56 protein-coding genes (2 of these 56 cut by a window edge) are annotated in these 56873 nt (G+C 59.5%); 17 read left to right on the top strand and 39 right to left on the bottom strand.

Features of this window, described 5'->3' with window-relative positions:
• The 3 genes from htpG to AC0Z4S_RS21245 form a co-directional block, all read right to left on the bottom strand.
• Positions 1 to 315 carry the start of a molecular chaperone HtpG gene (htpG, locus tag AC0Z4S_RS21255; RefSeq protein WP_485624467.1) on the bottom strand. 1590 nt of this gene lie to the left of the window's left edge, so only the first 315 of its 1905 coding nucleotides appear in the window; the start codon lies at positions 313 to 315; the stop codon falls past the left edge of the window.
• A gap of 81 nt (positions 316 to 396) precedes the next feature.
• A complete protein-coding gene (locus AC0Z4S_RS21250) occupies positions 397 to 849 on the bottom strand; it encodes a PaaI family thioesterase (protein WP_130912566.1) in 453 nt (150 codons plus the stop codon).
• A complete protein-coding gene (locus AC0Z4S_RS21245; protein ID WP_485624466.1) occupies positions 846 to 1322 on the bottom strand; it encodes a PaaI family thioesterase in 477 nt (158 codons plus the stop codon). Before AC0Z4S_RS21245 ends, AC0Z4S_RS21250 begins: the two co-directional genes overlap by 4 nt.
• A 158-nt stretch (positions 1323 to 1480) precedes the next feature.
• Between AC0Z4S_RS21245 and AC0Z4S_RS21240 the strand changes: the two genes are divergently transcribed.
• Positions 1481 to 1717: a hypothetical protein gene (locus AC0Z4S_RS21240; protein ID WP_007959016.1), complete on the top strand. Its 237-nt coding sequence runs from the start codon at positions 1481 to 1483 to the stop codon at positions 1715 to 1717.
• Between the two features lie 62 nt (positions 1718 to 1779).
• On the opposite strand, the gene AC0Z4S_RS21235 is transcribed toward AC0Z4S_RS21240, so the two are convergent.
• The 12 genes from AC0Z4S_RS21235 to sdhC all read right to left on the bottom strand — a co-directional run bounded on the left by AC0Z4S_RS21235 (position 1780) and on the right by sdhC (position 16253).
• A complete protein-coding gene (locus AC0Z4S_RS21235) occupies positions 1780 to 2181 on the bottom strand; it encodes an MAPEG family protein (RefSeq protein WP_485624465.1) in 402 nt (133 codons plus the stop codon).
• A complete protein-coding gene (locus AC0Z4S_RS21230) occupies positions 2181 to 2918 on the bottom strand; it encodes a DUF599 domain-containing protein (RefSeq protein WP_253500477.1) in 738 nt (245 codons plus the stop codon). The genes AC0Z4S_RS21235 and AC0Z4S_RS21230 overlap by 1 nt, the downstream gene beginning before the upstream one ends.
• A 257-nt stretch (positions 2919 to 3175) precedes the next feature.
• On the bottom strand, positions 3176 to 4489 hold the full coding sequence (gene brnQ, locus AC0Z4S_RS21225; protein WP_485624464.1) for a branched-chain amino acid transport system II carrier protein: 1314 nt from the start codon (positions 4487 to 4489) through the stop codon (positions 3176 to 3178).
• A gap of 403 nt (positions 4490 to 4892) precedes the next feature.
• Positions 4893 to 5777: a succinate--CoA ligase subunit alpha gene (gene sucD, locus AC0Z4S_RS21220; RefSeq protein ID WP_253500475.1), complete on the bottom strand. Its 885-nt coding sequence runs from the start codon at positions 5775 to 5777 to the stop codon at positions 4893 to 4895.
• On the bottom strand, positions 5777 to 6943 hold the full coding sequence (gene sucC / locus AC0Z4S_RS21215) for an ADP-forming succinate--CoA ligase subunit beta (protein WP_253500474.1): 1167 nt from the start codon (positions 6941 to 6943) through the stop codon (positions 5777 to 5779). Before sucC ends, sucD begins: the two co-directional genes overlap by 1 nt.
• A gap of 182 nt (positions 6944 to 7125) precedes the next feature.
• A complete protein-coding gene (gene lpdA, locus AC0Z4S_RS21210; RefSeq protein ID WP_042607587.1) occupies positions 7126 to 8562 on the bottom strand; it encodes a dihydrolipoyl dehydrogenase in 1437 nt (478 codons plus the stop codon).
• A 108-nt stretch (positions 8563 to 8670) separates the two neighbouring features.
• Entirely contained in the window at positions 8671 to 9897 is a 1227-nt protein-coding gene (gene odhB / locus AC0Z4S_RS21205; protein WP_485624463.1) for a 2-oxoglutarate dehydrogenase complex dihydrolipoyllysine-residue succinyltransferase, read from the bottom strand.
• A gap of 44 nt (positions 9898 to 9941) precedes the next feature.
• Positions 9942 to 12773 (bottom strand): 2-oxoglutarate dehydrogenase E1 component, encoded by a 2832-nt coding sequence (locus AC0Z4S_RS21200; protein WP_123418772.1) that lies wholly within the window; start codon positions 12771 to 12773, stop codon positions 9942 to 9944.
• Positions 12774 to 13024: 251 nt separating this feature from the next.
• Positions 13025 to 13729, bottom strand: a complete 705-nt coding sequence (locus AC0Z4S_RS21195; protein ID WP_016773675.1) for a succinate dehydrogenase iron-sulfur subunit — start codon at positions 13727 to 13729, stop codon at positions 13025 to 13027.
• 11 nt (positions 13730 to 13740) lie between these two features.
• Positions 13741 to 15513, bottom strand: coding sequence for a succinate dehydrogenase flavoprotein subunit (gene sdhA, locus AC0Z4S_RS21190; RefSeq protein WP_042607585.1), 1773 nt, complete (start codon positions 15511 to 15513; stop codon positions 13741 to 13743).
• Between the two features lie 3 nt (positions 15514 to 15516).
• Complete coding sequence (sdhD, locus tag AC0Z4S_RS21185; protein ID WP_008049683.1) at positions 15517 to 15885, bottom strand: succinate dehydrogenase, hydrophobic membrane anchor protein; 369 nt, start codon at positions 15883 to 15885, stop codon at positions 15517 to 15519.
• A complete protein-coding gene (sdhC, locus tag AC0Z4S_RS21180) occupies positions 15879 to 16253 on the bottom strand; it encodes a succinate dehydrogenase, cytochrome b556 subunit (protein ID WP_325719133.1) in 375 nt (124 codons plus the stop codon). The genes sdhD and sdhC overlap by 7 nt, the downstream gene beginning before the upstream one ends.
• A 363-nt stretch (positions 16254 to 16616) precedes the next feature.
• Here sdhC and gltA point away from each other — a divergent pair, with 363 nt between their 5' ends.
• On the top strand, positions 16617 to 17906 hold the full coding sequence (gltA, locus tag AC0Z4S_RS21175) for a citrate synthase (protein ID WP_217863979.1): 1290 nt from the start codon (positions 16617 to 16619) through the stop codon (positions 17904 to 17906).
• A gap of 983 nt (positions 17907 to 18889) precedes the next feature.
• On the opposite strand, the gene AC0Z4S_RS21170 is transcribed toward gltA, so the two are convergent.
• From AC0Z4S_RS21170 to AC0Z4S_RS21160, 3 genes are all read right to left on the bottom strand, one after another.
• Positions 18890 to 20548, bottom strand: a complete 1659-nt coding sequence (locus tag AC0Z4S_RS21170) for a cation acetate symporter (protein WP_471880370.1) — start codon at positions 20546 to 20548, stop codon at positions 18890 to 18892.
• Positions 20545 to 20856, bottom strand: coding sequence for a DUF485 domain-containing protein (locus AC0Z4S_RS21165; protein WP_253500472.1), 312 nt, complete (start codon positions 20854 to 20856; stop codon positions 20545 to 20547). Before AC0Z4S_RS21165 ends, AC0Z4S_RS21170 begins: the two co-directional genes overlap by 4 nt.
• Positions 20857 to 21095: 239 nt before the next feature.
• Positions 21096 to 21947, bottom strand: coding sequence for a glycine betaine ABC transporter substrate-binding protein (locus AC0Z4S_RS21160; RefSeq protein ID WP_485624462.1), 852 nt, complete (start codon positions 21945 to 21947; stop codon positions 21096 to 21098).
• A 297-nt stretch (positions 21948 to 22244) separates the two neighbouring features.
• Here AC0Z4S_RS21160 and AC0Z4S_RS21155 point away from each other — a divergent pair, with 297 nt between their 5' ends.
• The gene (locus AC0Z4S_RS21155) at positions 22245 to 23840 is read left to right on the top strand and encodes a glycoside hydrolase family 17 protein (RefSeq protein WP_485624461.1); all 1596 of its coding nucleotides are present in this window, start codon (positions 22245 to 22247) and stop codon (positions 23838 to 23840) included.
• A 94-nt stretch (positions 23841 to 23934) separates the two neighbouring features.
• On the opposite strand, the gene AC0Z4S_RS21150 is transcribed toward AC0Z4S_RS21155, so the two are convergent.
• Positions 23935 to 24303, bottom strand: coding sequence for a hypothetical protein (locus AC0Z4S_RS21150; protein WP_485624460.1), 369 nt, complete (start codon positions 24301 to 24303; stop codon positions 23935 to 23937).
• A 224-nt stretch (positions 24304 to 24527) separates the two neighbouring features.
• On the opposite strand from AC0Z4S_RS21150, the gene AC0Z4S_RS21145 reads away from it, so the two are divergent.
• Positions 24528 to 25826 (top strand): serine/threonine protein kinase, encoded by a 1299-nt coding sequence (locus tag AC0Z4S_RS21145; RefSeq protein ID WP_253500468.1) that lies wholly within the window; start codon positions 24528 to 24530, stop codon positions 25824 to 25826.
• Entirely contained in the window at positions 25819 to 26607 is a 789-nt protein-coding gene (locus tag AC0Z4S_RS21140; RefSeq protein ID WP_024012144.1) for an MlaA family lipoprotein, read from the top strand. Before AC0Z4S_RS21145 ends, AC0Z4S_RS21140 begins: the two co-directional genes overlap by 8 nt.
• 127 nt (positions 26608 to 26734) lie before the next feature.
• On the opposite strand, the gene AC0Z4S_RS21135 is transcribed toward AC0Z4S_RS21140, so the two are convergent.
• Positions 26735 to 27649, bottom strand: a complete 915-nt coding sequence (locus tag AC0Z4S_RS21135; RefSeq protein ID WP_485624459.1) for a DUF808 domain-containing protein — start codon at positions 27647 to 27649, stop codon at positions 26735 to 26737.
• A gap of 135 nt (positions 27650 to 27784) precedes the next feature.
• Between AC0Z4S_RS21135 and AC0Z4S_RS21130 the strand changes: the two genes are divergently transcribed.
• On the top strand, positions 27785 to 28390 hold the full coding sequence (locus AC0Z4S_RS21130; RefSeq protein ID WP_042607576.1) for a TetR/AcrR family transcriptional regulator: 606 nt from the start codon (positions 27785 to 27787) through the stop codon (positions 28388 to 28390).
• Between the two features lie 58 nt (positions 28391 to 28448).
• Here AC0Z4S_RS21130 and AC0Z4S_RS21125 read toward each other — a convergent pair whose 3' ends face one another.
• A complete protein-coding gene (locus AC0Z4S_RS21125) occupies positions 28449 to 28961 on the bottom strand; it encodes an REP-associated tyrosine transposase (RefSeq protein WP_485624458.1) in 513 nt (170 codons plus the stop codon).
• 215 nt (positions 28962 to 29176) lie between these two features.
• Positions 29177 to 29617, bottom strand: a complete 441-nt coding sequence (locus tag AC0Z4S_RS21120) for a GlcG/HbpS family heme-binding protein (protein ID WP_485624457.1) — start codon at positions 29615 to 29617, stop codon at positions 29177 to 29179.
• 268 nt (positions 29618 to 29885) lie between these two features.
• Here AC0Z4S_RS21120 and gcl point away from each other — a divergent pair, with 268 nt between their 5' ends.
• From gcl to AC0Z4S_RS21075, 9 genes are all read left to right on the top strand, one after another.
• Complete coding sequence (gene gcl, locus AC0Z4S_RS21115) at positions 29886 to 31661, top strand: glyoxylate carboligase (protein ID WP_041479607.1); 1776 nt, start codon at positions 29886 to 29888, stop codon at positions 31659 to 31661.
• Positions 31662 to 31839: 178 nt separating this feature from the next.
• On the top strand, positions 31840 to 32622 hold the full coding sequence (gene hyi, locus AC0Z4S_RS21110) for a hydroxypyruvate isomerase (RefSeq protein ID WP_485624456.1): 783 nt from the start codon (positions 31840 to 31842) through the stop codon (positions 32620 to 32622).
• Between the two features lie 135 nt (positions 32623 to 32757).
• Entirely contained in the window at positions 32758 to 33651 is an 894-nt protein-coding gene (locus AC0Z4S_RS21105) for a 2-hydroxy-3-oxopropionate reductase (protein WP_485624455.1), read from the top strand.
• A gap of 160 nt (positions 33652 to 33811) precedes the next feature.
• Entirely contained in the window at positions 33812 to 35086 is a 1275-nt protein-coding gene (locus tag AC0Z4S_RS21100) for a glycerate kinase type-2 family protein (RefSeq protein ID WP_056783868.1), read from the top strand.
• Positions 35083 to 36498 (top strand): pyruvate kinase, encoded by a 1416-nt coding sequence (gene pyk / locus AC0Z4S_RS21095; protein WP_485624454.1) that lies wholly within the window; start codon positions 35083 to 35085, stop codon positions 36496 to 36498. Before AC0Z4S_RS21100 ends, pyk begins: the two co-directional genes overlap by 4 nt.
• 128 nt (positions 36499 to 36626) lie before the next feature.
• Complete coding sequence (locus AC0Z4S_RS21090; protein WP_485624453.1) at positions 36627 to 37541, top strand: urea transporter; 915 nt, start codon at positions 36627 to 36629, stop codon at positions 37539 to 37541.
• Between the two features lie 21 nt (positions 37542 to 37562).
• Entirely contained in the window at positions 37563 to 38387 is an 825-nt protein-coding gene (locus tag AC0Z4S_RS21085; RefSeq protein ID WP_485624452.1) for an ion transporter, read from the top strand.
• Positions 38388 to 38561: 174 nt separating this feature from the next.
• Positions 38562 to 39560: a sulfate ABC transporter substrate-binding protein gene (locus AC0Z4S_RS21080; protein WP_485624451.1), complete on the top strand. Its 999-nt coding sequence runs from the start codon at positions 38562 to 38564 to the stop codon at positions 39558 to 39560.
• 427 nt (positions 39561 to 39987) lie between these two features.
• Positions 39988 to 41175, top strand: coding sequence for an MFS transporter (locus AC0Z4S_RS21075; protein ID WP_485624450.1), 1188 nt, complete (start codon positions 39988 to 39990; stop codon positions 41173 to 41175).
• A gap of 69 nt (positions 41176 to 41244) precedes the next feature.
• Here AC0Z4S_RS21075 and AC0Z4S_RS21070 read toward each other — a convergent pair whose 3' ends face one another.
• The 12 genes from AC0Z4S_RS21070 to ccmA form a co-directional block, all read right to left on the bottom strand.
• Positions 41245 to 41649 carry a type II toxin-antitoxin system HicB family antitoxin gene (locus AC0Z4S_RS21070; RefSeq protein ID WP_471879960.1) on the bottom strand — a complete coding sequence of 135 codons (405 nt, stop codon included), beginning with the start codon at positions 41647 to 41649 and terminating at the stop codon, positions 41245 to 41247.
• Entirely contained in the window at positions 41649 to 41861 is a 213-nt protein-coding gene (locus AC0Z4S_RS21065) for a type II toxin-antitoxin system HicA family toxin (RefSeq protein WP_471879959.1), read from the bottom strand. Before AC0Z4S_RS21065 ends, AC0Z4S_RS21070 begins: the two co-directional genes overlap by 1 nt.
• Before the next feature lie 208 nt (positions 41862 to 42069).
• Positions 42070 to 42474 (bottom strand): hypothetical protein, encoded by a 405-nt coding sequence (locus AC0Z4S_RS21060; RefSeq protein ID WP_485624449.1) that lies wholly within the window; start codon positions 42472 to 42474, stop codon positions 42070 to 42072.
• 25 nt (positions 42475 to 42499) lie between these two features.
• Complete coding sequence (gene ccmI, locus AC0Z4S_RS21055) at positions 42500 to 43699, bottom strand: c-type cytochrome biogenesis protein CcmI (protein WP_485624448.1); 1200 nt, start codon at positions 43697 to 43699, stop codon at positions 42500 to 42502.
• Entirely contained in the window at positions 43696 to 44166 is a 471-nt protein-coding gene (locus tag AC0Z4S_RS21050; protein WP_471879956.1) for a cytochrome c-type biogenesis protein, read from the bottom strand. The genes ccmI and AC0Z4S_RS21050 overlap by 4 nt, the downstream gene beginning before the upstream one ends.
• Positions 44163 to 44699, bottom strand: a complete 537-nt coding sequence (locus AC0Z4S_RS21045; RefSeq protein ID WP_186620275.1) for a DsbE family thiol:disulfide interchange protein — start codon at positions 44697 to 44699, stop codon at positions 44163 to 44165. The genes AC0Z4S_RS21050 and AC0Z4S_RS21045 overlap by 4 nt, the downstream gene beginning before the upstream one ends.
• Positions 44696 to 46684, bottom strand: coding sequence for a heme lyase CcmF/NrfE family subunit (locus AC0Z4S_RS21040; RefSeq protein ID WP_485624447.1), 1989 nt, complete (start codon positions 46682 to 46684; stop codon positions 44696 to 44698). Before AC0Z4S_RS21040 ends, AC0Z4S_RS21045 begins: the two co-directional genes overlap by 4 nt.
• A 3-nt stretch (positions 46685 to 46687) precedes the next feature.
• On the bottom strand, positions 46688 to 47143 hold the full coding sequence (ccmE, locus tag AC0Z4S_RS21035) for a cytochrome c maturation protein CcmE (RefSeq protein WP_123442833.1): 456 nt from the start codon (positions 47141 to 47143) through the stop codon (positions 46688 to 46690).
• Entirely contained in the window at positions 47140 to 47316 is a 177-nt protein-coding gene (gene ccmD / locus AC0Z4S_RS21030; protein WP_039763617.1) for a heme exporter protein CcmD, read from the bottom strand. The genes ccmE and ccmD overlap by 4 nt, the downstream gene beginning before the upstream one ends.
• Positions 47313 to 48068: a heme ABC transporter permease gene (locus AC0Z4S_RS21025; RefSeq protein WP_129999047.1), complete on the bottom strand. Its 756-nt coding sequence runs from the start codon at positions 48066 to 48068 to the stop codon at positions 47313 to 47315. Before AC0Z4S_RS21025 ends, ccmD begins: the two co-directional genes overlap by 4 nt.
• Positions 48069 to 48165: 97 nt before the next feature.
• Positions 48166 to 48834, bottom strand: coding sequence for a heme exporter protein CcmB (gene ccmB, locus AC0Z4S_RS21020; protein WP_485624446.1), 669 nt, complete (start codon positions 48832 to 48834; stop codon positions 48166 to 48168).
• The gene (ccmA, locus tag AC0Z4S_RS21015) at positions 48831 to 49466 is read right to left on the bottom strand and encodes a cytochrome c biogenesis heme-transporting ATPase CcmA (RefSeq protein ID WP_485624445.1); all 636 of its coding nucleotides are present in this window, start codon (positions 49464 to 49466) and stop codon (positions 48831 to 48833) included. Before ccmA ends, ccmB begins: the two co-directional genes overlap by 4 nt.
• A gap of 197 nt (positions 49467 to 49663) precedes the next feature.
• On the opposite strand from ccmA, the gene fliK reads away from it, so the two are divergent.
• Positions 49664 to 51238, top strand: a complete 1575-nt coding sequence (fliK, locus tag AC0Z4S_RS21010) for a flagellar hook-length control protein FliK (protein WP_485624444.1) — start codon at positions 49664 to 49666, stop codon at positions 51236 to 51238.
• Complete coding sequence (locus AC0Z4S_RS21005; protein WP_485624443.1) at positions 51235 to 51564, top strand: EscU/YscU/HrcU family type III secretion system export apparatus switch protein; 330 nt, start codon at positions 51235 to 51237, stop codon at positions 51562 to 51564. The genes fliK and AC0Z4S_RS21005 overlap by 4 nt, the downstream gene beginning before the upstream one ends.
• Before the next feature lie 45 nt (positions 51565 to 51609).
• Here AC0Z4S_RS21005 and AC0Z4S_RS21000 read toward each other — a convergent pair whose 3' ends face one another.
• The 5 genes from AC0Z4S_RS21000 to AC0Z4S_RS20980 all read right to left on the bottom strand — a co-directional run.
• On the bottom strand, positions 51610 to 54051 hold the full coding sequence (locus tag AC0Z4S_RS21000; RefSeq protein WP_485624442.1) for a carbohydrate-binding protein: 2442 nt from the start codon (positions 54049 to 54051) through the stop codon (positions 51610 to 51612).
• A 248-nt stretch (positions 54052 to 54299) separates the two neighbouring features.
• Positions 54300 to 54692, bottom strand: coding sequence for a DUF2802 domain-containing protein (locus AC0Z4S_RS20995; protein ID WP_064365462.1), 393 nt, complete (start codon positions 54690 to 54692; stop codon positions 54300 to 54302).
• A gap of 1 nt (position 54693) precedes the next feature.
• Positions 54694 to 55179 carry a chemotaxis protein CheW gene (locus AC0Z4S_RS20990; protein WP_016771050.1) on the bottom strand — a complete coding sequence of 162 codons (486 nt, stop codon included), beginning with the start codon at positions 55177 to 55179 and terminating at the stop codon, positions 54694 to 54696.
• A 90-nt stretch (positions 55180 to 55269) separates the two neighbouring features.
• Positions 55270 to 56223, bottom strand: a complete 954-nt coding sequence (locus tag AC0Z4S_RS20985; RefSeq protein WP_485624441.1) for a CheW domain-containing protein — start codon at positions 56221 to 56223, stop codon at positions 55270 to 55272.
• A 118-nt stretch (positions 56224 to 56341) separates the two neighbouring features.
• On the bottom strand, positions 56342 to 56873 hold the 3' portion of the coding sequence (locus tag AC0Z4S_RS20980) for a ParA family protein (protein WP_024012121.1). Its footprint extends 257 nt past the window's final position; only the last 532 of its 789 coding nucleotides appear in the window; its start codon lies off the right edge, out of view; it ends in the stop codon at positions 56342 to 56344.

The following is a 56873-nucleotide window of genomic DNA, read 5'->3' as shown; positions in this document are numbered from 1 at the left end:
GGTGCCGGATTTGGCGATGGTCCCCAGGTGGGTGATCACATCGTCACGGTTCATGCCGATACCGTTGTCTTCGAGAGTGACGGTCTTGGCGTCCTTGTCGAAGCTCACACGGATTTTCAGGTCAGCGCCACCTTCGAGCAACTCAGGCTTGGCCAGGGCTTCGAAGCGCAGCTTGTCGACGGCGTCAGAGGCGTTCGAGATCAATTCGCGAAGGAAAATTTCCTTATTCGAATACAGCGAATGGATCATGAGGTGCAGCAGCTGCTTTACCTCGGTCTGGAAGCCCAGGGTTTCCTTTTGAGTTTCCACACTCATGGTCATCAAACTCCAATCAGATGGCATTGGCCGCGACCCGAATGGTCTGCGGCGGGTTGTCATCTGAGTTGGGGGCGCTGTTCAGGATTTCAAGGGCTCATCGATTTTGAAGTGCGCGCGGGCGGTGGCGATCGGTTCGGCCTCGGTACTCTGCCACGCCGTGACCGCAACGTTGGCCACGCGACGGCCCTGCCGGCAGACCTGGCACCTGGCCCAAGTGTCGCGAAACTGCCCGGCGCGCAGGTAATCGAGGGAAAAATCGATGATTTTCGGCACACCCGGCGTGCCGGTGAAAATCAGCAGATGCAGGGCTGCGGCCAGCTCCATGAAGCCGGCAATCACCCCGCCGTGGATCGCCGGCAATAAAGGGTTACCAATGTTGTCCTTATTCGCCGGTAGCTTGAACAGCAACTCATCGCCCACCCGCGAGCACTCGATGCCGATCAACCCGGCATAAGGGATCAATGCCAGCAGCGGCGCGTAATCGCCCAGCGCGTGGGCCTGTTGCAGCTGCTCCCTGAGGTCGTTGCTCATTGGCGGGCTCCCTTGATCGCGCCGGCGAAGCCTTTGCTGCCCTTGAGGCCAATGCCCATGCGCATGAATGTGCCGACGACGTGGGCGATTGGTTGCTGGGGATCGTCCTGGTAGGCAAAACCACGGGCAAAGATCACGTCGGTGGTGACGCGGTAGCACTGGGCGAAGCCGTACACCGCTTTGTGCGGTTCAGCGGCGTGCATGTAGTCGATGCGCAGATCGAGGGTCGGGCAGACTTCGAACTCTGGCAGCACGCACAGAGTCGACATACCGCAAGCGGTGTCCATCAACGAGGTGATGGCACCGCCATGGATGACTCCGGTTTCGGGATTGCCGACGATTTTTTCGCTGTAGGGCAGGATCACCGTCAGTCCTTCGCTGGAGGCGCTGTGCACTTGCAGACCCAAGACCTGACAGTGGCGCAATGCCGATAAAAAGCGCGTCGCGCGCTCAAAAACGGGGGTTTGGGCCATTTGATAAATACTCGCATTAAGGCCTTGTGCCAGTAGTGAGAAAAACGGCAAAAGTTCCGTGATAAAACAAACTTATATATCTGAAACAAATGAGGAACTTAACCCGTAGCGCCAAGCTCTTAAGGCCAGTAGTTATTTTCCATAAGGAGATACACCCCATGCGTAAGACTTTAGCTATTGCCTTGATGTTGACCGCTTCCCTCGGTCTCGCTGCCTGCGATAAAAAATCCGAGGACAAAGCTCAAGATGCCAACCAACATGCTGAGCAGGCTCAGCAAGACATGAACAAAGCTCAGGATAAAGTGAACGACGCAGCAAAAGAAAACGCCGAAGCTGCCAAAGCTCAGGCTGAATCGAACGCCGCTGCTCAAGAAGAAGCCGCCAAAAAGCAATAAGCTTTCTGGTGTGAAAAGAAAACCCGCCAAGTGCGGGTTTTCTTTTGCCTGCGATTTACCGGTTATAGCAACACGGTTCTAAAAGTCGGACTAATCATCAGCAACAACGAGCAGATGAAGCCAACTAGCCACATCAGGCTGCGTAACTTCGCCAGGTCGGCCAGATAGAACCACAGATAGAAGATTCGCGAGATCACGAAGATGATCGCCAGCGCATCGATCAGCCAGCCTGCGGTTTGCGTGGTGTGGGCCATCAGCACACCGACCGCGAACAGGATAAAGGCTTCGATACTGTTCTGATGGGCCGCCAGGGCCCTGGCACCGAACCCGGTCAACTGCGCCTGTTGCTGGCGCGGCAGATGATTGTCGTAACCGCCCTGCGCTTTCATGGCCTTGGCCACCGGCATACGCGCCACGTAGATCAATAAAGCACTGATAAACACACACCAGAACGGAATACTCATCAAACAGCCTCTTTGTTCGCCTCAGGGACGGGCGCCTCTGTAGGGGTATAGACCATGACATCGAGAACGTCGGAATGAAACTCGCGGCGATACAAAACCACCACGACTCCCGCGCTCATGATCATGAACAGCCACGGGCTGACGAACCACGCGAGCATGCTCATACCGAAGTAGTAAGAACGCAGGCCGAAGTTGAACTGGTTGGCCGCCATCGAGATCACCCGCGCCGCCCGCGAAGCGAACGCCTTGCGTTCCTGCTCGGTCACCTGACGCTCACCAATCATCGGTGCCGAGCCGACCAGAATCGCGGCGAAGTTGTACTGCCGCATGCACCAGCTGAACGTGAAGAACGCGTAGACGAACACCAATGCCAGACACAGCAATTTGATCTCCGACATGCCCTGCGACGCCTGCTGCACCATCGGAATATCCGCCAACAGCGACACCGCACGCTCGGACGCACCAAGCACGGTGAGAATACCGGCGAGGATGATCAGCGTGCTGGAAGCGAAGAACGAGGCGTTGCGCTCCAGATTGCCGATCACGCTAGCGTCGGCAATACGGTTGTCACGCAGCAACATGCGGCGCATCCAGTCTTCGCGGTACAGGTGCAACACGCTGGCCAGACACGCCGTGTCGCGGGCCTTCCAGGTGGCATAACGGGTATAGCCGCCCCAGCAGATGACAAACCAGACGGCGGCGAGCAGGTGGATCAGATTGGCTTGGATGAACGACATGCAATTCCTTGTGAAATGTAAACGCTGTACCTGTAGGAGTGAGCCTGCTCGCGATAGCGGTTTTCAATCAAATACTGACGTGCCTGAAAAACCGCTATCGCGAGCAGGCTCACTCCTACATAAAAGCTAAGCAACCCTTCGACGTTAGCTCAGCAAAAAAGACACTGCCTCACACGCATAAAAAATGCCCCGTATCGATTGATACGGGGCATTTCTGTTTAACCGTGCTCGACCCGCTTGTGGCGGGTCGAATCACGTCAGGCAGTGACTTCGCTGCGCTTGCCCAGCAGGCGATCGCACACCACGGCAACCACCAGGGTCATCACGCACGGCACCAGCCACGCCAGCCCCTGCTCGCTCAGCGGCAAGTGCGACAGCTGTGCCGGCATCCAGTCGGCCAGACCGGCGCCCTTCAAGGCGTCGATGGTGCCGAACAGGAACGACACCAGCATCACTGGGCCAAGAATGCGTGCGTGCTCATGCCAGAAATCCTTGCAGAAGCTCAGCGCGACCAGAACGATGCACGGCGGATAGATCGCGGTGAGCACCGGAATCGAGAAGGCAATGAGCTTGGTCAGACCGAGGTTAGATACCAGCAGCGAGAACGCCGCGAGGATAATCACCAGAGTCTTGTAGGACAGAGGCAGCACACGGCTGAAATATTCAGCGCAGGCACAGGTCAGGCCGACCGCCGTAACCAGACAGGCCAGCGAGATCAGCACCGCGAGGAAACCACTGCCCAGCGAACCGAAAGTGTGTTGCACGTAGGCATGCAGCACAGCCGCGCCGTTGGTGGCACCGACCGCGACTTCATGGCTGCCGGAACCGAGGCGGAACAGACTGACATACACCAGCGCCAGACCGACACCGGCAATCAGGCCAGCAATGATCGCGTAACGGGTGATCAGCGCCGGCGACTCGACGCCACGGGAGCGGATCGCGTTGACGATAACGATGCCGAACACCAGTGCGCCGAGGGTGTCCATGGTCAGGTAACCATTGATGAACCCTTGCGAAAATGGCGCGGCGACGTATTCCGGTGTGCCGTGACCGATATCACCCGCCGGCAAGGCGAACGCGGCGATGCCCAATACTGCCAGCGCAATGATTTTCAGCGGCGCGAGGAAGCGGCCGACGGTATCCAGCAAACGCCCAGGGTAGAGCGAAACAAAGAACACCAGCAGGAAGTACACCGAACTGTAGAGGAACAGCGCCAGCGGGCTCTCGCCGGTCAACGGCGCCAGACCCACCTCGAACGATACGGTCGCGGTACGCGGGGTGGCGAACAGCGGCCCCACCGCCAGATAGCACGCCGCCGCGAGGATACCGCCAGCGATCTTGCCGATCGGGCTGCTCAATGCATCCATGGCACCGCCGACCTTGGCCAGCGCCACCACGGTGATCACCGGCAAACCTACGGCGGTGATCAGAAAGCCCAGCGCCGCCATCCAGACGTGAGGTCCAGCCTGCAAGCCGACGATCGGCGGGAAGATGATGTTACCGGCCCCGACAAACAGGGCAAACGTCATAAAACCAAGTGCCAGGATGTCCTGACCTTTCAAAACTTTCATTAAGGTAATACCACACTACTGAAATCGGAATTTAGAGGGGGATTGCCCTGTTGGATTAGGGAAATGCTGTCGATCCGTATGGGACTGACCCTTAAAGCGCGTGGCTGCCTTGTGGGCGGCGGACGCAAAAATGGCTGCCAGCCTAACGAATTTGGCTGACAAACGCACTGTTAGAGGGCGAACTATCCGATACGCGACGTTTCAGTGTCGCGTTTACATATCTTATTTTCAGAATAAGAGGCACAACGCAAAAGATCGCAGCCTTCGGCAGCTCCTACATTCGGAATGCATTTCTCCTGTAGGAGCTGCCGAAGGCTGCGATCTTTTGATCTTCCAATCAGCAGAAACGACAAAGGCCACCCGAAGGTGGCCTTTGTTGCTGGAGCTAAAAGTCAGCCGAAGCTTACTTCTTCACTTCCCAGCCAGTCAGCTCGGCCAGGGCCTTGCCGATGTCTGCCAGCGAACGCACGGTTTTTACGCCTGCGTCTTGCAGTGCAGCGAATTTCTCGTCTGCAGTGCCTTTGCCGCCAGAGATGATTGCGCCAGCATGGCCCATGCGCTTGCCAGGAGGAGCAGTCACACCAGCGATGTAGGAAACAACCGGCTTGGTCACGTTTGCCTTGATGTAGGCAGCCGCTTCTTCTTCAGCCGAACCGCCGATCTCGCCGATCATTACGATCGCTTCGGTCTGCGGGTCTTCCTGGAACAGCTTCAGGATGTCGATGAAGTTCGAACCCGGGATCGGGTCACCGCCGATACCGACGCAAGTCGACTGACCGAAACCGGCATCAGTGGTCTGCTTCACAGCTTCGTAGGTCAGGGTGCCGGAACGCGAAACGATACCGACCTTGCCTGGCAAGTGAATGTGACCTGGCATGATGCCGATCTTGCATTCGCCTGGGGTGATCACGCCTGGGCAGTTAGGGCCGATCAGGACCACGCCCAGTTCGTCGCACTTGACCTTGGCGTCCAGCATGTCCAGGGTAGGAATGCCTTCGGTGATGCAGACGATCAGCTTGATGCCGCCAAAGGCCGCTTCCAGGATCGAGTCCTTGCAGAAAGGAGCCGGAACGTAGATCACGCTGGCGGTGGCGCCAGTGGCTGCTACAGCTTCTTTCACAGTGTTGAACACAGGCAGGTTCAGGTGAGTGGTACCACCCTTGCCTGGAGTCACGCCGCCGACCATTTTGGTGCCGTAGGCAATGGCTTGCTCGGAGTGGAAAGTACCCTGTGCGCCGGTGAAGCCCTGGCAGATGACTTTGGTGTCTTTATTGATCAGGACGCTCATTACTTGCCCTCCGCAGCTTTAACGACTTGTTGAGCAGCGTCGGTCAGGCTGGTAGCAGCGATGATGTTCAAACCGCTTTCTGCCAGTACTTTAGCGCCCAGTTCAGCGTTGTTGCCTTCAAGACGAACAACAACCGGGATTTTCACGCCGACTTCTTTCACTGCACCGATGATGCCTTCGGCAATCATGTCGCAACGAACGATGCCGCCGAAGATGTTAACCAGTACTGCAGCGACATTGCTGTCGGACAGAATGATTTTGAAAGCTTCGGTCACGCGCTCTTTGGTAGCACCACCGCCTACGTCGAGGAAGTTGGCTGGCTTGCCGCCGTGCAGGTTGACGATGTCCATGGTACCCATGGCCAGACCGGCACCGTTGACCATGCAGCCGATGTTGCCTTCCAGGGCTACGTAGTTCAGCTCGAACTTGGCAGCGTGCGCTTCGCGCGGATCGTCCTGCGACGGATCGTGGAAAGCCTTCAGCTTGGGCTGACGGTACATGGCGTTGGCGTCGATATTGATCTTCGCGTCGAGGCAGTGCAGATCGCCGTCAGCCTTGATCACCAGCGGGTTCACTTCCAGCAGAGCCAGGTCGTGGTCTTTGAACAGCTTGGCCAGACCTACGAAGATCTTGGCGAACTGAGTGACCTGCTTGCCTTCCAGGCCCAGCTGGAATGCCAGCTCGCGACCCTGGGATGGCTGAGCGCCAACCAGTGGATCGATAGTGGCCTTGAGAATTTTTTCTGGCGTGTCGTGAGCGATTTTCTCGATGTCCACGCCACCTTCGGTGGAAGCCATGAACACGATGCGACGGCTCGAACGGTCAACGACAGCGCCCAGGTACAGCTCTTTAGCGATATCAGTGCACGATTCAACCAGGATCTTGGTGACTGGCTGGCCATTGGCGTCAGTCTGGTAAGTCACCAGACGCTTGCCCAGCCACTGCTGTGCGAAGGCTTTGGCGTCTTCTTTGCTGCGAACCAGCTTTACGCCGCCCGCTTTACCGCGACCACCGGCGTGAACCTGGGCTTTGACGACCCACTCGTTGCCGCCGATCTTGTCGCAAGCTTCTGCTGCTGCTTCCGGGGTGTCTACTGCGTAACCAGTGGAAACTGGCAGGCCGTATTCAGCGAACAGCTGCTTACCCTGATACTCGTGAAGATTCATGCTTTTTACCGTCTTCGTTAGGTACTGCGCATTCGGCGCTGCGCTCGTTTGAGTGCCGCGCCACCTGTGACTGCTGCTTGCGTAGCGGAGCTACGCAAGACTGCGTCCGGCGGACATTCCGCGGTGAGTCTTGCTCGCAAGGCTCACGACGGGCCGCTACCGCCGTGGTTTCTTATTGTGTCTTAACGCTTCTTGCGGTTGGCAATGTGGATGGCGCCGCCATTCACTGCCAGAGCAGCTTCGTGCAAGGCTTCGGACAGGGTCGGATGGGAGAAAACCATCATGCCCAGGTCTTCAGCGCTGGTGCCGAATTCCATGCCGATCGCGCCCTGCTGAACCAGTTCCGCAGCGCTCGGGCCAATCACGTGCACGCCCAATACGCGGTCGGTCTTCGCATCGGCGATGACCTTGACGAAACCACCGGTATCGTTGGCAGCCATGGCACGGCCGGAAGCGGCGAACGGGAAGGTGCCGACGTTGACTTCAACGCCTTCGGCCTTCAGCGCCTGCTCGGTTTTGCCAACCCACGCGATTTCCGGGTGAGTATAAATAACCGAAGGGATCAAATCATAGTTCATCTGAGCCTTGTGGCCCTTGATGCGCTCGACAACCATGATGCCTTCTTCCGAAGCCTTGTGGGCCAGCATCATGCCGCGAACCACGTCACCAATGGCGAAGACGCCCGGTACAGCGGTGACGCAATGGTCATCGACCGCGATGAAACCGCGCTCGTCGATTTCCACGCCGCAGTCGGCAGACAGCAGATCAGTGGTCACCGGACGGCGACCAACGGCTACGATCAGCTTGTCGAAAGTGATGGTCTGTTCGCCGTTGGCATCGGTGTAGTTGACGACGACTTCTTCGCCGTTGACTTTCGAACCGGTAACGCGAGCGCCCAGCTTGATGTCCAGGCCCTGTTTGGTCAGGGTTTTCAGGGCTTCCTTGGAAACAGCGGTGTCCGCTGCCATCAGGAAAGTGTCCAGCGCTTCCAGAACTACAACTTCGGAACCCAGACGCGACCATACCGAACCCAGTTCCAGACCGATCACGCCAGCGCCGATCACGCCCAGACGTTTAGGAACGGACTGGAATTCCAGAGCGCCAGTCGAATCGACGATGACTTTCTGGTCGACCGGAGCCGGTGGAATGTCGATCGGACGCGAACCTGGCGCGAGGATGACGTTTTCCGCTTCGATGACTTCAACCGAGCCGTCCGGCTTGGTGACTTCGACTTTCTTGCCAGCCAGCAGCTTGCCGTGGCCCTGGATCGAAGTAACGCCGTTGGCCTTGAACAGGGTGGCAACGCCGCCGGTCAGGTTCTTGACGATGCCAGCCTTGCGGCCAACCATCGCAGCGACGTCCATTTTGACTTCGCCGGTCGAGATACCGTGAACGTTGAAGCTCTCTTTGGCTTCCTTGTATTTCCACGAGCTGTCGAGCAGCGCCTTGGAAGGAATGCAACCCACGTTCAGGCAGGTACCGCCCAGGGCTTGCTTGCCCTCTGCGTCGGTGTACTTCTCGATGCAGGCAGTGGTCAGGCCCAACTGAGCAGCCTTGATGGCGGCTACGTAGCCACCAGGGCCGGCACCGATCACTACTACGTCAAATTTCTGCGACATTCAAAAAATCCTCTTTAGCAATAAAGCTACAAGCCGCAAGCTTGAAGCTGCAAGCCCACCCGCTCGCCTTGAGCTTGAGGCTTGTAGCTGAAAGCTTGCAGCTGCTTTTTAGATATCCAGCAACAGACGAGCCGGATCTTCCAGCAGGTTCTTGATGGTCACCAGGAAGGTCACAGCTTCTTTGCCATCGATCAGACGGTGATCGTAGGACAGTGCCAGGTACATCATCGGACGGATCACGACCTGACCGTTGATGGCCATTGGACGCTGGATGATGTTGTGCATGCCCAGAATCGCTGCCTGCGGCGGGTTGACGATTGGCGTCGACATCATCGAACCGAAGGTACCACCGTTGGTGATGGTGAAGGTACCACCGGTCATCTCGTCCATCGACAGTTTGCCGTCACGGGCTTTCTTGCCGAATGTTGCGATGCCGCCTTCGATTTCAGCCAGGCTCATCAGTTCGGCGTTACGCAGAACCGGTACCACCAGGCCACGGTCGCTGGAAACGGCAACGCCGATGTCAGCGTAGCCGTGGTAAACGATGTCAGCGCCGTCGATCGATGCGTTAACAGCCGGGAAACGCTTCAGCGCTTCGGTGGCCGCTTTGACGAAGAACGACATGAAGCCCAGGCGTACGCCGTTATGCGACTTCTCGAACAGGTCCTTGTACTTCGAACGCAAAGCCATGACTTCAGTCATGTCGACTTCGTTGAACGTGGTCAGCATCGCCATGTTCGACTGGGCTTCAACCAGACGCTTGGCCACGGTGGCACGTACGCGGGTCATCGGTACGCGCTTCTCGATGCGGTCGCCGGCAGCGAACACAGGCGCAGCGGCCGAAGGAGCGGCAGCCTTGGCAGGCGCGGCAGCCGGAGCGGCTTTCTTCGCAGCAACAGCGGCTACCACGTCTTCCTTGGTTACACGACCGCCCTTGCCGGTGCCGGCAACGGAAGCAATGTTGATGCCGTTTTCTTCAGCCAGCTTGCGTGCAGCCGGAGCAGCGATCGGGTCATCTTCGCCATCAGCAGCGGCCGGTGCGGCAGCGGCAGTAGCAGCCGGAGCAGCAGCGGCGGCTGGAGCAGCGGCAGCAGCGCCGCCCTCTTCGATCGAGCCCAGGACCTGGTTCGACAGAACGGTAGCGCCCTCTTCGGCAACGATTGCGCCCAGCACGCCGTCCGCTTCAGCCAACACTTCGAGCACGACCTTGTCGGTTTCGATGTCGACGATCAGGTCGTCACGCTTGACGGCCTCACCTGGTTTCTTGTGCCAGGTGGCAACGGTGCCATCGGCAACCGATTCCGGGAATGACGGGGCTTTGATTTCGATAGCCATTATCTGTGGGTCCTTAAAATTCGGTTTCAGTCAGCGCGAAGGCGTTAAACAGTGAAAGCATCTTGCAGCAGTTTTTCCTGCTGCTCGGCGTGCATCGATGCATAACCACAAGCTGGGGCAGCCGACGCCTCACGGCCCGCGTACTCGAGTACGAGAGTCCTGTCGAGGTTGGCGATGCTGCGACGCAAGTGATGCTGGCTGCAGTACCAGGCACCCTGGTTCATCGGCTCTTCCTGACACCAGACGGCATGTTTGACGTTGGTGTACGGAGCCAGGACTTCTTTCAAGTCGTCCTCAGGGAACGGATACAGCTGCTCGATACGCACGATGGCAATATCTTCGCGGCCTTCGGCACGGCGTTTTTCCAGCAGGTCGTAGTAGACCTTGCCGCTGCACAGAACCACGCGCTCGACCTTTTTCGGGTCCAGTGCATCGATTTCCGGGATCACGGTCTGGAACGAACCTTCAGCCAGATCTTCCAGCGTCGAGATGGCCAGCTTGTGGCGCAGCAGCGACTTCGGCGTCAGCACGACCAGCGGCTTGCGCAGCGGACGAATCACCTGACGACGCAGCAAGTGGTAGATCTGCGCTGGCGTGGTCGGCATGCACACCTGAATGTTGTGCTCGGCGCACAGCTGCAGGTAACGCTCAAGACGTGCCGAGCTGTGCTCAGGGCCCTGGCCTTCGTAGCCGTGTGGCAGCAACATGGTCAGACCGCAGAGACGGCCCCACTTGTGCTCGCCGCTGGTGATGAACTGGTCGATCACGACCTGTGCACCGTTGGCGAAGTCGCCGAACTGGGCTTCCCAGATCACCAGCGCGTTTGGCGTGGTGGTCGAGTAACCGTATTCGAATGCCAGCACCGCTTCTTCCGAAAGGAACGAGTCGTACAGGTCGAAACGTGGCTGACCGTCGTACAGGTTCTGCAGCGGAATGTAGGTGCCCGCGTCTTTCTGGTTGTGCAGCACAGCGTGACGGTGCGAGAACGTACCGCGGCCGATGTCCTGACCGGTCATGCGGATCGGGTGACCTTCGAATGCCAGGGTCGCGTACGCCATGGTTTCAGCGTAACCCCAGTTGATCGGCAGGCCGCCGGCTTGCATCTTCTGACGGTCTTCGTAGATCTTCGCGACCTGACGCTGAACCACGAAGCCTTCCGGAATTTCCAGCAGCTTGGCGGACAGCTCTTGCAGGGTCTTCAGATCGAAACGCGTGTCGTGACGCGCAGTCCAGGCGTGGCCCAAGTATGGACGCCAGTCGACGAACAGCTCTTTGTTCGGCTCTTTGACCAGCGATTTCACCACATGCAGACCGTTGTCCAGCGCGTTGCGGTATTCGTCGACCTTGGCCTGGACACGTTCAGCGTCGAGGACACCGGCCTGGGTCAGGCGCTCAGCGTACAGCTCACGGGTGGTGCGCTGTTTGGTGATCTGCTGATACATCAGTGGCTGGGTGCCGCTCGGCTCGTCGGCCTCGTTGTGGCCGCGACGACGGTAGCAGACCAGATCGATCACCACGTCACGCTTGAACTGCATGCGGTAGTCGATGGCCAGCTGGGTCACGAACAGCACGGCTTCCGGATCATCACCATTCACATGGAGGATCGGCGCCTGGATCATCTTGGCAACGTCGGTGGCGTACTCGGTGGAACGCGAGTCCAGCGGGTTGCTGATGGTGAAACCAACCTGGTTGTTGATCACGATGTGCACGGTACCGCCGGTCTTGAAACCGCGGGTCTGCGACATCTGGAAGGTTTCCATCACCACGCCCTGACCGGCGAATGCCGCGTCACCGTGGATGGAGATCGGCAGGACTTTCTCGCCGGTCAGGTCGTTGCGACGGTCCTGACGGGCGCGCACCGAACCTTCGACCACCGGGGAAACGATTTCCAGGTGGGACGGGTTGAACGCCATGGCCAGGTGAACTTCACCGCCGGTGGTCATCACGTTGGACGAGAAGCCCTGGTGATATTTGACGTCACCGGAACCGAGTTCGACCTTCTTCTTGCCTTCGAACTCGTCGAACAGCTCGCGCGGGTTCTTGCCGAAGGTGTTGACCAGTACGTTCAGACGGCCACGGTGGGCCATGCCGATGACGACTTCCTTGGTGCCGTACGAGCCGGAACGCTGGATCAGTTCGTCGAGCATCGGAATCAGGCTTTCGCCGCCTTCCAGACCGAAACGCTTGGTGCCCGGGTATTTGGTGCCCAGGTATTTTTCCAGGCCTTCACCGGCAGTCACGCGCTCAAGCAGGTGGCTCTTGATGTCGGCGGAGTACGTCGGACGACCACGCACGCTTTCCAGACGCTGCTGGAACCACTGGCGCTGCTCGGAATCGGTGATGTGCGTGAATTCAGCGCCGATGGTGCGGCAATATGTCTGCTGCAACGCTTCGTGAATTTCGCGTAGGCTCGCTTCCTCTTTGCCGATGAACAGGTCGCCGGCACGGAAGGTCGTATCAAGATCGGCATTGGTCAAGCCGTAATGATTGATCGACAGGTCTGCAGGTGCAGGACGCTGCCACAGCCCCAGCGGGTCAAGCTGGGCTGCCTGGTGGCCACGCATACGGTAGGCCTGGATCAATCGCAGCACTTCAACTTGCTTCTTCTCGTGCTCACTGCTCACGCTGCCGGCGGAAACCGGTTGGGCGCGGCGCTGGTTCTTTGCCAGCAGCACGAAATGATCGCGAATCGTCGAGTGCGAAACATCAGTGGCAGAGTTGCCGTCGGCTGGCAACTTCTGAAAGTAGGTGCGCCACTCTTCTGGCACAGCGTTAGGGTCGTGCAGGTAGAGCTCATAAAGCTCTTCCACATAGGCAGCGTTTCCACCTGAAAGGTAGGCGCTGTTCCACATGCGCTGCATCACGCTTTCTTGCATGCTTGGTCACCCTCGGTTAGGGGAACACCATCGGTGTCGACACCGAGCAAACTTGCAGAAGTCCGAATGCAGCGACTAAAACAAGCCACCTAGGATCACACTGATAGTCCGGGTACCAGCCCGGATGCCCCTGCTTGTCTCATTTCTTCAAAAGAAGAGCTGCAGCTTATGGCTACGGCTCTGGTTATAGCCATGACGCGGGTTGAAGCCCGCGCCACAGCCTCTACGGTGCAACGGTTACAGCAGCTGAATCACACGCCGCTCGAGAGCAGCATGTTACGGATGTGACCGATGGCCTTAGTCGGGTTCAGGCCTTTCGGACATACGTTGACGCAGTTCATGATGCCCCGGCAGCGGAAAACGCTGAACGGGTCGTCCAGTGAAGCCAGACGTTCGCTGGTCTTGGTGTCGCGGCTGTCTGCCAGGAAGCGGTAGGCTTGCAGCAGCGCAGCAGGACCGAGGAACTTGTCCGGGTTCCACCAGAAGGACGGGCAAGAGGTCGAGCAGCAGGCGCACAGGATGCACTCGTACAGACCGTCGAGCTTTTCACGCTCTTCTGGCGACTGCAGACGCTCGATGGCCGGAGCCGGCGTGTCGTTCTGCAGGTAAGGCTTCACCTTCTCGTATTGCTTGTAGAAGATGCTCATATCGACGACCAGGTCACGGATAACCGGCAAACCTGGCAGCGGACGAACGATCAGCTTGTTACCTTTTACAACGGCAGACAGCGGCGTGATGCATGCCAGACCGTTCTTGCCGTTGATGTTCATGCCGTCGGAGCCGCAGACGCCTTCACGGCAGGAGCGACGATAGGAGAACCCTTCGTCCTGCTCTTTGATCAGGGCCAGCACGTCCAGCACCATCAGGTCTTTACCACCGGTATCGACCTGGAAATCCTGCATGAACGGCGCAGCGTCCTGATCAGGGTTGTAGCGATAAACACTGACTTGCAACATGGCGGTCACCCTTAATAAGTCCGGACTTTAGGTTCGAAAGTCGGAACAGTCTTCGGCGAGAAGTTCACGGCACGCTTGGTGACGCGCTTGTCACCCGGGAAGTACAGGGTGTGGCACAGCCAGTTTTCGTCGTCACGGTCTTCGAAGTCTTCACGGGCGTGAGCGCCGCGGGACTCTTTACGTACTTCGGCCGCGATGGCGGTAGCTTCAGCCACTTCCAGCAGGTTTTGCAGTTCCAGCGCTTCGATACGTGCAGTGTTGAACGCCTGCGACTTATCGTTGATCTTCACGTTGGCGATGCGAGCACGCAGATCAGCGAGCTGAGCGATGCCCTTCTGCATGTATTCGCCGGTACGGAATACACCGAAGTAGTTCTGCATGCAGCTTTGCAGCTCGCGACGCAGGGTGGCAACGTCTTCACCGTCGGTACGGTTGTTCAGCGCGTTCAGACGCGACAGTGCAGCTTCGATGTCGGACTCGGTAGCGTCGTCGTATTCGATGCCATCGGTCAACGCCTTTTCCAGGTGCAGGCCGGCAGCGCGACCGAATACCACCAGGTCGAGCAGCGAGTTGCCGCCCAGACGGTTCGCACCGTGTACCGATACGCAAGCCACTTCGCCTACTGCAAACAGGCCAGGAATGATCTGGTCCTGACCTTCGGCATTCTGGGTGATTGCCTGGCCATGAATGTTGGTGGCAACGCCGCCCATCATGTAGTGGCAGGTTGGAACAACCGGCACCGGCGCAACTACCGGATCGACGTGGGCGAAAGTCTTCGACAGTTCGCAGATGCCTGGCAGACGGCTGTGCAGCACTTCCTCGCCCAAGTGGTCGAGTTTGAGCATTACGTGGTCGCCATTCGGACCGCAACCGTTGCCAGCGATGATTTCCTTGACCATCGAACGGGCAACTACGTCACGACCAGCCAGGTCTTTCGCGTTCGGAGCATAACGCTCCATGAAACGCTCGCCGTGCTTGTTGATCAGGTAACCACCTTCACCACGGCAACCTTCGGTAACCAGTACACCAGCGCCGGCGATGCCGGTCGGGTGGAACTGCCACATTTCGATGTCTTGTACCGGCACGCCAGCACGCAGAGCCATGCCGACGCCGTCACCGGTGTTGATCAGGGCGTTGGTGGTGGATGCGTAGATACGACCTGCACCGCCAGTCGCCAGAACGGTGGCCTTGGCACGGATGTAGGAGGTTTCGCCGGTTTCGATGCAGATCGCGATCACACCAACGAATTCGCCTTCCTGGTTTTTCACCAGATCAACAGCGTAGTACTCGTTGAGGAACGTGGTGCCGGCTTTCAGGTTGCCCTGATAAAGGGTGTGCAGCAGCGCGTGACCGGTACGGTCGGACGCAGCGCAGGTACGTGCAGCCTGACCGCCCTTGCCGTAGTCCTTGGACTGGCCACCGAACGGACGCTGATAGATGCGGCCTTGCTCGGTACGCGAGAACGGCAGGCCCATGTGGTCCAGCTCGAACACGGCAGCCGGGCCTTCCTGACACATGTATTCGATAGCGTCCTGGTCACCGATGTAGTCGGAACCCTTGACGGTATCGTACATGTGCCAGCGCCAGTCATCGTTCGGGTCGGCAGAGGCGATGGCGCAAGTGATGCCACCCTGAGCGGAAACAGTGTGCGAACGGGTCGGGAAAACCTTGGTGATCACCGCAGTCTTGTGGCCGCCCTGTGCCAGCTGCAGCGCAGCGCGCATGCCGGCACCGCCACCACCAATAATGATGGCGTCGAAAGAAATCGTTGGAATGTTAGCCATGAATCAGATACCCCAGAGAATCTGCACACCCCAGACGAAGTAAGCGAACATCGCAACGCCGCATACTGCCTGGAAAAGGAAACGTATCGCCGTTGCGGACTTGCCGAACGCCATTGGCGTCAGGTAGTCGGTCGCGATGGTCCACATGCCGACCCAGGCGTGAGCGCCGAGAGCAACAAGGGCCAGCAGGCTGAAAATACGCATTCCGTTGTGAGCGAACAGTTCATGCCACTGGGCATACTCGAGGCCAGGGTTGGCGACGATGTATCCGATCAGAAAGATGAAGTAAGCCGCGAGAACGACCGCAGACACACGCTGTGCCATCCAGTCATAGAGGCCCGAACGCGACAGGTTAGTGACGTTAGTTACCATATCCAGACTCCTGCCAGAACGATTACCACCACGGAAACGGCGATAACGATTTTCGAGCCCAGTTTGCCGCCTTCCAGCGTCTCACCGATGCCCATGTCCATGATCAAGTGGCGCACACCGGCTACCAGGTGATACAGCAGAGCGGACAGGATGCCCCAAATCACTAGCTTGGCTAGCGGACTGGTCAGACACGCTTTCACCTGACCGAAGCCTTCCTCGGAGCTCAGCGACTTGTCCAATGCATAAAGCATGACGGCAAGGCACACGAAGAGGATGACACCGGAGATACGGTGAAGAATGGACGTGTAAGCAGTGACTGGGAGTTTGATGGTCCTTAGGTCTAGGTTTACAGGTCGTTGGCTTTTCACGGCTTTTTTTTCACACTGAAGAGCCCCTAACAATCAGGGCAAAGTTGTTGGGGAGTGCACTGGTCAGGTAACCACCACCCAGGGATGCGACCCCCAATGAAAGCAAGCCCAAAAGCCCTTGGCGGTCGGTGGCCGAGTATAGACAGTTAGGCTACTAATGACAACGCGTTCACCTACCCCCAATAGCGGATTGCACAAGTTGCATAAAAGGCGTAAATGGCAGGCAATTTCGAGGAAAAAGTCGGCTTAAAGCCTTCTGGAGCAAGACTTTAGGCAAATTGACATTCGAATTTATCTCACTATAGTGGTGCGGGCCCTGCGTGGGGGGTCTGTCTGATGGTTCAAGCATAAATAGGAGGCCACATGGCTGACAAAAAAGCGCAGTTGATCATCGAGGGCGCAGCCCCCGTCGAGCTGCCCATTTTAACCGGCACCGTTGGTCCCGATGTAATCGATGTTCGGGGCCTGACGGCCACGGGCCGCTTCACTTTCGACCCGGGTTTCATGTCGACCGCTTCGTGCGAATCGAAAATCACCTATATCGACGGCGACAACGGCATTCTGTTGCACCGCGGCTACCCGATCGAACAGCTGGCTGAACAGTCGGACTACCTGGAAACCTGCTACCTGCTGCTCAACGGCGAATTGCCGACTGCAGAACAGAAGGCCCAGTTCGTCAGCACCGTGAAAAACCACACCATGGTTCACGAGCAGCTGAAAACTTTCTTCAACGGCTTCCGTCGCGACGCCCACCCGATGGCCGTCATGTGCGGTGTAGTCGGCGCCCTCTCGGCCTTCTACCACGACTCGCTGGACATCAATAACCCGCAGCATCGCGAAATCTCCGCGATCCGTCTGGTTGCCAAGATGCCAACCCTGGCAGCGATGGTTTACAAGTACTCCATGGGCCAACCCATGATGTACCCGCGCAACGACCTGACGTACGCGGAAAACTTCCTGCACATGATGTTCAACACCCCGTGCGAGATCAAACCGATCAGCCCGGTACTCGCCAAGGCCATGGACCGGATCTTCATCCTCCACGCCGACCACGAGCAGAACGCTTCGACCTCCACCGTGCGTCTGGCCGGCTCTTCGGGTGCCAACCCGTTCGCCTGTATCGCCGCCGGTATTGCCGCACTGTGGGGCCCTGCCCACGGCGGTGCGAACGAAGCCGTGCTGACCATGCTCGACGAGATTGGCGATGTGTCGAACATCGACAAGTTCATCGCCAAGGCCAAGGACAAGAACGATCCGTTCAAGTTGATGGGCTTCGGCCACCGCGTCTACAAGAACCGCGACCCTCGCGCGACTGTCATGAAGCAGACCTGCGACGAAGTGTTGAAGGAACTGGGCATCAACAACGATCCGCAACTCGAACTGGCCATGCGCCTGGAAGAGATCGCCCTGACCGACCCGTACTTCATCGAGCGCTCGCTGTACCCGAACGTCGATTTCTACTCGGGGATCATCCTCAAAGCGATCGGCATTCCGACCAGCATGTTCACTGTGATCTTCGCTCTGGCGCGTACTGTCGGCTGGATTTCGCACTGGAAGGAAATGTTGTCGAGCCCTTACAAGATTGGCCGTCCGCGCCAGCTGTACACGGGTTACGAGTCGCGTGACATTACCAAGCTGGAAGATCGCAAATAAGGGTTTTGCTTTTTTGTGATGGGTTAGTGGTGTGTCAGGAACGGCCTCTTATATAGAGGCCGTTTTTGTTGGTGGTCTCAGCGGCCTTCGGGCCGACTGGTTCTTGGATTTTGGGGGCATATCCGTTGCTTCGGGTGCTGCCGCTGGCGGTTTCGCTCTTACAGCGACTCACTTTTCCAAACGCCGAAAAGTAAGCAAAAGGCTTTGCCCCGGCGTACGGCCCGCTCGCTGGGGCTCGGGGTACCTTCGTTACGGGATCGATCCGGGCGCAGCGTCTCCGGTTTGCTTCGCTGCACCTCCTCCCGCTGTGTACGACTGCGTCGTACGGTCGCTGCGCTCCCACACCCGGATCGATCCCGTAACGAAGCCTGCCGAAGGGGCAAAAGATCAAGAGCCGAAGCAAAGCAAAAGCCAGATCAAGAGCCAGATCAAAAGATCGCAGCCTTCGGCAGCTCCTACAGTTGGATCGCGTGAATTCGATAGAAATTGGTTGCCTCGCAGATCGCCTTCGCGAGCAGGCTCGCTCCCACAGAAAAGCAAAGCAGCGCAGCTGCCCGCGGCGAAGCCGCACCACTCAACAATGAGCGTTAGCTCGAGTGCTCTTGATCTTGATCCACAGGCGACGTCGGAAGGCTGAGCGGAGGGATTGATCCGGGCGTGGGAGCGCAGCGACCGTTTGGCGTAGCCAAACACAGCGAGAGGAGGTGCAGCGAAGCAAACCGGAGGCGCTGCGCCCGGATCAGTCCCGGAGCGAAGGAACCCCGAGCCCCAGCGAGCGGGCCGAACGTAGGAGCTAGCGTTTTTTGCTTACTTTTTTAGGCGCTTGTAAAAAAGTGAGTCGCCGTCAGGGCGAAACCCTAAGCCGCCGTTACCGCAGCAACGGATATGCACACTATCCCATGGCAAAAGTCCGATAACCGCCCACAAAAAAACGCCCCGATCTCTCAACCAGGGCGCTTTTTTCAGATCGAACTCAAAACAGATTAGTGCGAAACCGCCCCACTCGCCCCCAACCCGGTCTGCGAACGGACAAACTGCGGGAAGAACAGCGCCCGCTCATTGTCCGCAGCTGCCGACTTGTCAGTAATCGAGAAGAACCAGATCCCCACGAACGCAATGATCATCGAAAACAGCGCCGGATACTCGTAAGGGAAGATCGCCTTCTCGTGATGCAGAATCTGCACCCAGATGGTCGGGCCGAGAATCATCAGGCCAACAGCGCTGACCAGACCCAGCCAGCCGCCAATCATCGCCCCACGAGTAGTCAGCTTCTTCCAGTACATCGAAAGCAGCAGTACCGGGAAGTTGCAGCTCGCCGCGATCGAGAACGCCAGGCCGACCATGAACGCAATGTTCTGGCTTTCGAACAGAATGCCCAGACCAATCGCCAGCACTGCCAGGGCGATGGTGGTGATCTTCGAAACGCGAATCTCATCCTTCTCGTTGGCCTTGCCCTTCTTGATCACGCTGGCGTACAGGTCGTGGGATACCGCCGAGGCACCGGCCAGGGTCAGACCGGCTACCACCGCGAGAATGGTCGCGAACGCCACCGCCGAGATGAAGCCCAGGAAGATGCTGCCGCCGACCGCATTGGCCAGGTGCACCGCCGCCATGTTGTTGCCGCCGAGCAAGGCGCCCGCTGCATCTTTGAAGGCCGGGTTGGTGCTGACCAGCAGGATCGCGCCGAAGCCGATAATGAACGTCAGGATGTAGAAGTAGCCGATGAAGCCGGTAGCGTACAGCACGCTCTTGCGCGCTTCCTTGGCGTCACTCACGGTGAAGAAGCGCATCAGAATGTGCGGCAGGCCAGCGGTACCGAACATCAGCGCCAGACCCAGCGAGAACGCCGAGATCGGATCCTTGACCAGACCGCCCGGGCTCATGATCGCTTCACCCTTGGCGTGCACCTTGATCGCCTCGGAGAACAGCGTGTTGAAGTCGAAGCCGACGTGCTTCATCACCATCAACGCCATGAACGAAGCACCGGACAGCAGCAGCACTGCCTTGATGATCTGCACCCAAGTGGTCGCGAGCATGCCGCCGAACAGCACGTACATGCACATCAGCACGCCCACCAGAATCACCGCAACGTGGTAATCGAGGCCGAACAGCAACTGGATCAGCTTGCCGGCACCGACCATTTGCGCGATCAGATAGAACGCCACCACCACCAGCGAACCGCAGGCGGACAGCGTGCGGATCTGGGTTTGCCCGAGGCGGTAGGACGCCACGTCGGCAAAGGTGTATTTACCCAGGTTGCGCAGGCGCTCGGCGATCAGGAACAGAATGATCGGCCAGCCAACGAGGAAGCCGATCGAGTAGATCAGGCCATCGTAGCCGGAGGTGAACACCAGTGCGGAAATGCCCAGGAAGGACGCCGCCGACATGTAGTCGCCGGCAATTGCCAGGCCGTTCTGGAAACCGGTGATCTTGCCGCCCGCCGCGTAGTAGTCGGCGGCCGAGTTGTTTTTCTTCGACGCCCAGTAGGTGATGTACAGCGTCGCGCCGACGAAGGCCACGAACATCAGGATCGCCGGGATGTTCAGCGGTTGCTTGGCCACCGCACCGGTCAGGGCGTCAGCCGCCCAGGCGCCGGGTGCGAACGCGGCAACGCTCAGAAGAGCCAGTAGACGCCGGATCATTGCTGAGCCTCCTTGAGAATCGCATTGTTCAGGTCGTCGAACTCGCCATTGGCGCGGCGCACGTAGATGCCGGTCAGGACGAAGGCCGAAATGATCAGGCCGACACCGATCGGGATGCCCCAGGTGATCGAGGATTCAGGACTGATTTTCGCCCCGAGCACGTGCGGCCCGTACGCGATCAGCAGGATGAATGCGGAGTAGAGCCCAAGCATGATTGCCGAGAGAATCCAGGCGAATCGTTCCCTTTTCTGAACCAGCTCCTTGAATCGGGGACTGTTTTGAATCGAGAGGTAAATGCTGTCGTTCATTGTTTTTATCCTCGCAGCACAGATTATTGTTGGAACGTAGCTAATGTATGCGGCTGCGGGAGAGGTTCCAGACGACCTTAGTAGTAGATGGCCATGATGTTCTGGCCATTTTCAAGCACACACAAAAACAACTGTGGGAGCGAGCCTGCTCGCGAAGGCGTCCTATCGGTCGATATCGCATCAACCGACAGATCGCATTCGCGAGCAGGCTCGCTCCCACAGGTTTAGCGGTGAAGCTGTTATTTGGTCCAGTCAGCTACGCGATCCGGGTGTTTGGCCACCCAGTCCTTGGCCGCTGCATCAGGCTTGGCGCCGTCCTGAATCGCCAGCATCACTTCGCCGATTTCGTCTTTCGAGGCCCACTGGAAGTTCTTCAGGAACTTGGCCACTTCCGGTGCCTTGGCTTCCAGGCCTTTGCTGCCGATGCTGTTGACGGTTTCAGCCTGGCCATACACGCCTTTCGGGTCGTCGAGGAAGCGCAGTTTCCACTTGGCGAACATCCAGTGCGGCACCCAACCGGTGACGGCGATGGATTCGTTTTTCTTCTCGGCGCGGGTCAGCTCGGCAATCATGCCGGCGCCGGAACTGGCCTTGAGGCTGTACTTGTCCAGACCGTAATCCTTGATCGCCTGATCGGTCTTGAGCATCACGCCTGAACCGGCGTCGATGCCGACAATGCGGTTTTTGAAGGTGTCGTCGGTTTTCAGGTCTTCGATCGATTTGGCTTTGACGTACTCAGGCACGATCAGGCCGATTTTCGCGTCCTTGAAGTTCGGGCCGTAATCGACGACCTGATCCTTGTTTTTCGTCCAGTAGTCACCGTGGGTCACCGGCAGCCAGGCCGAGAGCATGGCGTCGAGTTTGCCGGTGGCCACGCCCTGCCACATGATCCCGGTGGCGACGGCCTGCAGCTTCACGTCATAACCGAGTTTCTGTTTGATCACTTCGGCCGCGACGTGGGTGGTCGCGACGCTGTCGGACCAGCCGTCAACGTAACCGATGTTCAGGGTCTGTTTTTCAGCGTTGGCGAAAGTGGAACTCATCGCAAGCGCCAGAACGGCACCTGCGCCTAAAAGTCGTCGCATCTTCATCGTTTACTTCCCCGAAATGCTGCGCCCGACGGATGCCGGGCATCGTCAACGTATTGTTATGGTGCACAGCGCCCCCATCACGCCGGACCTCACACACCGAACATCAGCCGATTTTTCAAAAAGGGTACTGATGGTTTGATCATCAACCTCAAGCGGCAGGCGACCTGCTCTGTCAGCGACCTCAAGGCAACGAGAAACGACATCAGAAAGCCATTAATCAAGCGAGATTAATTGGCGCCAGACAATCCGCCCGAACTTTGCATGTACAACGCCTGCAAGCCACCTGCCCTTCTGTAAATGCAGGTAACATGCGTCGCTTTGCAGCCACTCGGCCTGACCATGTCCGCGACGTCCCGATTTCCTTTTCTGCCCTATCTGTTCGCCTGCCTGCTCGGGCTGCTGGCCCTTGGCGGTTTCTGGTATGGCGTCGGCCAACCGGTGATCCTGCCGGACGCTGCAACGCCGACGCACAAGCTGCAATGCGCCTCGTACACGCCGTTCGACAAGGACCAGTCGCCGTTCGACGTGCCGTTCAAGTTGCGCCCGGAGCGCATGGACGCCGACCTTGCGCTGCTGGCGACGCGCTTTGAATGTATCCGCACTTATTCGATGACCGGCCTCGACGCTCTGCCCGATCTGGCGCGCAAACATGGCCTGAAGCTGATGATCGGCGCCTGGGTCAACAGCAATCCGGTGGATACCGAGCAGGAAGTCGAGCTGCTGATCAAATCGGCCAATGCCAATGCCGATGTGGTGACGGCGGTGATCGTCGGTAACGAGGCGCTGCTGCGCAAAGAGGTCACCGGAGCGCAACTGGCGCGGCTGATCAACAAGGTCAAAAGCCAGGTCAAGCAACCGGTGACTTATGCCGACGTCTGGGAATTCTGGCTCAAGCACCCGGAAATCGCCCCGGCCGTGGACTTCCTGACCATCCACTTGCTGCCGTACTGGGAAGACGATCCGTCGAACATCGACGTGGCGCTGCGGCATGTCGCGGATGTGCGTCAGGTGTTCGGCAACAAGTTCGCGCCGAAAGACGTGATGATTGGCGAAACCGGTTGGCCCAGCGAAGGCCGTCAGCGCGAAACCGCCGTGCCGAGCCGGGTCAACGAGGCGAAATTCATTCGTGGATTCGTGGCGATGGCCGAGCAGGAAGGCTGGCGCTACAACCTGATCGAAGCCTTCGATCAGCCATGGAAACGTGGCAGCGAAGGCGCGGTCGGCGGCTATTGGGGACTGTTCGATGCCGATCGCCAGGACAAGGGCGTGCTCGCCGGGCCGGTGAGCAATGTGCCGTACTGGAAAGAATGGCTGGCAGTCGGTGCGTTGATCTTCTTCGGCACGCTGATCCTTGGCGGTCGCGTTCGCAGCACACGTTCGGCGCTGCTGCTGCCGCTGCTCGGCGCCGTCGCTGCTTGCTCGATTGGCGCCTGGGGCGATCTGGCGCGGTTGACCACGCGCTTTGCCGGTGAATGGCTGTGGGTCGGTTTGCTGACCGGGTTGAATCTGCTGGTGCTCGCGCATGCCGCGCTGACGTTGAGCGCACGCAGCGGTTGGCGGTCAGGCGCATTCGATTTCCTTGAGCGTCGCGCCGGCTGGCTGGTCGCAGCGGCCGGTTTTGCCGCTGCGGTGATGATGCTGGAGATGGTCTTCGATCCGCGTTATCGCAGCTTTGCCAGCATGGCATTCGTGCTGCCAGCGCTGGTGTACCTGTGCCGCCCGGTGAGCGTGCCGCGTCGGGAAATCGCGTTGCTGACAATTATCGTCGGCGCGGGGATCGTGCCGCAGTTGTATCAGGAAGGATTGCAGAATCAGCAGGCGTGGGGGTGGGCGCTGGTCAGTGGCTTGATGGTGGTGGCGTTGTGGCGTTGCCTGCGGGTTCGCAACGGCTGAGCAAGAGCAAGATCAAAAGATCGCAGCCTTCGGCAGCTCCTACAGGTGTACGACATGCCACTGTAGGAGCTGCCGAAGGCTGCGATCTGTTCTGTCACGCGCTGCGTGAAGATCTGACCAGACGCAACCCGGCAATCACCACGGCAAACACTGCCAATGTGGTGTTGTACAACGCCAGCGCCGGCAACCCGAATACCAGCGCCAGCACCGCCAGCCACCACCCTGCCCGTCCCGGCACCACGAAAGCCAACAGCGCAACGCCCAGCGCCGCCCAGCCCAGCACCTTGAAATGAATCAGCAGCCCGAGGTTGGAACGCACCACGCACTCCCAGCGGCTGGCTTCGTCTACGCAGATGCCGACCCACTGTCCGTCTTCCATAAAACCATAACGCGCGGCATAACTGGCGGCGAGCCACAGCGGCAACAAAACGAGCAGCACAATCACGGGCAAGCGGTGGGACATGGAGCACTCCAATCTGCGGAAATCGGCGGCCAGCTTAATCTGCCGACCGGCATTCGCAAGCACTAACAACTGTTAACTGTTCAGCGAGCCCTTGCAACGTGTATCGTCCAGCTACTATTACCCCGAATTCCGCCTGTTTGGTGCCGCAGCATGGCACTTTGGCGCGTGGCCGGTGGTCATAGCCTGCGAACTTCAATCGACACCTTCCTCTAAGGGATCTAGTCATGCTCCGTTCCTTGCGCTTCGCCGCGCTGTTCAGCGGCCTTATCTTGAGTGCGTCCGCACTGGCGGTGGATATCGACGCCGCCAGCTATGGCTACCCGCTGACCAACCCGTTCGAGGCGACGATCGCCACGACACCACCGGACCTGCGTCCGGAGTTGCCGCTGGACGACGACATCAATCAAACGGACCGCAGCCTCACCCTGCGCCCGGAGCGTGAATTCGAACTGCCGGACAATTTCTGGGCGGTGAAGAAGCTCACTTATCGCATCGCCACTCAGGACAAACCGGCGCCGCTGATCTTCCTGATCGCCGGCACTGGCGCGCGCTTTGACAGCACGCTCAACGAATACCTGAAGAAGTTGTATTACAAAGCCGGCTATCACGTCGTGCAGTTGTCCTCGCCAACCAGCTTCGACTTCATCAGCGCCGCTTCGCGTTTCGCCACCCCGGGCGTGACCAAGGAAGACGCCGAAGACATGTATCGCGTGATGCAGGCAGTGCGGGCACAGAATCCGAAGCTGCCGGTCACCGAGTATTACCTGACCGGTTACAGCCTTGGCGCCCTCGATGCCGCGTTCGTCGCGCATCTGGACGAGACCCGCCGCAGCTTCAACTTCAAGAAAGTCCTGTTGCTCAACCCGCCGGTCAACCTGTACACCTCGGTGACCAACCTCGACAAACTGGTACAGACCGAGGTCAAGGGCATCAACAACAGCACCACGTTCTATGAACTGGTACTGACCAAGCTGACCCGCTACTTCCAGCAGAAAGGCTACATCGACCTCAACGATGCGCTGCTGTATGACTTCCAGCAATCCAAGCAGCACCTGACCAACGAACAGATGGCCATGCTGATCGGTACTTCGTTCCGCTTCTCGGCGGCCGACATTGCCTACACCTCGGACCTGGTCAACCGTCGCGGCCTGATCACCCCGCCGAAATTCCCGATCACCGAAGGCACCAGCCTCACGCCGTTCCTCAAGCGTGCGCTGCAATGCGACTTCGACTGCTATATCACCGAACAGGTTATTCCGATGTGGCGCGCGCGCACCGACGGCGGCAGCCTGCTGCAACTGATCGATCAGGTCAGCCTGTATGCGCTCAAGGATTACCTGCACGACAGCCCGAAAATCGCCGTCATGCACAACGCCGATGACGTGATCCTCGGCCCTGGCGACCTGGGCTTCCTGCGGAAAACCTTCGGTGATCGCCTGACCGTTTATCCACTGGGCGGCCACTGCGGCAACCTTAACTACCGCGTCAACAGCGACGCCATGCTGGAGTTCTTCCGTGGCTAAATATCTCCTGCTGATTGCAGCGTTCCTCTGTGCAGGCGTGGCCCAGGCCGACAACAGTAAAGCCGATGCACCGGTGGTGGTCGACAGTGACGGCTTCAAGGAGCCGCTGACCAAACTCAAGTTCAACCCGGGCTTGGACCAGCGCGAGTTCGAGCGCTCGACGCTCAATGCGCTGAACGTCTACGACCCGTTGGAATCGTGGAACCGCCGGGTCTACCACTTCAACTACCGTTTCGATCAGTGGGTGTTCCTGCCGGTGGTCGATGGCTATCGCTACATCACGCCAAGCTTTGTGCGTACCGGGGTGAGCAACTTCTTCAACAACATTGGTGACGTGCCGAATCTGGTCAACAGCCTGTTGCAGTTCAAGGGCCAGCGCTCGATGGAAACCACCGCGCGGCTGCTGCTCAACACCACGATCGGCATCGCCGGCCTGTGGGACCCGGCGACCGCCATGGGCCTGCCGCGCCAGAACGAAGACTTCGGGCAGACCCTGGGGTTCTATGGCGTGCCGGGCGGCGCGTACTTCGTACTGCCGATCTTCGGCCCGTCGAACATACGCGACACGGCAGGTCTTGCCGTGGATTACACCGCCGACACCGCGATCAACTTCCTCAATGTCGCGGAAGTCAGCTCCAACCATCCGGAAGTCTGGGCACTGCGTGCGATCGACAAGCGCTACCAGACCAGCTTCCGCTACGGTCAGATGAACTCGCCGTTCGAGTACGAGAAAGTGCGTTACGTCTACACCGAAGCGCGCAAGTTGCAGATCGCCGAGTAAATCGGCTGCCGCAAAACACTGTGGGAGCGAGCCTGCTCGCGAACGCGGAGTTTCAGTCAACATCAATATTGACTGAACTACCGCATTCGCGAGCAGGCTCGCTCCCACATTTGTTATGTGTTGCTGATTAACCCTTCAGCGCTTTCCAGATCTTGCCGACGACCGAAACCACTGCCAACACCACCGCGCCGGCAATAATCCCCGCAACACCATTGAGCAGCATTGGCACGGCGAACCCGGCGCTGCCCGCCGCTGCGCCAACGCCTTCGATCCAGTGATGCAGCACCGGCACGCCATGGGTGAGGATGCCGCCGCCGACCAGGAACATCGCCGCCGTGCCGACCACCGACAGGGTTTTCATCATGTACGGCGCGGCACTGAGAATGCCGCCGCCGATCTTTTTCGCCATCTGCCCGGGTTTCTGCGTCAGCCACAGCCCCAGGTCGTCGAGTTTGACAATGCCCGCCACCAAACCGTAAACGCCGACGGTCATGACAATGGCGATGCCGGACATGACGACCACTTGCTGAGTCAGCGAGGCATCCGCCACGGTGCCAAGGGTGATGGCGATGATTTCTGCCGAGAGAATGAAGTCAGTGCGGATCGCGCCTTTGATCTTGTCCTTCTCGTACGCCACCAGATCGGTAGCCGGGTCGGCGACAGCCTCGGTCAGCTGTGCATGGCCGGCTTCGTCTTCCTCTTTGCTGTGCAGAAACTTGTGCGCGAGCTTCTCGAAACCCTCGAAGCACAGGTACGCACCGCCGACCATCAACAGCGGCGTCACCATCCAGGGCACGAAGGCGCTGATCGCCAGCGCCGACGGCACCAAAATCAGTTTATTGACGAACGAGCCCTTGGCCACCGCCCAGACCACGGGAATTTCCCGCTCGGCGCGCACACCCGAAACCTGCTGGGCGTTGAGTGCCAAGTCGTCACCGAGCACGCCGGCAGTCTTCTTGGCGGCCATTTTCGTCATCAATGCAACGTCATCCAGAACGGTGGCGATGTCATCGATCAGCACCAGCAAACTGCTTCCTGCCATGAATCCTGTTTCCTTCTGTGTATGAATGTTGCCAAGCATAACGCGACCGCCGGCCACAGGCTGCATTGTTGAGCGCCGCTCAAGGCCGGTGCTACCATGCGCCACCGCCAGAACAGGCAAGGAACCACCGGGTTTATGAGCACAATCCGCGAGCGTAACAAAGAACTGATCCTGCGCGCCGCCAGCGAAGAGTTTGCCGACAAGGGCTTTGCGGCGACCAAAACCAGCGACATCGCCGCCAAGGCGGGATTGCCCAAGCCCAACGTCTACTACTACTTCAAATCCAAGGAAAACCTCTACCGCGAGGTGCTGGAAAGCATCATCGAGCCGATTCTGCAGGCGTCGACCCCGTTCAACCCGGACGGCGTGCCGAGCGAAGTGCTGAGCGGCTACATCCGCTCGAAAATCCGCATCTCCCGCGACCTGCCCTACGCCTCCAAAGTGTTCGCCAGCGAAATCATGCACGGCGCCCCGCACCTGAGCGCCGACCTGGTCGAGCAGCTCAACGCCCAGGCCAAGCACAACATCGCCTGCATCCAGAGCTGGATCGACCGCGGCCAGATCGCCCCGATCGACCCCAACCACCTGATGTTCAGCATCTGGGCCGCCACCCAGACCTACGCCGACTTCGACTGGCAGATTTCTGCGGTGACCGGGAAGGACAAGCTCGACGAAGCCGATTATGAAGCGGCGGCGCAGACGATTATCCGGTTGGTTTTGAAGGGGTGTGAGCCGGACTGAAAAACTACTGCGACACAATCGCGAGAAGGCTCACTCCTATAGTGGATATTTGGTGCTCTCAAATCACCTGTGGGAGCGAGCTTGCTCGCGAATGGAGCGACTCGGTCTGCCTATCAGCCCAGATCGCATGCCACAGCGGATAGTCGCTAATCCTTTGCACTAAACCTGCCCGCAACGGGTTAGCCACAACGTATCGAGCCATTTTTACCAAATCATCTTCCCGCCGCAGTGCGCGATCGTGAAACCCCTGCTGCCACAGGGGACCTTTTCTACCCGCAGCCATGTTCACAGCACGCGCGCTTAAGGACTTTGTCCTTTGCATCAGTTCACTCAAGGAACCCTGCTTCAAATCGATCAACCAGTGAAAGTGGTCGGGCATAACCACCCATGCCAACGAGTCGGCAAACCCCAGCTCCTCGGCGTTTCGAAATTGGTCACCGACTAACCTACCTAATGCAAAATCGCGGAAAACAGGTTCGCGATGAAGTGTGTTGGCGGTCAGTAAATATAAGCGGTTAGTTTCATCGTAACGGCCAATGCGCAGGCGATGCGAGGCTGATAGTTTTGGCATTCCTTTGCCCCTTTCATGAGAAGACTTGAAAGATTAGATCCGAAGCGCAGACAGGAAGCGGACAGACTGTTGGCTAAATGTGTCTATTAAATCGCCTTCGCGAGCAAGCTCGCTCCCACAGGGGCTTTCGGACACTCGAACATTTTGTATGTCTAACCCAAGTTCACTGTAGGAGTGAGCCTGCTCGCGATGGCGATAGCTCTAGCAACGCAAATTCAAGCAACCACCCCGCCATCCGCCCTCAAATCCAGCGCCTCTACCGCTCTGATCGCCACCTGCTCATCGACATCTGACAAATCCCCACTAATCCCGATAGCCCCCAACACAACCCCCGCCTGATTTCGAATCAACACCCCACCCGGTGCCGGCACGACGCTGCCCTGCACCATGCTGTTCAACGAAGAAAAAAAGGCCGGGCGTTGTTGGGCGTCCTGGGCGAGCAGGCGTGAGCCTTTGCCCAGAGCGATGGCGCCCCAGGCTTTGCCGATGGCGATGTCGGGGCGCAGCAGGCTGGCGCCGTCTTCGCGTTGCAGGGCGATCAGGTGGCCGCCGGTGTCGAGCACCGCGATGGTCAGCGGCGCGGCGTTGATGCCGCGCCCTGCACTGATGGCTTCGCTGACCAGGTTGACTGCGACTTTCAAGGTTAAAGCGCTCATGGTGCCGTCCTCATTTTGTTATAGGGAAAGTCGGGGGACTGCACGTTTGTGCCGCAGTCCGATGGCACAAATAGAACACAATGAGTTATTTTTTTGTATACAATAATTATCGAAAAGCGCCACATGCGACGAAAAGCCACAGTAAGAAGGGCTTCCGACGAATGAAACAGGCGCTTGAGAAAATGGATTGACCTGCGCCGTCCGCCGTGAATACACTCTGCGCAAAGCCACTTGTATACAATTACAAAACGTAAAGAGGCACAAAACCATGAGCAAAATGAGAGCAATCGAAGCCGCCGTTCTGGTGATGCGCCGTGAAGGGGTTGATACCGCTTTTGGCATCCCGGGCGCAGCGATCAACCCGCTGTACTCCGCCTTGCAAAAGGTCGGTGGCATCGATCACGTCCTTGCTCGCCACGTTGAAGGCGCCTCGCACATGGCCGAGGGCTACACCCGCACCAAGGCAGGCAACATCGGCGTGTGCATCGGTACTTCCGGCCCTGCCGGTACCGACATGGTCACCGGGCTCTACAGCGCTTCGGCCGACTCGATTCCAATCCTCTGCATCACCGGGCAAGCACCCCGCGCGCGGATGCACAAGGAAGACTTCCAGGCTGTCGACATCACCAGCATCGTCAAACCAGTCACCAAGTGGGCGACCACGGTGCTCGAACCGGGCCAGGTGCCTTACGCGTTCCAGAAAGCTTTCTATGAAATGCGCTCCGGCCGTCCCGGCCCGGTGCTGATCGACCTGCCGTTCGACGTGCAGATGGCCGAAATCGAATTCGACATCGACGCCTACCAGCCGCTGCCACTGGCCAAACCGACCGCAACCCGCGTGCAGGTCGAGAAGGCTTTGGCATTGCTGGATCAGGCCGAGCGTCCACTGTTGGTTGCCGGCGGCGGCATCATCAACGCCGACGCCAGCGATCTGCTGGTCGAGTTCGCCGAGCTGACCGGCATTCCGGTCATCCCGACCCTGATGGGCTGGGGCACCATCCCTGACGATCACCCGCTGATGGTCGGCATGGTCGGTCTGCAGACGTCGCACCGTTACGGCAACGCAACGATGCTGAAATCCGACGTGGTGCTGGGCATCGGCAACCGTTGGGCCAACCGCCACACCGGGTCGGTTGACGTTTACACCGAAGGCCGCAAGTTCATTCACGTCGACATCGAAGGCACGCAGATCGGTCGTGTGTTCACGCCGGACCTGGGCATCGTTTCCGACGCCGCCGCCGCGCTGACCGTGTTCATCGAAGTGGCGCGTGAATGGCAAGCCGCCGGCAAACTGAAAAACCGCAGTGCCTGGCTGCAGGATTGCCAGCAGCGCAAGGCCAGCCTGCACCGCAAGACCCACTTCGACAACGTGCCGGTCAAACCGCAGCGCGTTTACGAGGAAATGAACCAGGTGTTCGGCAAGGACACCTGCTACGTCAGCACCATTGGTCTGTCGCAGATTGCCGGCGCGCAGTTCCTGCACGTCTACAAGCCGCGTCACTGGATCAACTGTGGCCAGGCCGGCCCGTTGGGCTGGACCATTCCGGCAGCGCTGGGCGTGGTCAAGGCCGATCCGAGCCGGAAAGTCGTGGCCCTGTCGGGGGACTATGATTTCCAGTTCATGATCGAAGAACTGGCGGTCGGCGCTCAGTTCAAACTGCCGTACATCCACGTCGTGGTCAACAACTCGTATCTGGGCCTGATCCGTCAGGCCCAGCGCGGGTTCGAAATGGACTACTGCGTGCAGTTGTCCTTCGATAACCTGAATGCGCCGGAACTCAACGGTTACGGGGTTGACCACATCGCAGTCGCCGAGGGCCTCGGCTGCAAGGCGCTGCGTGTGTTCGAACCGTCGGAAATCGCCCCTGCCCTGCGCAAGGCCGAACAGATGATCGAAGAGTTCAAGGTGCCGGTGATCGTAGAGATCATTCTGGAGCGTGTGACCAACATCTCCATGGGTACCGAGATCAACGCGGTCAACGAGTTCGAAGACCTGGCACTGGTCGGCAACGATGCGCCGACGGCGATTTCGTTGCTCGATTGATTGCTTTTAGCCCCCTCTCCCTCTGGGAGAGGGCTGGGGTGAGGGAAAGGTTTTGCGGTGCTCGCACAATCGGGATCAGATTCAGGATCTCCCCTCACCCTAGCCCTCTCCCCAAGGAGAGGGGACTGATCGCGTTCAGTCTGATCTACCGTGCCTCATCAGTTTTTAGGAGACCACCATGCCGCGTTTCGCAGCCAACCTGTCCATGCTGTTCACCGAACAGGATTTCCTTGCCCGTTTCGACGCCGCCGCCAAGGCCGGTTTCAGTGGCGTGGAATACCTGTTTCCGTACGACTTCAGCTCCGCCGAAATCAAGGCAAAACTCGAGGCCAACGGTCTGACCCAAGTGCTGTTCAACCTGCCGGCCGGTGACTGGGCCAAGGGCGAGCGCGGTATCGCCTGCCTGCCGGATCGGGTCGAAGAATTCCGCGCTGGCGTCGATCTGGCCATCGCCTACGCGCAAGTGCTGGGCAACACCCAGGTCAACTGCCTCGCCGGTATCCGCCCGCAAGGCGTTGACGATGCCACGGTGGAAAAGACCTTCGTCGCCAACCTCAAATACGCCGCCGACAAACTGCAAGCGGCGGGCATCAAACTGGTGATGGAAGCGATCAACACCCGCGACATTCCCGGTTTCTACCTGAACAACACGGCGCAAGCCTTGTCGATTCGCCAGCAGGTCGGCAGCGCCAATCTGTTCCTGCAATACGACATCTATCACATGCAAATCATGGAAGGCGATCTGGCCCGCACCCTGCAATCGCACCTGAACGAGATCAACCATGTGCAGCTCGCGGACAACCCCGGGCGCAACGAGCCGGGCACGGGCGAGATCAACTACCGCTTCCTGTTCGAACACCTCGACCGCATCGGTTATCAGGGTTGGGTCGGCTGCGAATACAAGCCGTTGACCACCACCGAAGCGGGCCTGGGCTGGCTGAAGTCGCACAACGCAATCTGACCAACACGTGACCCCTGTAGGAGTTGCCAAAGGCTGCGATCTTTTGATCTTGACCTTCAAAAGCAAAAGCAAAATCAAAAGATCGCAGCCTGCGGCAGCTCCTACGGCTGTTTATAAAAACAAGAGGATTTTCTCATGGCTAAAATCGGATTCATCGGCACCGGCATCATGGGCCACCCAATGGCGGCGAACCTGCAGAAAGCCGGTCACAGCCTGTTCCTGTCGCAACACCACGACGCGGCCCCGGCTGATCTGGTCGCCGCTGGCGCCGTTGCTCTGGCCGACCCGCGCGAAGTGGCGCAGGAAGCCGAATTCATCATCGTCATGGTTCCGGATACCCCGCAGGTCGATGACGTGCTGTTCCGCGCCGACGGCGTTGCGGCTGGCATCGGCAAGGGCAAAGTGGTCATCGACATGAGCTCGATCTCGCCGACCGCCACCAAAGCCTTCGCCACCAAGATCAACGAAAAAGGCGCGCAGTACCTCGACGCCCCGGTGTCCGGTGGCGAAGTCGGCGCCAAAGCCGCGACCCTGAGCATCATGGTCGGTGGCGACGCCGATGCCTTCGAACGCGCCCTGCCGCTGTTCCAGGCCATGGGCAAGAACATCACTCTGGTCGGCGGCAATGGCGATGGCCAGACCGCCAAAGTGGCGAACCAGATCATCGTCGCGCTGAACATCCAGGCCGTTGCCGAAGCCCTGCTGTTCGCCTCGAAGAACGGTGCCGATCCGGCCAAGGTACGTGAAGCCCTGATGGGTGGTTTCGCTTCCTCGAAGATTCTCGAAGTGCACGGCGAGCGCATGATCAAGGGCACCTTCGATCCAGGCTTCCGCATCAGCCTGCACCAGAAGGATCTGAACCTGGCCCTGCAAGGCGCCAAGGAGCTGAACATCAACCTGCCGAACACCGCCAACGCCCAGCAAGTGTTCAGCACCTGCGCGGCCATCGGAGGCAGCAACTGGGACCACTCGGCGCTGATCAAGGGCCTGGAACACATGGCCAATTTCTCGATTCGCGACAAAAAATAAGCCCAGAACCACCGCTTAAAACCTGTGGGAGCGAGCTTGCTCGCGAAGAGGGAGTAGCAGTCGACATAGATATTGACTGATCCACCGCTTTCGCGAGCAAGCTCGCTCCCACAGGGGGCTGTACTGCCCTTTCGAATAACAAGAATTCCGGGAGCCCGCCATGTCGGTCGATCCGCAACAACTGCTGCGCGAGCTGTTTGCCACAGCCATCGACGCGGCGCATCCGAACCAAGTCCTCGAAGCCCATTTGCCTGCCGATCGCACGGGTCGGGTTATTGTCATCGGTGCCGGCAAAGCCGCTGCCGCCATGGCGCAAGTGGTCGAGCGTTGCTGGGAGGGTGAAGTCACCGGCCTGGTGGTGACCCGCTACGGTCACGGCGCCCCGTGCGAAAAAATCGAAGTGGTCGAAGCCGCGCATCCGGTGCCGGACGCCGCCGGTCTGGCCGTGGCCAAACGCGTGCTGGAACTGGTCAGCAACCTGACTGAAGACGACCGCGTGATTTTCCTGCTCTCCGGCGGTGGCTCTGCCCTGCTTGCCTTGCCGGCCGAAGGCATTACCCTCGCTGACAAGCAGTCGATCAACAAAGCCCTGCTGAAATCCGGTGCGACCATCGGCGAGATGAACTGCGTGCGCAAGCACCTCTCGGCGATCAAGGGCGGCCGTCTCGGCAAGGCCTGTTGGCCGGCGACGGTTTATACCTATGCGATTTCCGATGTACCGGGCGACCTCGCCACCGTTATCGCCTCCGGCCCGACCGTGGCCGACCCAAGCACCTCCGCCGAAGCATTGGCGATCATCAAGCGCTACGGCATCGACATCCCCGCCTCTGTGCGCACTTGGCTGCAGAGCCCGGAATCGGAAACGGTCAAACCTGGCGACCCGAGTCTGGCGCGCAGCCATTTCCAATTGATTGCCCGGCCGCAGCAATCATTGGATGCGGCGGCGGTGAAGTGCCGTCAGGCCGGTTTCAGCACGCTGATCCTTGGCGACCTCGAAGGCGAGTCCCGCGAAGTGGCGAAAGTCCACGCTGGCATCGCCCGGCAGATCATCCACCACGGCCAGCCACTGGCGGCGCCGTGCGTGATCCTTTCCGGCGGCGAAACCACGGTGACCGTGCGCGGCAATGGCCGTGGCGGGCGTAACGCCGAATTCCTCCTCAGCCTGACCGACAGCCTCAAGGGCCAGCCCGGCGTCTATGCGTTGGCCGGCGACACCGATGGCATCGACGGCTCGGAAGACAACGCCGGCGCGATCATGACCCCGGACAGCTACGCCCGCGCAGCCGCCCTCGGTCTGAGCGCCAGCGACGAGCTGGATAACAACAACGGCTACGGCTACTTCCAGGCGCTCGATGCGCTGATCGTCACCGAGCCGACTCGCACTAACGTCAACGACTTCCGCGCCATTCTGATCCTTGAGAACTGCAAATCATGACGCCTGATAAAAAGGTCAAAATCCTCGCCACCCTCGGCCCCGCGGTCGATGGTATCGACGACATCCGCGAGCTGGTCGAGGCCGGGGTCAACATCTTCCGCCTGAACTTCAGCCACGGCGATCACGCCGACCACGCCAAGCGTTATCAGTGGATCCGCGAAGTCGAGCGCCAGCTCAATTATCCGCTGGGCATTCTCATGGATCTGCAGGGGCCGAAACTGCGCGTCGGCAAGTTCGCCGACGGCAAGGTGCAGTTGCATCGCGGTCAGGCGTTCCGTCTCGATCTCGATGCGACACCGGGCGATGAACGCCGGGTGAATCTGCCGCATCCGGAGATCATTGCCGCGCTGGAAGCCGGCATGGATCTGCTGCTCGACGACGGCAAACTGCGCCTGCGCGTGGTCACCAAGTACGCCGATGCAATCGACACCACGGTGCTCAACGGTGGCGAATTGTCTGACCGCAAAGGTGTGAACGTGCCGCAAGCGGTGCTCGACCTCAGCCCGCTGACCGCCAAGGATCGCCGCGACCTGAGCTTCGGTCTGGAACTGGGCGTGGACTGGGTTGCGCTGTCGTTCGTCCAGCGTCCGCAGGACATCATCGAGGCCCGTGCATTGATCGGCGACAAGGCGTTTCTGATGGCAAAAATCGAGAAGCCTTCGGCGGTCGAGCAATTGCGTGAAATCGCTGAGCTGAGCGACGCGATCATGGTCGCGCGCGGGGATCTTGGCGTGGAAGTGCCGGCGGAAAGCGTGCCGCAGATTCAGAAAAACATCATCACCACCTGCCGCGCGCTGGGCAAACCGGTGGTGGTGGCGACGCAGATGCTTGAGTCGATGCGCTTCTCACCGGCGCCGACTCGGGCCGAGGTGACGGATGTCGCTAACGCCGTGGCCGAAGGCGCCGATGCGGTGATGCTCTCGGCGGAAACTGCATCCGGCGAATATCCGCTGGAAGCCGTGCAGATGATGAGCAAGATCATCCGTCAGGTTGAGAACGGCCCGGATTATCAGACCCAGCTCGACGTCAGCCGACCGAAAGCCGAGGCGACCGTTTCCGATGCGATCAGCTGCGCGATCCGCCGGATCAGCAACGTGCTGCCGGTGGCGGTGCTGGTCAATTACAGCGAGTCGGGCGCTTCGACGCTGCGTGCATCGCGGGAGCGGCCGAAAGCACCGATCCTCAACCTGACGCCAAATCTGCAGACGGCGCGGCGCTTGAGCGTGGCCTGGGGCATTCATTCGGTGGTCAATGATCGCCTGCGTCAGGTCGACGAAGTCTGCTCGACCGCGCTGGAAATCGCTCAGGCGCAAGGCATGGCCGAGCGTGGCGACACGCTGCTGATCACCGCCGGCGTGCCGTTTGGGCAGCCTGGGTCGACCAATTCGCTGCGCATCGAAACCTTGATCTAACACCTGTACCGGCCTCTTCGCGAGCAAGCTCGCTCCCACACTGGTTTTGTGTCGATCACAGATCCAGTGTGGGAGCGAGCTTGCTCGCGAAGCAGGCGCCTCGGTTTTCCCTGACTTTCAGAACTGCCATGCCTGCCAATCACTTCAACACCCACTGCCCCGACTGGGCCGAGGCTTTGCTCAACGGTTTCAGTCAGATTTTCTTCCAGCGCCATCCGCTGTGCGGCCTGCTGTGTCTGTTGGCAATTCTGCTGACGGCGCCGGTGCTGTTTGCCGGGGCGCTGCTCGGTGGCGTTGCCGGTCTGCTCACTGCGCAACGGCGCAACTACGCCAAGGCCGATCGCCAGGCCGGGCTGTTCAGCTACAACGGCGTTTTGCTCGGTCTGCTGCTCAGCCTGTATTTCCCCTGGTCGCCGCTACTGCCGCCGCTGATTCTCGCGGCTGGCGGTTTGAGCGCGATGCTCACTCAGCAATGGCTCAAGCATGTGTACCGCAGCCGTTCCATACCCGCCTATACCTCGCCGTTCGTAGCGATCAGTTGGGTGCTGCTGATATTCGCCGAACCGTCTGCCCCGGCGGCGTCGATCAACCTGAACACGATGAATGTGCTGGCCGCTGAACTGCGCGGCTTTGGCCAGGTGATGTTCCTCGACCATCCTTTGGCCGGGGCGTTGATCGCCAGCGGTTTGCTGCTCGCCGATCGCCGGGCGTTCTGCTGGGCGCTGCTGGCTTCGGTGATCGGCCTCGGCTCCAGTCTGCTGCACCACGACACGTCCGCCGCACTGCTCGGGCTCGGCGGCTACAACGCCGTGCTCGCCGCCCTCGCCTTCAGCGCGCAACGGCAACATCCGTGGCTGCCGCTGCTCGGGATTGTCCTGGCGCTGCTGGTGACGCCGCTGTTTGCTGCTGCGGGACAGGCGACGCTGACCGCGCCGTTCATCCTCGCCTGCTGGCTGATTCGTGCCGGCATTCAAATGCTCGGCAAGGCAGCGCTTGCGCATGAGTCTTGCGCTCACGAGGAGAATCACCCTAGGCTGCGCTGATCTTCGATTCAGGCGTTATCCATGGACAGCAGCAACAATTGGCGCGAACGGCTTTTCGTCATGATTTTCCAGAGCGACACCCCGGCCGGGCGTCGCTTCGACGGCATCCTGCTGTTGATCATCCTCGCCAGCCTGGTGATCGTGATGCTCGACAGTATCGACAGCGTCCACCGCAATTATGCCGACGTTCTGGCCTATATAGAGTGGGGTTTCACGGCGATCTTCCTCGGCGAGTACATCCTGCGTCTGTACTGCTCGCCGAAGCCGCTGCGCTATGCCTTCAGTTTTTATGGATTGGTCGACCTGCTGGCGATCGTGCCCGGCATTCTCGCGCTGTATTACAGCGATGCGCAGTATCTGCTGATCATTCGGATTATCCGGATGCTGCGAATTTTCCGCGTGCTCAAGCTCAGCCCATACCTCAAGCAAGCCAACTATCTGATGTCGGCGCTGCGCGGCAGCAAGCAGAAAATCGTCGTGTTTCTGGTCAGCGTGTGCACGCTGGTGACGGTGTTCGGCACGCTGATGTATGTGATTGAAGGCCCGGAGCATGGCTTCACCAGCATTCCCAAAGGCATCTATTGGGCGATCGTCACCTTGACCACCGTCGGTTTCGGCGACATCGTGCCGAAGACGCCGCTGGGCCAAGTGATCTCCTCGCTGGTGATGATCACCGGTTACTCGATCATCGCCGTACCCACGGGTATTTTCACCGCTGAGCTGGCCAATGCCATGCGCGGCGAGCAGCTGCAACATGACTGCCCGGGCTGTCAGAAAAAGACCCACGAGCAGAGCGCAGCGTTCTGTTCGCGATGCGGCAGTCAGCTGTTCAAGAAAGTGGAATAAGCACAGAGCTTTTTAATCTTTAAACGCTTATGCGTGGCCCGTTATAGTCGCTGGCAATTAAACATCACCCCCGGTAGGAGCTGCCGAAGGCTGCGAGCTTTTGACTTTGTTTTCAAGATCAAAAGCTCGCAGCCTTCGGCAGCTCCTACATCGACAATCAACAAGGAATGCGCAGTGAAAAAACTCTTTGGCGCCTCACTTTTCGCCGCCGGCCTGACCTTGGCCAACATCGCCCAGGCAGCACCGACGCTGCTTAACGTTTCCTACGACGTGATGCGCGATTTCTACAAGGACTACAACACTGCGTTCCAGAAACACTGGCAAGCCGAGCACAAGGAAAACATCACCGTACAGATGTCCTTCGGCGGCTCGAGCAAGCAGGCGCGCTCGGTGATCGATGGCCTGCCGGCTGACGTCATCACCATGAACATGGCCACCGACATCAACGCCCTCGCCGACAACGGCAAACTGGTGCCGGACAATTGGGTCACGCGCCTGCCGAACAACAGCGCGCCGTTCACCTCGGCCACGGTGTTCATTGTTCGCAAGGGCAACCCGAAAGCGCTGAAAGACTGGCCGGACCTGCTCAAGGACGGCGTACAGGTGATCGTGCCCAATCCGAAAACCTCGGGTAATGGCCGCTACACCTACCTCTCGGCCTGGGGTTATGTGCTGAAAAACGGTGGTGACGAGAACAAGGCCAAGGATTTCGTCGGCAAGCTGTTCAAGCAGGCACCAGTACTGGATACCGGTGGCCGCGCCGCCACCACCACGTTCATGACCAACCAGATCGGCGACGTACTGGTGACCTTCGAAAACGAAGCGGAAATGATCGCCCGCGAGTTCGGTCGCGATCAGTTCGAAGTGATCTACCCAAGCGTCTCCGCCGAAGCCGAGCCACCGGTGTCCGTGGTCGACAAAGTCGTCGACAAGAAAGGCTCGCGCGCTGCGGCGGATGAGTATCTGAAGTACTTGTGGTCGCCGCAAGGTCAGGAAATTGCTGCGGCCAACTACCTGCGCCCGCGTGACCCGGCGGTGCTGGCGAAGTACACCGACCGTTTCCCGAAAGTCGATTTCCTTTCGGTGGAGAAGACTTTTGGTGACTGGCGCACCGTGCAGAAGACTCACTTCAATGATGGTGGGGTGTTTGATCAGATTTATAGCGGGCAGTAAGGCTTGATCTGAAAAATCAAAAGGCGACCCACCAAGGTCGCCTTTTTGTTGAGCCAGAAGCCCCTCACCCCAGCCCTCTCCCAGAGGGAGAGGGGGCCGACCGAGGTGACTTACGTCAGACATCGACCTGAAGGACCGAGTGGAATATGGATCGAGAAGATAATTTTTGGATTCGACCGTTGCGGATTCAGCGAATAACCATCAGGTCGGCGTACCTCCCAAGCATCCCCCAATCAGTCCCCTCTCCCCCCGGGAGAGGGCTAGGGTGAGGGGCTTTTGTTGAATGAACAAACACATCCAGCCTTCCCCCGTAACCATCCAGAATTCATTACACAACGTAATAACAGTTATCATCCGAAAACGTCTTCTGCCCGTCCCCGTTGTCCATTAGCCTCTCCGCTTTCCTGTGCCCGACCCGAGATCCTCTATGACCACCACACCTCACGCAATGACCCGAGGCATGGTCTTGCTGTTCGCGTTCTGCTGCGGCGCCATCGTTGCCAACATTTACTATGCACAACCGATCATCGGCCTGATTGCGCCGGACATCGGCCTGTCCGACACCATGGCCAGTTTCATCGTCTCGCTGACCCAGATCGGTTACGCGTTGGGCCTGTTCTTTCTGGTGCCGCTGGGGGATCTTCTGGAAAACCGGCGGCTGATGATCATCACTACGCTGGTGGCGATCGCCAGTCTGCTCGGCGCGGCGTTTACCGAGCAGCCCAACGTGTTTCTGCTGATCTCGCTGCTGGTCGGCTTCAGCTCGGTGTCGGTGCAGATCCTGATTCCGCTGGCTGCGCATCTGGCGCCGGAAGAATCCCGTGGCCGCGTGGTCGGCGGAATCATGGGCGGTCTGCTGCTGGGTATTCTGCTGGCGCGACCGGTGTCGAGCGTGGTCGCCGACCACCTCGGCTGGCGTGCCATGTTCATGATCGCCGCAGCGTTGATGGCGGCAATCAGCGTGGTGCTCGCACTGACCGTGCCCAAGCGCCAGCCCGATCACAGCGCCACCTATGGCCAGTTGATCGGCTCGCTGTGGACGCTGCTGCGCCAGCAACCGGTGCTGCGTCAGCGGGCGTTTTATCAGGGCTGCATGTTTGCCACGTTCAGCCTGTTCTGGACCGCCGTGCCGCTGGAACTGGCGCGCAACCATGGCCTGTCGCAAAGCGAAATCGCGATTTTCGCCCTGGTCGGCGCCATCGGTGCCATCGCCGCGCCAATCAGCGGTCGCCTCGCCGATGCCGGTCACACACGCATCGCCTCGCTGCTGGCCATGCTATTCGCCAGCCTGAGCTTCCTGCCCGCCTTCATTCACCCGGCCTACAGCGTCATTGGCCTGGCCGTGACCGGCGTGGTACTCGACTTCTGCGTGCAGATGAACATGGTCCTCGGCCAACGCGCGGTGTACTCGCTGGACGCGAAAAGTCGCGGCCGTTTGAACGCGCTGTACATGACCAGCATCTTCATCGGCGGCGCCTTCGGCTCGTCGGTGGCCAGCGCGGTGTACGAGCATGGCGGCTGGCTGTGGATCGTGATTGTGGGGAGTGTGTTTCCGTTGTTGGCGTTGCTACGGTTTTTGAGTGTTACGCAGCGTGGTTCATTGGCAGCGGCGTAAGGCTTCAAAAGCTTCGCGAGCAGGCTCGCTCCCACAGGTTATTCATTGAGCCTGGGGGAGCGATGAAGCTTAATAACGAACCAGTTTCTCCATCGCCGCATCCGCCAGAAAGGAGGAGCGGCTTTTGACGTTGTGTTCGCGCACATAACGATCGATGCGCTGAATCACATAACCGGGCAGCGTTACGTTGACCTTCTCGGTCTTGCCGAGATAGGGCGAAATGTCCAGCTCGAGCATGCCCCATCCCATGTCGGCAAAGTCCGGATTATTGCGATGAGCGGATGCCGAAGTCGGCATAGGAATCGACTCCCCGTCCGCCGCAATCTCCTGCAGCATGATGTGGGCGACTTCAACCGCCGCCTTGTAGGCATCTTCAAAGCTATCCCCTGCTGTAACGGCGCCGGGAATATCGGGGATCTGAATACCGATGGCTGTGTTCTCGTCTCCCCACTCGATACAGATTGGATATTGCATTACGGATCTCCTTCGTAACTGGCTCGCGGGTTGTACAACCCGGCACGCCGCCTGATGCTCTTGACCGTCCCCAACGGCAAATCCTTTTTCGGATGTGGGACGGGAATCGTGTACGGGTTGTATCGGTGCTTGAAGATGTGATGACTGCCGGTGACCCGATCCAGCGTCCAGCCTGCCTCCTCCAACTCCTTGATCAATAGCCTGCTCTGCACCAACCGCCTCCTTGCCTTGGTCTCACAAAAATAACTCTAGAGTTATATTTACTCAAGCAGGGAAATTGGCAGAACGACGTCTGGTTGTTTTACAGGGTGTGATTGAAACCGCTAAACCCTGAGCGCTGTGCAGCGCTTCCATGAGCAATTTCTGTGAGAACCCAACAGGCACACAGCAAAACGGCGATCCGAAGATCGCCGTTTGCATTCACTGCCCGAACTGCTTGCCCAACCCCGGCGGTACGCCGTGGATGTTGGTGTCTTCCCACGGGCCGTTGGGGCTGACCGAGCGGCTCCAGCCGTTGTTCCAACGGTAGTAGGTGCGCTGGCGGTAGAAGGTGTTGGTCTGGTCGTCGAGGACGTAGACGCCGAGTTTCTGGTCCCAGTGGCTGTTGCCGCCCGGTGGTGGGGCGAAGCTGGCCGACGTGCGTGGCACCGGTTTCGACGGTTTTGCCGGAATGGTTTTGCCCGGGGTCGGCGAGGTCGACGGGGTCGGGCTCGGTTGCGACGGCGGAATCGGCGGCAGGCTGGTGGTCGGTTCCGGGCGTTGTACCGCACATGCACTCAAGCCCAGGGCCAGTGTGAGGACTGTGATACGGGCGATGGTGTGCATGGCGGTGCTTTCCTGTTGGGTCCGGTTACTGGTCCGGGCTGTCGATGGTCAGTTTTTGTGGCGCGGTGGTGCTGCTGGCCAGGGGGCCGCTGCGACCGATCCACTCACCGGCCGTCGGTTGACCGGCCCGTGAGATGCGCGCAACCAGTTGGACTTCAGGGAAGTTGGACAGTTTCAACTGCGGCATCATTGCGTCGGCGTCGCCCAGTTCGACGGTCACTGGCAGGTCGGCGACGGTCAGACGTTTGGCCGCCAGCGGCGCCGGTGGGCCTGAGGTGGCGCGGGCGAAGATGAACACGCTGTCGCCCGGCTGCACCTTGCTCTTGAGTTCGCTGGCCAGATCAACGCTGACTTTCAGCAACGCAGCTTTCGGCGCCGGTACTTGGGCAACTTTGCCACCGCTGGCCTTCAGGCGTTCGGCGGCACGCTCGATTCCGCCTTGCAGCGCAGCGCGCGAGTTGTCTTCCGGAGGCAGTTGCGCGAGCAGGCGATTCCAGTAGTCGATTGCTTCTTGATACCGCTCGCCTTCGAACGCGGCGATGCCGAGCAGGCCGAGGCTGGTGACTTCTTTCGGATCGGCCTTCAGCGCTTCGTCAGTCAGTTTCTGAATCTTCTCCGACCACTTTTTACCGTCGGCAAAATACTGCGCCTGCGCCCACTGGCCGAGCAGTTCCGGCTGGCGACCGGCGAGGTTGGCGGCGCGCTCGAACATCTTCGCCGCGTCCGCCGGGCGATCCTGAGCCATGTAGGTACGGCCGAGGAAATACAGACCTTCGGCGGAATCCGGTTGAGCTGCAACTGCACGCTCCAGACGCTGGGTCATCTCTTCCATCGACTGCGGCGCCTGGGCGAATTCGCGGGTCAGTTCGACCTTGTCGGCGGCGCCGAAATGCAGGTACAGACCGAGGCCCAACACCGGCACCAACACTGCAGCCAACAACGGCAACGGCTTGCCCAGCCGCGAGACACGCGGTGCGGTGACGCCTTCGGTATCAGCGAGCAGTTCCCGTGCGGCTTCCGCGCGGCCGCTGTGCAGTTGCGCGGCGTCGAGCACGCCTTCGGCCTGCTGCGCTTGCAGCTCGGCAACCCGCTCCTGATACAGCGCGACGTTCAACGCGGTGCGATCTTCTTCACGCTGGGCGCGGCGTTCGCGCAGCACCGGGATCAGCAGAAAACTCAGGGCGACCAGAAGCAACAGCCCTGCGGCAAGCCAGAAATCAATCATTCTTGGTTTTTATCCAACAGTTGGTCGAGGCGCTGACGTTCTTCGGCAGACAGCGATGACGGGGTTTCGGCACGTTGCCCGCGGCGCCTGCGCACGATCAGTGCGATCACCACGAAACCACCGAGCAGCAGCCCGGCCGGGCCGAACCACAGCAGCGCGGTCTTCGCATTCAGCGCCGGTTTGTAGCGGACGAAATCACCGTAGCGATCGACCATGAAGTCGATGATCTGCTGATTGTCCTTGCCCTCGCCGAGCATGCGGAAAATCTCTTTACGCAGGTCGGCGGCGATCGGCGCGTTGGAGTCGGCGATGTCCTGGTTCTGGCATTTGGGGCAGCGCAGTTCCTTGGTCAGTTCGCGGAAACGCTCGCGGTCGCCCTCGTTGGCAAACTCGTAGGTGTCGATGGCCGCGTGGGCGACACCGGCCAGGCTCAAGCCCAACACCAGTGCTGCAAGAAAACGCTTCATGGCTGGGCCTCATCGACCAGCGCCTGATATTTGGCCGCGAGTTTCTCGCGCCAGACCTGCTCATCGATCACCCCGACGAACTTGTCGCGGATGATGCCCTTGGCGTCGATGAAGAACGTTTCCGGCGCGCCGTAGACCCCGAGGTTGAGGCCCAGCGAGCCTTCGTCATCACGAATATCCAGCGCGTACGGATTGTGGAACTCGGCCAGCCATTTCAAGGCATCGGCATTGGTGTCCTTGTAGTTGATGCCGTAGATCACCACGCCGCGCTCGGCGAGTTTGTTCAGCACCGGATGCTCGACCCGGCAGGAAATGCACCAGGTGCCCCAGACGTTGACCAGTGCCGGTTTGCCAAGAATGTCGGCCTTGGTCAGCGTCTTGTCACCCTGCACGCTGGGCAGGGAAAACTCCGGGAACGGCTTGTTGATCATCGCCGACGGCAGCTCCGCCGGATCCAGGTACAAACCGCGATAAAGAAACACCGCCACCAGCAGGAAAATCGCCAGCGGCAACAACATCAACCAACGCCTCATGCCGCCGCTCCCGTCATGCCCAGCGCTTCGCGCACTTTGCTTTTCACCTTGACCCGATAACGCCGATCCAGTGCGGCCAACAATCCACCGAAACCGGTGAGCAAGCCGCCGAACCAGATCCAGCGCACGAACGGTTTGACGTGTACGCGCACGGCCCAGGCGCCGTTATCCAGCGGCTCGCCGAGGGCGACGTAGAGATCGCGGGTGAAACCGGCATCGATGCCGGCTTCGGTCATCACCGAGTTCTGCACGGTGTACAGACGTTTTTCCGGGTGCAGCACGCTGATCTCCTGGCCGTCGCGAATGACGCGGATGGTGCCTTTGTCCGAGGTGAAATTCGGCCCCTCGAAGTGTTTGGCGCCTTCGAAGACGAACTGATAGCCGGCCAGGTTCATCGACTCGCCCGGCGCCAGACGCAGGTCGCGTTCGGCACTGTTCTGGCTCGACAACACCACCCCCAGCGCGCACACGGCGATGCCCAGGTGGGCGATCTGCATGCCCCAATAGCTGCGGGTCAGCGTCGGCAGGCCCTTGATCAAACCCTTGTGGCGAGTCTTGTCGAACAGATCGCGCACGCCGGCGAGCAGCACCCAAGCAGCGAGCAGGAATGTCGCAATCACCGCCCAGTTGAAGTCGCCATAAGCCACGCCGGCCACCACGGCCAGTGCGACGCTGCCGAGCAGCACCGGGGTGAGCATGCTCGCCAGCCATTTCACCGGGGTGTCCTTCCAGCGCACGATCACACCGACCGCCATGACCAGCATCAGCAACGCCATCAACGGTATGAACAACGCATTGAAGTACGGCGGGCCGACCGACAGCTTGGCGCCGCTGATGGCATCGAGAATCAGCGGATACAAGGTGCCAAGCAGGATCATCGACGCCGCGACCACCAGCACCAGGTTGTTGCCCAGCAGCAAAGTCTCGCGCGACCACAGGTTGAAGCCGACCTGGCTTTTCACTACCGGCGCGCGCAGTGCGAACAGCGTCAGCGAGCCGCCGACCACGAACAGCAGGAAAATCAGGATGAACACGCCGCGCTCCGGATCCGAGGCGAACGCGTGCACCGAGGTCAGCACGCCCGAACGCACCAGGAAAGTGCCGAGCAGGCTCAGGGAGAACGCAGCGATCGCCAGCAACACCGTCCAGCTCTTGAACACACCGCGTTTTTCGGTGACCGCCAGCGAGTGAATCAACGCGGTGCCGACCAGCCATGGCATGAACGAGGCGTTTTCCACCGGATCCCAGAACCACCAGCCGCCCCAGCCGAGTTCGTAATACGCCCACCACGAACCAAGGGTGATACCGATACCGAGGAACGCCCAGGCGACGATGGTCCATGGCCGCGACCAGCGCGCCCATGCCGCATCGAGGCGACCGCCCATCAACGCTGCGATGGCGAAGGCGAACGCCACCGAAAAGCCGACGTAGCCCATGTACAACATCGGCGGATGAACGATCAGGCCGATGTCTTGCAAAAGTGGATTGAGGTCAGCGCCATTGCTCGGCATCTGCGGCAGGATGCGTTTGAACGGGTTGGACGTGAGGATCAGGAACAGCAGGAAACCGGTGCTGATCATGCCCATCACCGCCAGGACGCGGGCGAGCATGACTTGCGGCAACTGCCGTGAGAACACCGACACGGCGAAGGTCCAGCCACCGAGAATCAGCGCCCACAGCAGCAGCGAACCTTCGTGGGCGCCCCACACCGCGCTGAACTTGTAGTACCACGGCAAGGCGGTATTGGAGTTGTTTGCGACATAGGCGACGGAGAAATCGTCGACCATGAAGGCATAGGTCAGAATGCCGAACGCAAACAGCAAAAACGCAAACTGCCCCCATGCTGCGGGCTGGGCCAGACTCATCCAGAAACGATCACCGCGCCAGGCGCCAACCAGCGGCACCACGGCCTGCACCAGCGCAAAACACAGGGCGAGGATCATCGCCAGATGGCCCAGCTCAGGAATAAACAGTGCGGCTGCCATCGATCAACCCTCCTTCACAGGCGTTGGCGCGGATTGACCGCTGTCCTTCAACGCTTTGGTCACTTCCGGCGGCATGTACTTCTCGTCGTGCTTGGCCAGCACTTCATCAGCGACCACCACGCCGTCAGCGTTGAGCTTGCCGAGGGCGACGATGCCCTGCCCTTCGCGGAACAGATCCGGGAGGATGCCGCGATAAGCGATGGTCACGGATTTGTTGAAATCGGTGACGACGAACCTGACGTCCAGCGAATCCTTTGATCGTTGCAGCGAACCGGCCTCGACCATGCCGCCGGCGCGGATGCGCGTGTCCTGCGGCGCCTCACCGTTGGCGATCTGCGTCGGCGTGTAAAACAGATTGATGTTTTCCTGCAGCGCGCTCAGGGCCAGGCCGACAGCGGCGCCGACCCCGACCAGGATGGCCAGAATGATGATCAGACGTTTTTTGCGCAGCGCATTCACTGGCCGTTCTCCCGGCGCAGACGACGCGCCTCTTGTTGCAGATAACGCTTGCGCGCCGCAATCGGCGCCACCACGTTGAGGGCCAGCACCGCCAGACAGATGCCGTAGGCCGACCAGACATACAGGCCATGATGGCCCATGGCGAGGAAGTCGCCGAATGAAGCAAAACTCATCGCGCCGCCTCCAGATTCTGCTGTACTTCGGCTTTCACCCAACTGGCGCGAGCTTCGCGCTTGAGCACTTCCAGACGCATGCGCAGCAACAGCACAGCGCCGAAGAAGCAATAGAACCCCAGCACTGTCAGCAGCAACGGCAGCCACATTTCCGCCGGCATCGCCGGTTTTTCCGTGAGAGTGAACGTCGCGCCCTGGTGCAGGGTGTTCCACCACTCCACCGAGTATTTGATGATCGGAATGTTGATCACCCCAACGATCGCTAGCACCGCGCAGGCCTTGGCAGCGCTGTCGCGGTTGCTGATGGCATTGCCCAGCGCGATCACGCCGAAATACAGAAACAGCAGAATCAGCATCGAGGTCAGGCGCGCGTCCCACACCCACCACGAGCCCCAGGTCGGTTTGCCCCAGATTGCGCCGGTGACCAACGCCACGGCGGTCATCCACGCACCGATCGGCGCAGCACATTGCAGGGCGACGTCGGCCAGCTTCATCTTCCACACCAGCCCGACCACGCCGCACACCGCGAGCATCACGTAGATCGACTGGGCGAGCATCGCCGCCGGCACATGGATGTAAATGATGCGGAAGCTGTTGCCTTGCTGGTAATCCGGCGGCGCGAACGCCAGGCCCCAGACCACACCAATGCCGATCAGCAGCAACGCTGCGATGCTCAGCCACGGCAGGAACTTGCCGCTGATGCCGTAGAACCACTTGGGCGAGCCGAGCTTGTGAAACCAGGTCCAGTTCATACTGTTTCCATCACGGTTGCCGCTCATCATCGCGAGCTGGCAGAGGGTCATGCCTTTCTTCTGGAAGAAGTGGTCAATTTTTGACCAGGCCTCATTATTATTCGCCGACGCTGATCTTCAGGCCAGCGGCTGTTGCAAAGGGTGTCAGGGTGATCGCCAAGGCTGTAAGGCTGGCCATCCACAACAGGTATCCGGTCGCCGGCATGCCTTGCAGCGCGGCCTGCAACGCGCCGCTGCCAAGGATCAACACCGGGATGTACAACGGCAGAATCAGCAGCGCCAGCAACAGACCGCCGCGTTTCAAACCGACTGTCAGCGCTGCGCCCACTGCGCCGAGCAGGCTCAGCACCGGCGTGCCCAGCAGCAACGACAGCAGCAGCACCGGCAGACACGCGGCCGGCAAACCGAGCATCAACGCCAGCAGAGGCGACAGCAGCACCAGCGCCAGACCGGAGAACAGCCAGTGTGCCAGCACCTTGGCCAGCACCAGAAGCGGCAACGGGTGCGACGAAAGGACCCACTGTTCCAGCGAGCCGTCTTCGAAATCACTGCGAAACAATCCGTCCAGCGACAGCAGGACCGACAACAACGCCGCCACCCAGACTAACCCCGGGGACAGGTTTTGCAAGACTTGAGTTTCCGGGCCGACGGCCAGCGGGAACAGTGCAATGACGATGGCGAAGAAAATCAGCGGATTGGCCAGCTCCGCCGGGCGGCGGAACAGCAGGCGCGATTCGCGGGCAAGCAGCAGGCCGAAGACACTCATACCGCCCATTTCCCCAGATCGATGTCGCGATAACCGGCCGGCATGCGGCTCAGCGTATGGTGGGTGGTCAGCACCACTAGCCCACCGCGTTCGCAATGCCCGGCCAGATGTTCTTCCAGTTGCGCAACGCCCTGCTTGTCCAGCGCGGTGAAAGGTTCGTCGAGAATCCACAACGGCGGGCTGTCCAGATACAGCCGCGCCAGCGCCACACGGCGCTGTTGGCCAGCGGAAAGACTGTGGCAGGGAACATCTTCGAAACCGCGCAATCCTACCGCTGCCAGCGCCTGCCAGATCACCTCGCGCTCGGCGGGATGATGCAGGGCGCAGAGCCACGACAGGTTTTCTTCGGGAGTGAGCAGATCCTTGATCCCGGCGGCGTGGCCGATCCACAACAGATTGCGCGCCAGTTCGCTGCGTTGCTCGGTCAGCGGCTGACCGTTGAGCAGCACCTGGCCATCGGTGGGTTGCATCAAACCGGCGAGCAGACGTAAAAGACTGGTCTTGCCGCTGCCGTTGGGGCCGCTGATCTGCACCATGTCGCCACTGACCAGGCGCAATTCGAGGTTTTCGAAAAGCAGCCGCAGATCGCGTTCACACGCCAGGGCAACAGTTTGCAGGACAGGACTGGTCAAGGGATCACGGGCCTTATACGGTTCAAGTCGGCTCTGGAACGGCCGTTAAAGAGATGCAGCATAGATGCTTTGATCGCTCGATCTGGCGAGCTGGATCAAACAATTGCCAGGTTTTTTGAACGAAGCGCACGACGCGCGGCATTATACATGCCGTGCCTTACTCTCAAGAGTGCAATTTCCTCAGGTTGTGTCCGCGTATGACAGGCGAAATGAACATCCTCCCGCTGCCGCCCACCGTGCCGGCGAGCGCTCGCCCGCAGATGGGTGAATTGCTCAAGCTGCTGACGCCGGTCGAGGGTCTGATCGGCGCCGGGCAAAGCGCCAAAGCCGAGGTGTTGTCGCTCAAGCAGGCCGATCAGACCTTTGAATTGCTGCTCAAAGTGACCCTCGACAGCGGTCGCCAGACCACCGTGCAGGCCAGTAGCAATCTGCCGTTGCCACAGGGCACCAATCTGGCAATCACCCAGCCGTCGGCGGGCAATCTGGCGATCACGGTGCAGCAAGCGATCGCCAGCAGCGTCGCCACTCTCACCCGCATCGATACCGCGCAATTGCCGGCCGGCACCTTGTTGCAAGGCAAAGTCGTGACCACCCAAGCGTTGCCGCAGACGCCGGGACAAGCGGCGGTGTTCCGTTCGATGGTGACCCTGCTCAATACGGCGTTAAGCGGCAGCACGTTGACCGTCGACAGCCCGCAACCGCTGCGCATCGGCACCTTGTTGTCGGCGCAGGTGCAGGACGCGCAAACCCTCAAATTCGTGCCGTTGAGCAGCCGTCAGGAGCAACTGGCGGTCAGTCAGCAACTGCTCGGCCAGCAAAGTCGTCAGGGCTCGCTCGATGGTCTGCTGAAACTGCTGCAGAACCTGCCGCCGGCCAGCGATCAGACCTCGGCCGATCTTCGTGCAGTGGTCGACAAGTTGCTCGCCAGCCTGCCGGACGTGCAGCAAATGAGCACGGCCAAAGGCGTGGCGCTGGCCTTGGCCAACAGCGGCGCATTCCTCGAAGCGAAATTGCTCGGCGGGCAAAACCCGAGCCTCGCCCCGGACATGAAAGCCGACCTGCTCAAGCTGATCGCGCAACTGACTCCGGGCCTGCCGAACAACACCAATTTCAATGCGATCATCGCCGCCAACACCTTGGCACAGGCGCTGCCGAGTTTCGTTCGAAACGCCTTGGGCACCCTCGGTCAGGTCAGCGCCAAACCGGTGCCGAGCAGCTTCCCGTTGCCCGAACGGCTGCTGGCGAAACTGGAAGGCGAAGGCGATCTCGAACAACTGCTGCGCCTCGCCGCCGCTGCGGTGTCGCGTCTGCAAAGTCATCAGCTGTCGAGCCTGGAACAGACCGGCGTCACCGACGATGGCCGCCTGCTCAGCACCTGGCAGCTGGAAATCCCCATGCGCAACCTGCAGGACATCGTGCCGCTGCAAGTCAAATTCCAGCGTGAAGAAGCGCCGGAACGCGAGCCGCAGGCCCACGAACGCCGCGACGAGCGTGAAGCGAAACAGCATCTGTGGCGGGTCGATCTGGCCTTCGATCTGGAACCGCTCGGGCCGATGCAGATCCAGGCGCAACTGGTCGCCGGCAGCCTGTCCAGTCAGCTGTGGGCCGAGCGCCCGTACACCGCCGACCTGATCGAGAACAACCTGTTTGCACTGCGCCAGCGCTTGCTCGATTCCGGGCTCAACGTCGGCGACCTCGACTGCCACCACGGCACCCCGCCGCAAGGCAACCAAACCCGCCTCGAACACCGCTGGGTCGACGAAACCGCATGAATGATTCCACTGCCCCACGCCAGGCCATCGCCCTCAAATACGACGGCAACCACGCCCCGACGCTCACCGCCAAGGGCGACGATGAACTGGCCGAAGAAATCCTGCGCATCGCCCGCGATTACGAAGTGCCGATCTACGAAAACGCCGAACTGGTACGCCTGCTGGCGCGGATGGAACTGGGCGACAGCATCCCAGAAGAGCTCTACCGCACTATCGCCGAGATCATCGCGTTTGCCTGGAACCTGAAGGGCAAATTCCCTGAGGGGCAAGACCCGAACGCGCCGATGGTCGAGAAGGACATCACCGAGCGCGGCGACGATTTCTAAGCGGCGCACCTTATCTCCAGATGAAAGCGACGTTCTGACACGCCTTCAATTCAAACGCGCTCGCCAGAGCAGATTCGCCCATTCGAACTGTGGTGAATGGCCATGATCCTTTAGGCCGACAGCACTGCCGGCCTCGGACAGATTCAGCGCCATGAAGCCGACTCTGCCAACCCGCCAGTGATACTCGGCAACAGGATCATCAACACGGTAGGGAAGCAGGAGCTGCCTGCCCGTCGCTGAGCCATAGGGCCGCACATCGGCCCATTTGAGCTGGGGCGCCACAAACACCAAAGACGGAATCGCCGCAAACTCCCCCTTATCCAGGTTGCTGATTTTCCAGAAAAAGGTCGCAGCGTCGTTTGCTGTCGCGTGCAAAATCCAGATATCCGTCAGTTTGGTGGCCGCGGAACTCATCACGACCACTCTCGCGCGAAGAAAGCCCGGATACTCGAAACTTTTATCAAACGCCAAAAAAGAACCACTGCTCTTATAGGTGTACAAATTCAGCCCCTGCCCGCTCGAATGAACAGCGAGCACATCATCCTTGCCGTCAGGGTCCAGCCTTACGTTAAAAAAACGAGTCGATAATGGCGATTTTCGAGCGTCTCCCCATAGAACCGGGACTTCCAGGCTCGATCCGGTGTTTGTCATCAGCCAGAAAGCCGACAATGCCTTATCGCAGGTCTGCACGATCAGCACATCTTGTTTGCCGACGCCTCTGAAGTCGCCGGTCAGGTACTGCCGGGCCTGCCCGTAGGCATGTCCTGTCTCGAGAGTGCGCCAGACTACCGGGGCAGCAAAATGGCCACCTTCATTTTTCAACAATCTGAAAATGGTTTCGTCACCTTTACCCGCAGATATAGCCATCAGATCTGCCCTGCGATCACCATCGAAATCGGCCAGCAGATAGCGCGTGGAGTCGTAACAAAGCGCAGTGTCGCATCCGGAACTCAACGAGGCGGGATCGAACGGAACTCGCCCCTCGTACCACTTTTCAGAGGTGACCTTGTCTGCGTCCATCGATGTAACCCAGACGTCAACACCCGGTCCGTCCGGGCGGCGCTGTACTTGCACTGTCCGGTCTGAACCGTTGCCAATGACATCCCCGGTCAGTGCCACCTCCATCGATTCATTGCTATCAATGTTATCGACACTGCGCACCCACAATGCGGAACCCGCAAACATGTCGCAGTTCGCAATCAATGCGGGTTGCCCTGCATCCAGACATTTCCTCCCGGGGCCCGGTACGAAAACTTTGCCGAAATCCCACGGGGTCCATTGCTGAGACGATGCATTACGCTCACAAACGCGTTCGATCAATTGATCACCCTCGCGCCCAATGCAATGACCGGATGCTGTTTTCAACAGGGCTACCCCTTTCCCCCCGACAGGAACGGAAGAGGGTACAAACGCCCAACCCTGATCAGTATTCGATTCGCATTTCGCCAGCGACACCCGCCGCCCAAGTCCATTCGAAACCAGACACTGTTGCGTCTGGAAATTGACCAACGGCCGCCAAGGAATATTGACCGTCGGTACACGCTCGTGAGAGTGGCTGAGGTCGAAATTATGGCGACCGATCCAGTTGCCATTCCAGAAGGCCTCACTGAACACGAAGTGAACCGGTTCCGCCATTTCAAAATGGAAGTAACGCGCTACGACATGCCTCTTGGCCTGCAAGGATGAGGGATCCACGTTTGGAGGCAGCCCCGCCGATGAGTAGGTTTCGTGATAAGTCACCGGGATATCAGCAGTCAATTTCTGCACGGCCAGCCTGGTCAATCGCGCGGAATAGATATGGTCAGGATGTTCTTCATACGGAACGGTGTCAGGGTTGAGTGCGTACACTTTGGTGGCGCCTTCACTGACGATCAATCCGGTCAGAAGCTCAATGAGAGAAGACCCGCTGTAGAGGTTTATCGGCCCCTCCGCATAATCCACAAAGGGCCAGCTTTTAACGACCGTATCGAGGTCAAGTAGATTGGCCAGCGGCACATCTCCGCCCCGAACCCCCCCTCCGGGCACTCGCAAAAATATCAGTTTCAATCCAGGTTGCGCATTGGCAGTGACGCTCATCACGCGTGCTGGACCTGTGTTGATGATGGCAGGAGTCCATTCAGTCGGCCTGCCCAACATTGCCGCATAGGCTTTCTTCGATGCATTTTCTCGCTTTAAAACAAAATCGAAACCGGCTTCCAATCCGGTACCACCACCGTTGAGGAAGATACTGGTGACGCAACCGCCAGCATTGAGCACCTGGGAAATACCCGGCTCAATGAACAGGAGATCGTCATCCATATGCCCGACGATATTGACCAGGTGAACACCGTGACAATTTTTCTCAACGGGTACGGCTGTGTCTTGAACGAGCGGACTTCCCGCATTTGCTCGAGCCAGGCAGACAATCATGAGCAGCAGGGTTGTCAGCACCGCCCTAGACGCGCGGGGTGATCGTGATTTGCTCAGGTTCTCTGCTCCGATTTGCATACACACTCCAATTCAACGCCAGCCACGATTGAAGGATTTGCGAAAACAGGTGACGCCCCCCCAGGACGAGCGGATCCCTCGCAATACAGGAGGACTCTAGGGCGGCGCGAAGGAGATTCTCCACTGTCAGAAATACCAGTTCGGACAAACGGTAATGCGCGGCTCTGGCATTCTTCAAAGAAATCGCAGGCAAAAAAAATCGCCGGTGTGACCGACGATTTTGCTCAAGACAAGTGGCGCAGCAGGTATCAGTTTTTGTGCAGTTTGCGCATCAACTCCGCCTCAGCCTGGGTCAGGCCGCACGACTGAGTCAGTTCATCGACGCTGGCGCCCATGCCCACCAGTTTCGCCGCCTGGGCGAATGACAGGCTCGACGGGTCGCGTTGTTCCAGTGCAACGATCTTGTCCGGCAACGGGCTCACCACCGCGCGCAACTCGTGCAGGGCCTCGCCCATGCGCACATTGCCGTTCTGGTAGTCGTCGACGCGTTTGGCCAGTTCCTTGATGCGCTGATCGCGCAGCGCATCGCCCTGGGCCTGCTGCGCAGCGATCACTCGCTGCGCCTTGATGTACGAGACGAACATCGCCAGCGTGCCGGCCCAGAACAGGAACAGGACAATTACCGCAACCTCGAGAATCAAATCAGATGCTCTCCAGTTCCGACCATTCTTCTTCGCTCATCATCTTGTCCAGCTCGACCAGAATCAGCAGCTCGTTGTTCTTGTTGCATACGCCCTGAATGAACTTGGCCGATTCTTCGTTACCGACGTTCGGTGCGGTTTCGATTTCCGACTGACGCAGGTAAACCACTTCGGCCACGCTGTCGACCATGATGCCAACGACTTGCTTGTCGGCTTCGATGATGACGATACGGGTGTTGTCGCTGATCTCGCCGCTGTGCAGGCCGAAGCGCTGACGGGTGTCGATCACGGTGACCACATTACCGCGCAGGTTGATGATGCCCAGCACGTAGCTTGGGGCACCCGGCACCGGAGCGATCTCGGTGTAGCGCAGCACTTCCTGCACGCGCATCACGTTGATGCCGTAGGTTTCGTTATCCAGTTTGAAGGTCACCCATTGCAGGATCGGATCTTCAGAACCTTTTGCATTCGACGCCTGACTACTCATACCCTGACCCCTCGAAAAAACCGCCCTGGGCGGTGTGTGTTCTGTGTGGTGGCATTGAAAAATGCCATCGCCTGATTGTTATGTCGGCTGCTATGTCGGTTTATGTAGCGGCTTGTTGCCGCCCAAGTGCTTTGCCCCGCCGCTGGCGATCAACTCGGCCAGCGCGGATACATCAAGCAATGCACACATGTGCTCGATCACGGTGCCGGCGAGCCATGGCCGCTGACCCCGGTGACTTCTCCATTTGATTTCATTCGGATCCAGGCGCAACGAGCGGCTGACCTGATGTACCGCCAGCCCCCATTCGTAACCTTGTACCGAAATCACGTATTGCAGGCCCTGACGGAAATCATCGCGGTACCGATCCGGCATGACCCAGCGCGCGGTGTCCAGGACCTTCAGGTTGCCGGCCTGGCTCGGCAGAATCCCGAGGAACCACTCCGGCTGACCAAACAGCGGCGTCAGCTCGTGGCCGGCCAGCGAATAGATCGAGCCGAGGCACACCAGCGGCACCGCCAGCGTCAGCCCGGCAACATCGAACAGCAAGCATTCGAAGGCTTCGGCAGCCCAGGCCGGACGGCCATCGGGTTCAACCGGTGGCGGCGGGTTGTTCGGTGGCAGATGCACTTCGACCAGCGGCGGAATCAGCACCTGCGGCTCCGCCACTGGCGGCGCGGGTTCCGGCTCGGGTTCTGGTTCCGGCACGGTCAATAATTGTGTTTGCAGCAGCGGCGCCAGCGTCGACAGCGGCGCGCGCGGCTCGTCGATCAGCGCGACCGGTGCTTTGGCTGCCGGTGCAACAGCCGGTGCGGCAATTGGAGCGACAGACTTCTGCGCGTCGCGAGCCTGCTCTTCGAGCACCGCTGCCTGGAACTCGTCCATGGCCTCGGTGCTTTCTTGCACTTCTGGCTGCGCCTGTTCGACGACTGGAGGCAGCGTTTCGACCGGCGGCGGCACGTCTTCAGGCAGATCCAGCAGCAGGTCTTCCAGATAGGACTGCAAGGCCTGTTGCGGACGAGAAGTCAGCTTGACCGGCCGGTTCATGCGCAACTCCCGGTAGGAGCTACCGCAGGCTGCGATCTTTTGATCTTCTGAGGAACACTGGCAGGCAAGATCAAGAGATCGCAGCCTTCGGCAGCTCCTACACGGATGGAGATCATGTTCAGGCCACCTGCGGAACAAGTTGCTGCGCAAGCAGGTGCTTGAGCAGCGCGCGGTAGGCCAGCACGCCGCGGCTCTTGCCGTCGAATTGCGAAGGCGTGACGCCGGCGCGGCTCGCATCGCGCAGTCGGGTATCGACCGGAATGTAGCCGTGCCAGATATCGTCGGGAAATTTGTCGCGCAGCACGCGCAAGGTGCCCATCGAGGCCTGCGTGCGGCGGTCGAACAAAGTCGGCACGATGCTGAACGGCAGCGGCTGTTTGCGCGAGCGGTTGATCATCGCCAGGGTATTGACCATGCGCTCCAGACCTTTCACGGCCAAGTGCTCGGTCTGCACCGGAATCACCAGTTGCTGACTCGCCGCGAGGGCGTTGACCATCAGCACGCCGAGCAACGGTGGGCTGTCGATGATTGCGTAATCGAAGTCCTGCCACAGCTGCGCCAGACTCTTGGCGATCACCAGGCCCAGACCACTCTGCCCCGGCGACTGGCGCTCAAGGGTGGCCAGTGCAGTGCTCGATGGCAGCAGGGAA

It is taken from the genome of Pseudomonas sp. 1L-B-1-E-C1 (assembly GCF_057291835.1).
The sequence above is the reverse complement of the archived record's forward strand: the minus strand, read 5'-3'. Positions and strand labels throughout refer to the sequence as shown.

Bases quoted from the DNA above. Each gene is read 5' to 3' on its own strand.
- AC0Z4S_RS21250 (WP_130912566.1), bottom strand. From the start codon at position 849: ATGAGCAACGACCTCAGGGAGCAGCTGCAACAGGCCCACGCGCTGGGC.
- AC0Z4S_RS21245 (WP_485624466.1), bottom strand. From the start codon at position 1,322: ATGGCCCAAACCCCCGTTTTTGAGCGCGCGACGCGCTTTTTATCGGCA.
- AC0Z4S_RS21240 (WP_007959016.1), top strand. From the start codon at position 1,481: ATGCGTAAGACTTTAGCTATTGCCTTGATGTTGACCGCTTCCCTCGGT.
- AC0Z4S_RS21235 (WP_485624465.1), bottom strand. From the start codon at position 2,181: ATGAGTATTCCGTTCTGGTGTGTGTTTATCAGTGCTTTATTGATCTAC.
- AC0Z4S_RS21230 (WP_253500477.1), bottom strand. From the start codon at position 2,918: ATGTCGTTCATCCAAGCCAATCTGATCCACCTGCTCGCCGCCGTCTGG.
- brnQ (WP_485624464.1), bottom strand. From the start codon at position 4,489: ATGAAAGTTTTGAAAGGTCAGGACATCCTGGCACTTGGTTTTATGACG.
- sucD (WP_253500475.1), bottom strand. From the start codon at position 5,777: ATGAGCGTCCTGATCAATAAAGACACCAAAGTCATCTGCCAGGGCTTC.
- sucC (WP_253500474.1), bottom strand. From the start codon at position 6,943: ATGAATCTTCACGAGTATCAGGGTAAGCAGCTGTTCGCTGAATACGGC.
- lpdA (WP_042607587.1), bottom strand. From the start codon at position 8,562: ATGTCGCAGAAATTTGACGTAGTAGTGATCGGTGCCGGCCCTGGTGGC.
- odhB (WP_485624463.1), bottom strand. From the start codon at position 9,897: ATGGCTATCGAAATCAAAGCCCCGTCATTCCCGGAATCGGTTGCCGAT.
- AC0Z4S_RS21200 (WP_123418772.1), bottom strand. From the start codon at position 12,773: ATGCAAGAAAGCGTGATGCAGCGCATGTGGAACAGCGCCTACCTTTCA.
- AC0Z4S_RS21195 (WP_016773675.1), bottom strand. From the start codon at position 13,729: ATGTTGCAAGTCAGTGTTTATCGCTACAACCCTGATCAGGACGCTGCG.
- sdhA (WP_042607585.1), bottom strand. From the start codon at position 15,513: ATGGCTAACATTCCAACGATTTCTTTCGACGCCATCATTATTGGTGGT.
- sdhD (WP_008049683.1), bottom strand. From the start codon at position 15,885: ATGGTAACTAACGTCACTAACCTGTCGCGTTCGGGCCTCTATGACTGG.
- gltA (WP_217863979.1), top strand. From the start codon at position 16,617: ATGGCTGACAAAAAAGCGCAGTTGATCATCGAGGGCGCAGCCCCCGTC.
- AC0Z4S_RS21170 (WP_471880370.1), bottom strand. From the start codon at position 20,548: ATGATCCGGCGTCTACTGGCTCTTCTGAGCGTTGCCGCGTTCGCACCC.
- AC0Z4S_RS21165 (WP_253500472.1), bottom strand. From the start codon at position 20,856: ATGAACGACAGCATTTACCTCTCGATTCAAAACAGTCCCCGATTCAAG.
- AC0Z4S_RS21160 (WP_485624462.1), bottom strand. From the start codon at position 21,947: ATGAAGATGCGACGACTTTTAGGCGCAGGTGCCGTTCTGGCGCTTGCG.
- AC0Z4S_RS21155 (WP_485624461.1), top strand. From the start codon at position 22,245: ATGCAGGTAACATGCGTCGCTTTGCAGCCACTCGGCCTGACCATGTCC.
- AC0Z4S_RS21150 (WP_485624460.1), bottom strand. From the start codon at position 24,303: ATGTCCCACCGCTTGCCCGTGATTGTGCTGCTCGTTTTGTTGCCGCTG.
- AC0Z4S_RS21145 (WP_253500468.1), top strand. From the start codon at position 24,528: ATGCTCCGTTCCTTGCGCTTCGCCGCGCTGTTCAGCGGCCTTATCTTG.
- AC0Z4S_RS21135 (WP_485624459.1), bottom strand. From the start codon at position 27,649: ATGGCAGGAAGCAGTTTGCTGGTGCTGATCGATGACATCGCCACCGTT.
- AC0Z4S_RS21130 (WP_042607576.1), top strand. From the start codon at position 27,785: ATGAGCACAATCCGCGAGCGTAACAAAGAACTGATCCTGCGCGCCGCC.
- AC0Z4S_RS21125 (WP_485624458.1), bottom strand. From the start codon at position 28,961: ATGCCAAAACTATCAGCCTCGCATCGCCTGCGCATTGGCCGTTACGAT.
- AC0Z4S_RS21120 (WP_485624457.1), bottom strand. From the start codon at position 29,617: ATGAGCGCTTTAACCTTGAAAGTCGCAGTCAACCTGGTCAGCGAAGCC.
- gcl (WP_041479607.1), top strand. From the start codon at position 29,886: ATGAGCAAAATGAGAGCAATCGAAGCCGCCGTTCTGGTGATGCGCCGT.
- hyi (WP_485624456.1), top strand. From the start codon at position 31,840: ATGCCGCGTTTCGCAGCCAACCTGTCCATGCTGTTCACCGAACAGGAT.
- AC0Z4S_RS21105 (WP_485624455.1), top strand. From the start codon at position 32,758: ATGGCTAAAATCGGATTCATCGGCACCGGCATCATGGGCCACCCAATG.
- AC0Z4S_RS21100 (WP_056783868.1), top strand. From the start codon at position 33,812: ATGTCGGTCGATCCGCAACAACTGCTGCGCGAGCTGTTTGCCACAGCC.
- pyk (WP_485624454.1), top strand. From the start codon at position 35,083: ATGACGCCTGATAAAAAGGTCAAAATCCTCGCCACCCTCGGCCCCGCG.
- AC0Z4S_RS21090 (WP_485624453.1), top strand. From the start codon at position 36,627: ATGCCTGCCAATCACTTCAACACCCACTGCCCCGACTGGGCCGAGGCT.
- AC0Z4S_RS21085 (WP_485624452.1), top strand. From the start codon at position 37,563: ATGGACAGCAGCAACAATTGGCGCGAACGGCTTTTCGTCATGATTTTC.
- AC0Z4S_RS21075 (WP_485624450.1), top strand. From the start codon at position 39,988: ATGACCACCACACCTCACGCAATGACCCGAGGCATGGTCTTGCTGTTC.
- AC0Z4S_RS21070 (WP_471879960.1), bottom strand. From the start codon at position 41,649: ATGCAATATCCAATCTGTATCGAGTGGGGAGACGAGAACACAGCCATC.
- AC0Z4S_RS21060 (WP_485624449.1), bottom strand. From the start codon at position 42,474: ATGCACACCATCGCCCGTATCACAGTCCTCACACTGGCCCTGGGCTTG.
- ccmI (WP_485624448.1), bottom strand. From the start codon at position 43,699: ATGATTGATTTCTGGCTTGCCGCAGGGCTGTTGCTTCTGGTCGCCCTG.
- AC0Z4S_RS21050 (WP_471879956.1), bottom strand. From the start codon at position 44,166: ATGAAGCGTTTTCTTGCAGCACTGGTGTTGGGCTTGAGCCTGGCCGGT.
- AC0Z4S_RS21045 (WP_186620275.1), bottom strand. From the start codon at position 44,699: ATGAGGCGTTGGTTGATGTTGTTGCCGCTGGCGATTTTCCTGCTGGTG.
- AC0Z4S_RS21040 (WP_485624447.1), bottom strand. From the start codon at position 46,684: ATGGCAGCCGCACTGTTTATTCCTGAGCTGGGCCATCTGGCGATGATC.
- ccmD (WP_039763617.1), bottom strand. From the start codon at position 47,316: ATGAGTTTTGCTTCATTCGGCGACTTCCTCGCCATGGGCCATCATGGC.
- AC0Z4S_RS21025 (WP_129999047.1), bottom strand. From the start codon at position 48,068: ATGAACTGGACCTGGTTTCACAAGCTCGGCTCGCCCAAGTGGTTCTAC.
- ccmB (WP_485624446.1), bottom strand. From the start codon at position 48,834: ATGAGTGTCTTCGGCCTGCTGCTTGCCCGCGAATCGCGCCTGCTGTTC.
- fliK (WP_485624444.1), top strand. From the start codon at position 49,664: ATGACAGGCGAAATGAACATCCTCCCGCTGCCGCCCACCGTGCCGGCG.
- AC0Z4S_RS21005 (WP_485624443.1), top strand. From the start codon at position 51,235: ATGAATGATTCCACTGCCCCACGCCAGGCCATCGCCCTCAAATACGAC.
- AC0Z4S_RS21000 (WP_485624442.1), bottom strand. From the start codon at position 54,051: ATGCAAATCGGAGCAGAGAACCTGAGCAAATCACGATCACCCCGCGCG.
- AC0Z4S_RS20990 (WP_016771050.1), bottom strand. From the start codon at position 55,179: ATGAGTAGTCAGGCGTCGAATGCAAAAGGTTCTGAAGATCCGATCCTG.
- AC0Z4S_RS20985 (WP_485624441.1), bottom strand. From the start codon at position 56,223: ATGAACCGGCCGGTCAAGCTGACTTCTCGTCCGCAACAGGCCTTGCAG.